Here is a 57,671-nt window from a genome sequence, read left to right on the forward strand (position 1 = left end):
CACCTCTTCCCATCTCGAACAGAGAAGTTAAGCCCAGTTCCGTTGATGATACTGCAATCATATGCGGGAAAGTAAATAAACCCCAAAAATATTAAAGACAACGAGCTACCTTATAAGTAGCTCGTTTTGCGTTTTAAGGCAAAAAATAGTTATAGCTATTAAATTTCACTATTATTACTTAGTGAATATTTAAAATATCATTGTGTAAAAGAATTATTTACTATTCCTTTGCATTTTTATAATAAAGAATCAACATTCTACTTTATGTAGATTGAATTAACCAAGTAACCTGATGGGAAACTTCTTTTTAGAAATTCATAAGTATAGGTACTTGCTAAAACGAAGTCTTGAAAAGAGACTCATTCTGTCTTATTCTACTGTTGAAAATAAGTATGATAAGTGCAAGATGATGATGTATGGAATTATTCTTTTACAATTTATTGTACCATTTGTTTTATCAGCTAAAGAATATCAAGCCCAAAGAGGAGTTTTAGACTTGGGAAAGCATGATTTTATAAAAGGAAGTACCGATTTACGAGGCCCTTGGGCTTTTTATTGGAACCAGTTACTAAATCCAGATGAAATCACTTTTAAAACTAAGCCTAATTATTATACTGATTTAACTAAAGTTTGGAATATACACGAACAATTAAATATTCCTTATAAAGCTTTTGGAGTGGCTACTTACACTTTAGATGTAATTATTGATCACAAAAAAAATCCATCCCTCGCTTTCTTTCTCCCTGCTACTTATTGTACTTTCAATTTTTGGGTAAATAACCAACTATTCGCTCTGAATGGAGTCGTTTCCAAAAATATAGATGAGTACAAACCGCAATGGCTACCCATTTTACGAAATTATTACGCAACATCTGATACTTTGAAATTAGTCCTTCAGATTGCGAATTTTGAGCATTATAAAGGGGGGATTTCACAAATGATTGTTCTGGGTGATGATGAAGTAATGAAAGAACTCAGAGAGAGAGAAATTGCCTCTGATTTACTTCTGACTGGAGTATTATTTATGGGTAGTTTGTTTTTCTTTGGACTCTATTTCATGGGACAACGTGAGCGTGAAATACTTTACTTTGCTCTCTTTTGTTTGTTCTTTATTTATCGGATTATTGGTGTTGACAAGCAATATTATTTACATCATCTTTTCCCCAATTTGAATTGGTACTTCACGATTTATGTTGAATACTTCGCCATATTTTTCTGCATTTTTATTTTCACCTTGTTTTTAAAAGACTTATATCCAGACGAAACTAAAGATTGGTTTATCAAGTTTGTTAGCATTTCAAGTCTGTTTTATATTGGACTTTTGGTATTTACTCCAATTTATTTTTTCACACTTGCTTCGCAGTTATTTTTAATCGTGGTTTTACTTTTTATTGGTTATAGTTTTTATGTGGCAATTCGTGCTTTGATTAATAAAAGGGTTGGATCTAAATATGCTTTTTTGAGTTTTGTGTCGCTCGGACTTGCGATAGGTTTAACCATTCTCAGTTATTTAAAAGTAGTTGATACATCGCCTTTCTACTTCATTTTTGGTTTTCTTGGTTTTATTTTCTTTCAAAACCTTATTTTGTCATATCGGTTTGCGTACTCTTTGCGAAAAGCGAAAGAGCAAGCAGAACAGGGAGGAAGAGCAAAATCTGAATTTTTGGCGAATATGAGCCATGAAATTAGAACTCCATTGAATGGAGTAATAGGTTTCGTGGATTTATTGATGAAAACTAAATTAGACAATACTCAAAAACAGTATATGTCAACCGTGTATCAGTCGGCAAATTCACTTTTAGATATTATTAATGATATTCTGGATTTTTCTAAAATTGAAGCTGGAAAGCTTGAGCTTTCGATAGAACAGTACGATTTATACAAGCTTGGTGAACAAGTAATGGATATTATTACTTATCAAGCGAACGAAAAAGGACTTGAAATTTTATTGAATATCCAGCCAGATATTCCCCGTTTTATTTGGGTTGATTCGGTTCGATTGAGACAAGTATTGGTAAATCTTTTAGGAAATGCTGTAAAATTTACCAAAACAGGAGAAATAGAATTGAAAATATCAATTTTGAACCCAGAACTTGAAAATGGGATGAAATTCAGATTCCAAGTAAGAGATACTGGCGTTGGTATAGATGCTAAAAATCAGCAAAAAATATTTACTGCTTTTTCACAAGAAGATGCTTCAACCACCAGAAAATTCGGAGGCACTGGTTTAGGGCTCACAATTTCAAATAAGCTTTTGGGGCTGATGGGAAGCCAATTGCAAGTAGAAAGTGAAATAGGTGTTGGAAGTACTTTTTTCTTTGATATTTCATTGAAAACAATGGAAGGAGAAGCCATTGAATGGAATAATGATTTAGAAAAAGTTGAAAATATTTTAATCGTTGATGATAATGCTAATAACCAAGTGATTTTAAGAGAAATGTTAGCATTAAAGAGTATTTCGTCTGACCAAGTAAGTAGCGGAAAAGAAGCGGTGAATTTACTTCGTTCAGGAAATCGATATGATGCTATTTTGTTAGATTACAAAATGCCTGAGCTCGATGGTATTGAAACTGCGAGAATTATAAGAGAAGAACTTAATATTTCCACAGATAATCAGCCAATAATGCTTTTATATAGTTCTTCAGATGATTATGAAATTACGAAAGCTTGTGAAGAATTGGGCATTAAACAGCGGTTGGTAAAACCAATAAAAATTCAACAATTATATGTTGCCTTGCATGAATTGATTAATAAAGTAGAACCAGTAGAAAATACTTTAATAGAGGATAAATCTACTGTTTCAAGTGAAGTGCATAAATTAGGAAACATTAAAATACTTATTGCCGAAGATAATCCTATCAATATGTTACTGGCGAGAACAATTTTTAGTAGGCTATTTCCTAATGCTAAAGTAGTTGAAGCCGTTAATGGAAAAATTGCAATTGAGTTATTTAAGGAACACCAGCCTGATATTATTTTTATGGATGTTCAGATGCCTGAAATTGGTGGTTATGAAGCAACCAAAATTATTAGGACACTTGAAAAAGGAGAAAAGAGAATACCAATTATAGCACTTACTGCGGGAACTATTTTAGGAGAGAAAGAAAGATGTATTGAAGCAGGCATGGACGACTATGTTACTAAGCCAGTTTTAAAAGCTACTATCGAAAAAACAGTATATAAATGGCTTGTTCAAGATTAGAAAGGTTCTAAATCATTGTGTTCACATTGTTGGAATAAAAGTTATATTTCCATAATTTTGGAAAAAATAACAATTTTATCAATATGAAACCCTTTTTTCTTCCCCTTTTACTCATAGCTACTTTTACATTTGGTCAAAAAACATCCGTTGATTATAGCAAAGTTAAAGAACTTGATGAAGTAGAAGTTAAAGCCTTTAGAAAAGATGGAAATAATTTAGGCGATGTTCATAACAGCTATATTTTTTCTGGGAAAAAATATGAAGTAATTGCTGTCAGTAATCTTAATGCGAATATTTCAGAAAAAACAGGCAGACAAATTTTTGCAAAATTAGCTGGTGCTTTTGTGTATGATATGGATGGCTCTGGAAATCAAATGAATATTTCTACTCGTGGACTCGACCCGCACCGTAGTTGGGAATATAATGTTCGCCAAAGTGGAATTATGACGAATAGTGATATTTATGGCTATCCAGCCAGTCATTATAGTCCGCCGATGGAATCTATTCAAAAAATTGAATTGGTGCGTGGTACTGCTTCTTTACAATATGGTGCACAGTTTGGAGGAATGATAAATTATATCACAAAACAGGCAGACTCTACCCAAAAAATATCTTTTGAAAGTATTAGTTCTATGGGTTCTTATGGACTTTTTAGTACTTATAATGCCATTGGTGGAAAGATTGGAAAGTTGAAATATTATGGTTACTTCCAGAAAAGAATTTCGGATGGTTATCGAAAAAATGCTAACTCAGATGCTGAAGCTCAGTTTTTAACCTTAGAATATGAATTTTCTTATAAATTAAAAGCGAAGGCTGAAATCGGAAGAAGTACTTACGTTTTCCAAATCCCTGGACCATTGACAGACGAAATGTTTAATCAAAATCCAAGACAATCAACCAGAAGTAGAAATTATTTTAGTCCTGATATTATTGTTCCTTCGCTTTCTTTCGATTGGAAAATTAATGAAAACACACAGTTAAATTGGATAAACTCTGCCGTTTTAGGGACAAGAAGTAGTGTGCAAATTGTAGCTTTAGCAACTGTACCAGACGTGATTGACCCAGCGACAGACCAATACAAAAACCGTCAAGTAGATATTGATAATTTTTATAGTTACTCTTCTGAATTACGTTTGACGAAGTATTATTCTATCGGAAATTTTAAAAATACTTTAGTTGGTGGACTTCGATACATCAATAATGATTTGCATCGCCAACAATTGGGAAAAGGAACAACAGGTACAGATTATGATTTAACTTTAGTTGACCCCGTTTGGGGAAGAGATTTACATTATAAAACACAAAATGTAGCTGTTTTTGTAGAAAATATCTTTTACGTTTCGCCACGATTTAATATTTCGCCAGCCTTCCGTATAGAAAGTGGCGTTACTAAAATGTCGGGATATATTAGATATTTAGCTTCAGAAAAAGTACCAAATGAAATAAAACATTCTTTCCCACTTTTTGGTGTGAATACTCAATATAAGTTAAATAATCACCTTAAAATTTATGGAGGTTGGTCACAGGCATATCGACCAGTGATTTTCTCGGACATTATTCCGCCAACGGCTTTGGATGTTACTGACCAAAATCTTAAAGATGCTTCTGGACATAATATTGAAATCGGTATCAGAGGAAACCATCATCAAAAAATAAATTTTGATATTACTTATTTCCAGATTCAATACAATAACCGTATCGGAAGTTTAATTTTGCCTGATGCCAACGGAAATAATTTTGTGTATAAAACTAACGTGGGCAGTAGTTTGACAAAAGGGTTGGAAGTATCGATAGAAGCAAAGCCTCTTCAAACAAAAAATAGCGAAATCTCTGTTTTTACAGCAACATCCTATTTTGATGCTTTCTATGAGAAAGGTTCAGTTGTTTTGAATGGAGAAAATAAAAGTATTATAGGCAATCGTTTAGAAACAGTACCGAAGTGGATTAGTAGAAATGGATTAACGTTTGCACATAAAACATTGAGTGCTACTTTGCAGTATAGTTATGTGGCAGATAGTTACTCAGATGCTTTGAATACTGAAAAGCCAAGTGTGGATGGTGCAAAAGGTTTGGTGCCAGCATACAGTATTTTTGATTTTAATGCTTCCTTGAAAATTGCTCAGAACTATACTCTTAAATTAGGCGTGAATAATTTTACTAATACTCAATACTTTACCAAACGCCCGACAGGTTATCCTGGAGTGGGAGTTTGGAGTTCGGATGGAAGAAGTATTGTAGTTACTTTGCAGTTTAAGATTTAAGAAGGTAGAACGAGTTTCCAACTCGTTGTTTATTTAAACGAGTTGGAAACTCGTTCTACTTATCTGAATTTTCCACGTTCATATTGTACGGGCCATTGCACATCTTTTTGTCCTAATTCGGCAGCGGCTCTCAATGGGAAATATGGGTCACGAAGTAATTCTCTTGCTAAAAAGATTAAATCGGCTTGACCTGTTACGAGAATTGATTCTATCTGTGTTGAAGTCGTTAATAATCCCACAGCACCTGTTAAAATACCAGTTTCTTTTTTGATATTTTGGGCATAAGATACTTGATAAGCAGGAGCAACAGGGATTTTTGCATAATGAATATTTCCACCTGTTGAAGTATCAATCAAATCAACGCCAATACTTTTTAGAATATGAGCTAATTTGATAGAATCATCTTCATTCCAACCGCCTTCTGCCCATTCTGTAGCTGAAATTCTAACAAATAAAGGAAGCGTTTCTGGCCAAACAGTTTTTACTTCTTCGATAATTTCTAATAAAAAGCGAATTCTGTTTTCAAAAGAGCCACCGTATTCATCTGTACGTAGATTACTTAATGGCGATAAAAACTGATGAATCAAGTAACCATGAGCTGCATGAATTTCAACAACAGAAAAACCTGCTTTCAAACTTCTTTCCGCTGCAAGTTTAAAATCATTTACAATTGTTTTAATCTCGACTTTTGTTAATGCTTTGGGTAATCCGTAGGTATCATTAAAAGGTATTTCGCTTGGTCCAACTACTTGCCAACCACCATCGACTTCACTTACCAATTTGCCCCCCTTCCATTGTGAAGAAACACTGGCTTTTCTGCCTGCGTGGGCTAATTGAATTCCAGCTTCTGCTCCGTTGGCTTTGATGAAAGCTGTAATTTTTTGTAAACCTTCGATGTGTTCATCTTTCCAAATTCCTAAATCGTCGGGTGAAATCCTACCTTCTGGCGAAACTGCTGCGGCTTCTGTAATGACTAAGCCAGCACCGCCTACGGCTCTACTGCCTAAGTGTACAAAATGCCAATCGTTCGCAAAGCCATCAAAAGAAGAGTATTGACACATCGGAGAAACAACAATGCGATTTTTTAAAACAATGTCTTTGATTTTTATAGGACTAAATAATAGTGACATATTAAGAGTTGTGAATTGTGAGTGATGAATCTAACATTACTTTAATGGATAAAAAAACGTCGTTTATTTTATACAGATGATACTTAGTAATGGAACGATTTTGTGATTTTAGAATAGATACGTTATCTATTTTCTTTCTGAGAAATATCCATTTTTAAATTATAATGTATAATTATTCAGCATAGTTCAATTTTGAACGTTAGTATATTTGATAAGTAAAATCAAATCGGAGTGATAAAATTCAGTTTTTTTGCTTATACTTATTTTAAATATTCTATCAATTAACTAAACTTACCAAAAACACATGGGACGATTTTCAGGAAAAGTGGCTTTAATAACAGGAAGTAGCAAAGGTATTGGTCGTGCAATTGCCGTTCGGTTTGCTCAAGAAGGTGCAAACGTAATTATTAATAGTAGAAATAATGATGAACACGTAGCTGAAACAATCAGACAAGTAGAGGAAACAGGAGCGAAGGTTCATTTTATTAAAAGTGATATTTCAAAAGTGGAAGTTGTGTATGCAATGGTCAAAGAAAGTGTAGAAGTATTTGGTAAATTAGATATTCTGGTGAATAATGCTGGCGTTGAAATTAATGCACCTTTCTGGGAAGTGACAGAAAAGGATTATGATACAGTAATGAATATTAATTTGAAAGGAATGTTTTTCTTGACACAGGCTTTTGTACGCTACATGATGGAAAATAATGTTGTTGGCGTAATTGTGAATAACAGTTCTGTACATGAAGAATTACCTTTCCCGAATTTTACGGCTTATTGTGCAAGTAAAGGTGCGATGCAAATGGTGATGCGAAATTTAGCAGTTGAATTAGGTCCTTTGAATATCAGAATCAACAATGTGGCACCAGGGGCAATCAAAACGCCAATTAATGCTGATTTATTAAGTAAACCCGAATTGTTAGGAACGCTTCAAAACAATATTTCACTTCGTAGATTAGGAGAGCCAGAAGATGTAGCGGGCGTTGTGGCTTTTTTAGCATCTGATGATGCAAAATATGTAACGGGTTCTACTTATTATGTAGATGGGGGCTTGACTTTTCATTATACTGAGCAATAAAGATTTGACAATTCATAAAAACGTTATGAATTGTCAAATAAAAAAAACTCAAACCGTTTGTAACCACATCGGCTGAGTTTTCAATATTTCTTGATGAATAATGCAGTTCTCATCATGAGCACCCAATAAATAGCCAGTACTCATCAAAAATTCATTTACAATTTCTCCACCAGTAAATTTGAATGTCTTCTTAAATAATTTTACCCACTCTTCCTTGGTTTTAGGATGATGAACATTCAGCCACTGTTTGAAAGAACCATATTCTTTTTGAAGTACCAAAATTGTTTTGGCGTTTTCTATGGCTGCATTTACTTTTAAACGATTACGAATAATTCCTGCATCTGCCAAAAGTCTTTCTCTATCGGCTTCGGTATAAGCGGCGACAATTTCGATATTGAAATTATCATAAGCTTTTCTGAAAGATACTTCTTTCTTCAATACAGTTTCCCAACTTAAACCCGCCTGATTGATTTCAAGAACAAGCCTACAAAACAATTCATTATCGTCGTCTATAGGAAAACCATATAGTTTGTCGTGATAGGCTTTATGCAAATCCCTTCTTTCATCCGACATATATGCTATTGCGGTACAATATGACATGGTAGTTTTTTAGTGATTATTTTGAATGATTAAATATTAAGTGATAATAAAAAAAGGGTTTTTTATAAAATGCCCCAACATTGTACTTTTCAAAAAAAGATAAATGCTTATTATTCAATTTTGAAACAATCTGAAAGTATTTTTCAAATAGAATAAAACCATTTTTAATTCAATCAAAAATAAAGACAATTCGGTAATTTCATCTCTCTCAAATTTCGTCATATAGTTTTAATTTTTTTCATCTGTTTATGTTTCTAATAAAAATTGGATAATTTTAGCTTATTATTGAAGTGTTTATAAGGTATTTATGATTAAAGTAGATAGAATTCCAAGTGATGAAGCTGAATTAGCTCAATTGTGGATCCGTTTTAGAAGTGGAGACGGAGATGCCTTTGATAGCATTGCTGCTTTACGTTACCGAGAATTATACAACTATGCTACTCGTTTTACGAAAGATACTGAATTAGTCAAAGATTGTATCCAAGACCTTTTTCTTGAATTATGGTCTAGAAGAGAAAATCTGGTAGAAAATCCCTATGTTACTGTTTATTTGATAAAATCACTTCGTAATAATTTACTCAGAAAGTTGAAAATCCAAAAACGCTTAGGCAATTCTGTTGATATACAGGATGATACCTATGCTTTTACTGATGGATTAACCGTTGAAAGTGAATGGATTGCGGAAGAGTTTTTACACGAAAGTGAGCAAACCATCCGTCAGGCAATTGCCCAACTGCCTAAACGCCAACAAGAAGTAATATTTTTGAAATATTATGAAGGCTTATCTAATGAAGAAATCGCTTCAATTATGGATATTGAAAAGCAAACTGTTGCCAATTTCCTTTATCGTTCTTTAACTCAATTAAAGAAACATTTCCCTTCCATCATCAAATTGCTTCCAATGCCTTTTTTTAAATTACTCTGTCAGTTACAATAATTTTTTAAAAATAATTCATAGAAAAGGAGTATGAACAAATCATATCGTACTGTTTCAGTATATAAGGATTGTAAAATGCAATTTTATCTATGCAGGATTATACTAATTACACAATAAAAGACTTCATTTTAGATGATTCTTTTTGCCGATGGGTACTCAGAAATGCTTCTGAAGATGCAGTTTTTTGGGAAAAATGGACTCAAGAGCATCCTCAACATGCTGAGGTTGTTGCTGATGCTTGTGACTTAATTAAAAAAGTACGTGATGCACAAGATAATTTATCTGAAAATGAATTGCGTGAAGAATTAAAGCGTTTGACAAAAAGCAGAAAAGAAATGGATGCTAGTCAAGTTGCTGTTAAAACAACACCAAAATTGTCATTGGCTTGGTTATGGAAAGTGGCGGCAATACTTGTTATAAGTATTGCTGGATTTGTTTTCTATCTATCAAAATATTCTTCTTTCCCTTTTGGGAATTATTATTCAGCTTATCAACAGCGTGTTGAAAGTAAGAAAGATTTATTTCAAGAAGTACTCAATGATGATAAAACACCTAAAGTTGTAAGTCTTCCAGATGGCAGTAAAATAATTTTGAAAATGGGTAGCCGTGTGAGCTTTCCTAAAGTTTTTTCAGAGAAACGACGTGATGTTTATCTGAGTGGAGAGGCTTTTTTTGATGTGGTGAAGGATCCGACAAAACCTTTTGTGGTTTATGCGAATGAACTCGCTACAAAAGTTTTAGGGACAAGTTTTACGATTAGTTCTTATGAAAAAGATAAAGAAGTAAAGGTAATTGTTAAAACGGGACGAGTATCCGTATTTTCATTGAATAAAGAACAAGAACCAGCCGAACAATTACTGACAGAAGAAGCCGAATTGATACTTACTCCAAATCAACAAGTGGTATTTAATCGTAATGAAAACCGTTTGAAACGCTCTCTTGTAGCCATTCCTGAACCAATAAAACCTATTTCAACTGTTCACAAATCCTTAATATTCGACCGTACACCTATTAGTCAGGTATTTGATTCACTCGAAGAAATTTATGGTATTTCTATTACCTATGATAATGAATTATTATTGAAATGTCAGCTTACGGCGGAGTTAGAAAAAGGAAAACTCTTCGAAATGTTAGACCTAATCTGTAAAGCTATTGAAGCCCGATATGAGCTAATCGACGGTCAGGTAGTAGTTTATGGAAAAAGATGTAATTAATAAAAAACTCAATTAAAACAACCAAAACTTAATTAACTATGAAATAAAACAATCTACGATTATCAACCCCGAAAAAAGCCGAAGATGCTCCAACATCTCCGGCTTGTATTTCCCCAATTTATTGCTGACAACAACTCCCAACTTTATAAAAGTTGGGCTGAGGGGATTTTTTGCTAAAATTTTAACAAAAGACCATTCAATTTATGAAAATTTTCACAGAATCAATCAAGATTTTTCTAAAAATCATGCACTTTTCCTTTTACCAGGTTTTATTGATAGTTATGTGCAGTACGTTAGCGATTGCACATGAAAACCGTGGACAAGAATTTCTCAATCAAAAGATTACCTTGAAATTAGAAAATAAAGTACTGGAATCTGCCCTTCGTCAAATCAAGAAGTCTACTTCTGTAGGCTTTATTTACAGTCCACAGATGATTGGGGTCGATAGAACAATCTCAATTAATGTTCAAAATGAATCATTGAAAGAGGTTTTATCAAAATTATTGACACCGCTAGAAATTTCTTACGAAGTTTCGGGGTCAACAATTGTGCTTAGACATATACCTAAATCAAGTTTAATTTCATCTCATACGCTTAATTTTTTATCCATTACTTCACAGCTTGAAAAAACGGTGACAGGAACAATTGTTGATGAGAAAAACCAGCCAATGCCCGGCGTAAATATTGCTATTAAGGGAACTACAAGAGGAGTGACCTCGCTACCTAATGGTAAATATTCAATCCAAGTCCCAAACGGAAATAATACTTTGGTTTTTTCATTTGTGGGTTATTTGACACAAGAAATTAGCATCAATAATAGAGCACAGATTGATATAGCGATGAATCTTGATATGAAAGCCTTGGATGAGGTTATAGTAGTAGGTTATGGCGAACAAAAGAAAGAAAGTGTGGTAGGAGCTATCACCACCGTAAAAGTAAATGATTTGAAATCTGCTGCACCACGTTCGTTGAATAATGTTTTGGCGGGTAAAGTAGCAGGAGTAATTGCTGTTCAAAGAAGTGGCGAACCAGGTTATGATGATGCTCAATTTTGGATTCGGGGAATCAGTACATTCGGAGCAGGAGCTTCTCCGCTTGTGCTTGTTGATGGTGTTGAAAGACCAATCAACAACATCGAACCAGAAGAAATCGAAACTTTTTCAGTGCTAAAAGATGCCTCTGCAACGGCAGTATATGGAATTAGAGGTGCAAATGGTGTAATATTAGTAACTACGAGACGTGGCACAAACGATAAACCTACCATTAGTTTCAAATATGAAACAGGCGTAAACTCGGCAACGAGTAAGCCAAAATTGGTAGATGCACCAACCTATCTTGAATTATACAACGAAGCTCAATTAGCCTCAAATCCTAATTATGTAACACCTTATACACCTGCCGTCATTGAAAAATATAGGTCAGGTGTAGATCCATATTTGTATCCAAATGTTGATTGGTTGGGTTTAATGTTAAAACCAAATTCAAAAACAAGAAGAGCAAACTTAAATATTAGCGGTGGTTCGGCTTCGGCGAAATACTTTATTTCGGCTACTTACTACGATGAATCTGGTATTTGGAATGGCGATAACTTGAATACTTACAATACCAATGCAGGTTTGAAAAGATATAATTTCAGAGCAAATACTGATGTTAAATTAAGCAAGAATACAGAATTGAAATTAGGGCTTGGTGGTATTTTAATTACTTCTAATTATCCAGGTGGCGGAAGTTCAGCAGCGATTTGGAACGATATTATGTTCAACACGCCCGTTGGTTATTCGCCAACTTATCCACTTGCTGATAGTAAGTCAGGCTTTGTGTATGGTGGTGTAAACGGAATTACTAATCCATATACTTCTTTAACAGGAAAAGGCTTTGCTACCGAATGGCGAAATAATATTCAATCAGATATTACAATCAATCATGATTTATCAAACTTGGTGAATGGCTTGAAGGTTTCAGGAAAGTTTGCATTTGATGGCTATAATTTCCATAATATTCAAAGAACCAGAGCCAATGTTGATACTTATATTGCTACTGGAAGAGCCGCTGATAGTTCATTGATACTGAACAAATTTGTGACTGGGAATGCAGATTTAGCTTTTGCTAAGTCATCAGGAGGAAATAGAAGAATATATATGCAAGCGAATCTTAACTATGATAAAACGATTGGCAATCATTCAATCAGCGGGCTTGTGTTGTACAATCAACAGGATTATCAAAGTGCAGATGCTAATGATGCAATCAGTTCTTTACCTTCAAGATTACAAGGTTTGGTTGGGCGTATCTCGTATAGTTATAAATCAAAATACTTCTTTGAATATAATGCTGGTTATAATGGCTCTGAAAACTTTGAAAAAGGTAAACGTTTCGGTTATTTCCCTGCTTATGCAGTAGGTTGGATTATCTCGCAAGAACCTTTTTTCCATAATAATTTATGGTTACAATATTTGAAACTAAGAGGTTCTTACGGACATAAAGGAAATGACCAAATTGGTGGACGAAGATTTGCTTATTTGACGACAGTAGGTGGAGGAAACGGTGAATATAGATTCGGTATTGATGCTAATAATATTTTTGGTGGTAGAGGTGAAGACCAATGGGGAGCCGACCTTACTTGGGAAAAAGAAGTAGAAACAAACCTAGGACTAGAAGTGCGTTTTTTAAGAGGATTTTATTTACAAGCAGATGTTTTCAAAAGACACCGTACTGGAATTTTTATGCAAAGAAATTCACTTCCAGCCATTATGGGACTTCAAAATAATCCTTGGGGAAATATCGGAGAGTTTGAAAATAAAGGGGTTGACGGTAGTTTAGAGTACAATAAAAAAATAGGAAGTGTAAGCCTTGCTTTAAGAGGAAATGTAACATACACTAAAAATAAACTATTGAATGATGACGCTCCAGATTGGAAATACACTTATCAAAATAGAAGAGACAAGCGTTATCAACAACCTTTTGGTTTAATTGCTGAAGGATTGTTTACCAGTGAAGAAGAGATTAAAAACTCACCAACTCAAACATTTGGTGCTGTGCGTGTTGGTGATATTAAATACAAGGATTTCAACGGAGATGGTATCGTAGATTCATTTGATGAAGTAGCTATTGGTAATCCTTCTACTCCGGGGACAATGTATGGTTTTGGTTTTACTGTTGGCTATAAAGGTTTTGATGTTTCTGCTTTCTTTCAAGGTGCACAAACGATGGATTTTATGCTTGGTGGAACAGGATGGTTTCCCTTTGTTGAGGGTGGAATTCGTGGAAACGTAAATGCTAATGCTGTAAACCGTTGGACGCCCGAAAACCCAAGTCAAGATGTGATTTTCCCAAGACTTTCCTTTGGCCCTAATAATAACAATTATCGTTCTTCTACTTGGTGGCAAAGAGACGCTAGTTATCTACGATTGAAATCGGCAGAAATCGGTTATACGCTTCCTAAAAAACTGACTAAAAAGCTGAATGTAAACACTTTTAGAGTGTATGTTGCAGGATTTAACTTGCATACTTGGAGTGGCTTTACTTTCTGGGATCCAGAATTGGGTGATGGAAGAGGTTCTGTATATCCTATTCAAAAGAATTTTAATGTAGGTGTAAATATCAATTTGTAGCACTAGTTAAATAGTAAAATAAAAGAAATACTATCTGTTGAAATGTTTAGAAAACAGGTGATTCCTTCTAAAAAGAATAAAAAGATGAAAAAACTATCCATATTATCTTTTGCTGTATTGAGTGTTTTTTGTTTCTCTTGCAGTGACTATCTGGACAAACAACCAGATGATATGTTGACGATTAATGATGTTTTTGCAAAAAGACTAGAAGCCGAGAAATACTTGGCAAGTATTTATAGCTTTTTACCCGACGAAGCTGGCCCTTATGATAACCTTTCGCCTATTTCAGATGAAGCGGATTTCGTGTGGACGGGTATTGGAGCAAATAATATCAACACTGGCAACTGGTCGCCTACATCTATTCCTTATAACCCTTATACTAATTACTACAAAGCTATTAGGTCGGCATCGGTATATATCAATCAAGTAGAGAAATGCCTTGAATGTGAAACCGTAACACCAGGCATTAATATAAGAACCAAAGCGGAGGCTCGTGCTTTAAGAGCATACTATTATTTCTTATTGATTCGTCAGTATGGACCAGTAGTAATTTTACCAGAAATTATTCCTGTTGATGCTTCTAATAATGATACGCAATTACCAAGAAATTCTTATGAAGAATGTGTAAAGTATATTACTGCTGAGTTGGATTTGGCTGCAAAAGAACTTCCTGCTGTTCAGACTAATGTTAGAGAGTACGGACGTATGGATCAACGAGCAGTAATGGCGATAAAAGCTAGAGTATTGTTGTATGGTGCAAGTCCATTATTTAACGGCAATAACCAAGATTTTGAAGATTTTAAAAATGCGAAAGATGGTAAAAAATTAATTAGCAATACTTATGATGCCAACAAATGGAAATTAGCCGCTGATGCCGCAAAAGCTGTAATTGACATGATGCCAACTGGTTTGTATAAAAAAATGGATGCAAATGGACAGTTAAATCCTTTGACTTCCTATCGTGATTTATTTGTTGACCGTTGGAACAGCGAAGTTATTTGGGCTAGACCAAGTACTCGTACTAATGAGTTTACACAACATGCGGCACCTCGCCAAATGAAAGGTTGGAATGGTTTAGGAATTACCCAACAAATGGTTGATGCTTATCACATGAACAATGGAAAGTTGATTAACGAATCTGGTTCTGGTTATGTTGAGTCTGGTTTTTCTACGGCTAATACAAAATACACTAAAGTAGGCGATTGGAATATGTACCTCAACAGAGAGCCACGTTTTTATGTATCTGTATTGTATAATCATGACGAATGGCCTTTTAGTGGGAGTTCTTCATACACGCCAATTCAATTGTATGCAACAGGACTTTCTGGAAGAAATGGCTCGCATGATCATACCGAAACGGGTTATCTTTTAACCAAATTTGTCAGTGCCGATAGCGATGTTCCCAATGGTCGTTATACGCAACAAGCATGGATATTTTTCAGATTGGGCGAAATGTATTTGAATTATGCCGAAGCCTTGAATGAGTATAGTGCTGGAAATGCAGATATAGCAAAGTATGTAAATTTAATTCGTGAAAGAGCTGGACTTCCAGCTTTGCCTACTGGTTTAAGCCAAGCGGAGATGCGTCAAAAAATTCAACATGAAAGAAGAATAGAATTAGCCTTTGAAGGGCATCGAGTATTTGATGTTCGTAGATGGAGAATTGCTGATGCAACCCAAGGCGGGCCAATGTATGGAATGAATGTTAATAAAGGAACAAATTTCAATGATGCTGATTTCTATCAAAGAGTAGTATTTGAAACTCGTGTTTTCCAGAAAAAGCATTACTTCTGGCCAATTCAACAATCAGAAATTGATAGAAATAGACAAATGATACAAAACCCCGGATGGTAAAAAATATTAACCTAAATAACTATGAATGACGCAAGATGAATAGGTGTTTTAGCACAATTTGTTTTGTAATGAATGACTTAGCCCAAACGATTGATAATTGTTTGGGCTTTTGTATTAAATCGTGTACGAATTTTCTTTGCTATTTAGCGACGAAGTAATCACAAGCTAATTTTGAAATATCTGCAATGATTTTTTCATTACTTTCTGTATTTTCTTTAGAATTGGTTACGAAAACACTGATGGCAAAATGTTTGCCATTGGGTAAAGTAACTATTCCAATGTCATTTACGGCTGAAGTAATACCTTCTTCATTTGTATCAGAAGTTCCTGTTTTATGAGCAACTACAGAGCCTTTGGGTACTTGTGCTTGGATTCTCTTTTTTCCCGTTGGCGAATTTGTCATTACTTCCCACAGAAAATCAAAATTGGCTTTAGAAGTAATTTTTTTATCGTAAAATAGCTTTAATAAATCCACGGCAGCCATCGGTTTTGTCCAATTGCTAAACTGAACATCCCAAGCTTTGTGCATATCTTCTTCATTGGCTACGATGGACACTTCTTGAACACCAACTTTGTGGATATAATCATTTACTGTTTTAGTGCCACCAATCAATCTTAATAAAATATCACAACCATTATTATCACTTTCACCAACCGTGTATCGAATAATTTCGGCAATGCTTAAAGATACATTCGCAGTTGGATATTTTTCTCTCATCGGACTCCAAGTATTAGGAAGTAAATCATTTGGTTTGATAAATATCTTTTGATTTAAGCGAAGCTTACCTTTATCTACTTGGTTCAATACTGCCAAAGCAATATGAAACTTAAAAACACTTTGTAGAGGATATTGCAGTTCATTATTTACTGTAATACTTTCTTTACTTTCAAATCCATAAATAGCTACTCCGACTGTTGCTTTTTTACTTTTAATAATTTGTTCAATGTTTGTTTTTAAAACATCTTTTTGGGCAAAAAGCGAAGAGCTAACAATAGTGAAAAGTAAGGATACTGCAAAAATTAGTTTGTTCATGATTGTTGATTGAAAAGGTTTAAATGGTCAATAGCACCTTGATTACTTTAACAACTCAGCTTTGATTTTTGCAATTTTTGAAGCTACTTCTGCTGCGAATTCGCTGTTGGTAATACCTTCGCCTTCTACAAAACTCTTGTTATAACTTGGCAAAGAAAAAGTATCTAATACTTTTCCACCGCTAAAAGGCATTCTGTTTTTGACAATTTCCATCACACTTGCTCCACCTCTTGGCCCGGGCGAAGTAGACAATAAAAACATCTGTTTATTACCAAATACAGGGCGACCTTGAATCATAGAAACCCAATCGAAGATATTTTTGAACGCAGTAGTATAGGCTCCGTTATTTTCAGCGAATGAAATCAACAGAAAATCACTGCTGTCGATTTTTTTAGCAAAATCTGTTGCCAATGACGGAATGCCATCTTTTGCCAGTCTGTCCACACTAAACAAAGGCATTTCGTAGTCATTCAAATCTAATATTTCAATGTCGTGTTCATTGAAGAAAGAAGCAACGTGAGTAACTAATTTTTTATTGATGGAAGCTCTGCTATTACTTCCTGCGAAGGCAAGTATTTTCATTGTAAGGATTTATTTATGAGTTGAAATTATATCTTGATTAACATCCACCTTCATCCATTCTGCCCATTGTAATGCTGTTGGCAAAGCAATGTTTGAAAACTCAATGTGGATTACTCTTCTTTTCTGATGATTGGTTGTTCTACTTGAACTATGAAGAATTAATGGTTTCATAATCATTACACCGCCTTGCTTTACACAACAAGTAGTTTCAGTTTCTTTCGTCCAATCAATGTGTTCAGGTCTATAAATTTGCTGATTATGCGATTTCGGGATTACTCTTAATGCACCATTGTTTTCGTTTGTATCGTCCAAATGAATTCTTATTGTTACGATATTCTCCAAGATTTCTATGGGAGGCTGAACGGCAAATTGATTTTGTTTTACTGTCCAAGGACCAAAGTTTTCTATTGCTACTTTCTTATCTACAGAAATCGTTAAATCTTGATGATAAGGAACATACCAATTTGAAGTTTCGGGTTTATCAAAATAAATACTTTTCACCACAAAAAAATCCTGCCCAAAAAGTTGGCTGATTAACTGTGTTAGATTTTTATTAAAGATAAGTGATTGTGTAGCAGGAACTTCTTTTAAAAACTGCCTAATAGCAAATAAATCCGCCGATTTCCTAAAAGTGGCTTTAGATTTGTCGATATTATCAATTACTTTTAATATTTGTGTTACTTCATCTTTGGTGTAGATGTTTTCAACAATGGTAAATCCTTGTTCTGAAAGTTCTTCTTGGTGAAGATTAAAGATGTTTTCCATTTTAATATATCTAAACATAAAATACTTTTCTATACGATATTTTGGTACTTTTTCTAAACAATGACCTCAATCATTCAACCCCTTCCCATCCAGAATTTGAGGAATACATTTTTCTACTCTTGCTTCTCGTGTTTTGGCTTGTTTGGGTTGAGCGAAATGTAATAAGTACGCTCTTTGTCGTCCGGGAGTGAGGGCTTCAAAGGCTGTTTTTAAGCTTGAAGATTCATCTAATTTCTGTTGAAATTCTTCTGGAATATTGTACTCTGTTGTCTTTTTTAGTTCTACTTTCAACCCAGCTTTTTCTACTTCAATGGCTTCATAAATATAAGCTTTCAAAATAGCTTTATTTTCTATTATTTCCTGAAGATTGGTAAAGCGAATTTGTCTGGCAGCCTGCACATTTTCAGTTTGTTGAATCAGTAATCCATTAGCATTATCCAATAAAGCACCTTTCATAAACAATAATGCACAATATTCTTTAAAGTCGTGGATTAATACAATATTACTCTTCTGAAAAGTATAACAAGGAACACCCCATTTCAACTCTTCGCTCAGTTCACATTCAAGAACAATTTTTCTTAATTGTTCCAGTTCTTCTTGCCATTTTTCGGCTTTTGTAAAATAAAAATCAACTTTAGGATTCATCATATTTCATTTAGTTAAACCTATAAGGATTTACATAATTATCTAATAATGAAAATTTTAACCTTAAATCCTTATAGGTTTATATTCTCAATTGATTTATTCCTGATACTAATTGATAGATTATTTCATTTTGGAACAAAGATTAACTGTCTGAAAATAATAGAATCGCCATTACATTCTCCTGAAAAACGGGTAGATTTTGTAAATCCTATATTATCTTTTGGTTCAATATGATACATATCGCAATCATTTTGATTTGGGTCTGTGATTTGATATGCTCTGGCAAATAAAAAATTACCATTTGCATCGGTTTTAAAACTCAAGGAATCTAATAGTTTAGTTGGCAAAAAGACCATTGATTGGACTTTGTCAAAATGCAATGAAACATTAGGAATAGGATTTCCAAGCGAATCAACGGTTCTTCCCTTAAAATAAAATGTCTGAACTTTAGGGACAAAACCATCAATACAAGAAGTAGCATAGACAGCCAACAATAATGTGAAGACAATAGAGAACTTTTTCATTTTTTTGAGTATGTTTTTGGATGAGGTTAAGCTTTTGATTGGGTATTCTTGATTGCTTTTATGTTTTCCAGTGGATTGAACTTTTACTATTTATTTTCAAAAGAAATGTTTTAGGTACACTAACGCTTTGCTTAATACTTGCACAAGTTGATGTTACAATATAAAATTAAATATAAAATGATTTAAAACCGTAAAGTTAAAGACTAACTTTGTGTAGCATAAGAACTTTAATAATAGGATAATGATAAAATCAGTAACTCTTAAAAATTTTATGGGTTATAGTGAATTCAGAAGTAAAGAATTTGCCGCCATAAATGTAATCATTGGCAAAAATGATACAGGAAAGACAGGTCTATTAAAACTATTATATGCTGCTACAAAAACAATTGATATTTATAGCAAGCGAAAACAAAATGAAGATATAAGTTTTAAAAAACTCTTGGCAGAAAAATTATCAGATACTTATCAACCTGGTAAGAAAGGGTTAGGTGAATTAGTAAGTAAAATAACAAAAGAGAAGTTATCTATTGATATTGAGTTTGCTCATACAAAACTTAATTATCAAGATAGGCTTCATTTTTCTTTTGGGGATTCTACTACAAATACAATTATTGATTGTCAAGAGAATATAAATTCAGTAGCAGAAAACTTTCGTTGTTTATTTATTCCTGCAAAAGAAGTACTTACTTCTATGAAAGCCATAAGAGCAACAAGAGATAATTTACACATGCCCGGCTTTGATGATACTTATCTGGATTTAATAAGAGCGTTAGTCATTCCTACTCAAAAAGGAAATATTACACAAGAATTAAGTGGGGTAATTAAAAGGCTTGAAGAATTATTTGAAGGGCAGTTTGAACAAGGAAAAGATGATGATGTTATTTTTAAGAAGGGAAATACTGAATTCCCAATATCTCTTACATCTGAAGGGGTAAAAAAAATAGGAATTTTGACAACATTAATTCGAAACAGACAGCTAAATGCAAATTCTATTTTGTTTTTTGATGAACCAGAAACAACCTTACATCCTGATGCAACAAGAGAATTAGTAGAAATGCTTATGTTAATGGCTCAGGCTGGAATTCAGATTTTTTTAGCGACACATAATTACTTCGTTTTGAAACAAATACATCTTTCAGCACGACGTTCAAATGTGCAAACCAATTGCTATTCGTTGAGTCGTGAAAAGGGGAAGTCCATAGAATGTTTAATATCTGATTTAAAAGAAGATTTCCCTGAAAATCCTATTTCTGATGAAGCAATAAGAATGGCTGATGAAGAAATTAAACTTGATTTAGGTCTATAAATTTACAACCCAATTGAACAATGAATCAATTTACTGAAAGCAATATAACGCTTTGTTTTCCAGATACTAACTTTTTCCGTTTCGCAGATTGTGATGGTTATAAAGCTTTAAGTGGAAATCATTTTAAAGAAATGGATGCTTGTTGGTATGACGCTCAAAAAAATAAATATTGGCTTTTTGAGTTAAAAGATTTTTCTTTAGCGTCTTTAGGTTCAGATTCAATAGAAACGAAAACATGGGATATTGTTAAGAAGGCTGTAGATAGTTTATCTATGTTTCTTGCAAGTAAACATCAGTATCAATATGCCAATATTTTAAATATAGATTTCCCAATCGTTCCCAATGCTACTACTACATTTAAGTTTGTTACTATCGTTCATTGTAGTTCATCTCAAAAAGCAAATATTCAATTGATAAATAATTCTTTTAGGAGTAAATTCAAGCCTTATGCTCAAATATTTGGTATTACCGAATATGGTGTAATGGAACACAGTAAGGCAATGCAATTTATTGAAGATGTAGAAATCCAGTGATTGCTAAAATAAGGTAATCAACTACTTCAAAGCAAATGCCAAATCCTGCCCGCTATATATTAGCCATCGTAAAGTAAATATTCTCTCCTGCACTGACGGGATAAGCAACTGCATTTATACTATTAGCTCCTTCACTGACGGGATAAGCGACTGCATTTATACTATTGCCTCCTGCACTGACGGGATAGGCGACTGCATTTATACTATTGCTTCCTCGTAAAGTAAATATTCTCTCCTGTACTGACGGGATAGGCGACTGCATTTATACTATTAGCTCCTGCACTGTCGGGATAAGCGACTGCATTGATACTATTAGCTCCTGCACTAACGGGATAAGCGACTGCATTTATTATACTATTAGCTCCTGCACTGTCGGGATAAGCGACTGCATTGATACTATTAGCTCCTGCACTAACGGGATAAGCGACTGCATTTATACTATTAGCTCCTGCATGGACGGGATAAGCTATCGCATTGTCGGGATAGCTTATCGCATCGGTAATTTTGGGTTTTGTTTAGAAACTATATTTAAGGCGGAGGGAGATATTTCTGCCTAAATCGTCGGTAAAGTATCTAAATCTGTTAAGATATTCTCGGTAGGCTACATTAAAGATGTTGCTAACGCTGAGTCCGACGTTTACTTTTTTGATGCTGATACCTGCATCTGCTTTCCAAAGACTATATGCGGGCGGAGGTGCTAGGAAATCGCTATTTGTCTCTATACGAGTTTGTTTTGCCACTAATGAATTGCTGATACTGATAAATGCACCACGCTTTTTGAAGTCGTATTTTAAAGTACTTTCTAGTCGGTCGCTAGGAATGTTCACCATGTATTGATTATTCAGCACATCTTTCGCCCTAACCATCGAATACTTCTCTGTAATGGCTATTTTTTTGGTAATTTGATAGCTTGCAGAGAGGTCAAGCCCAGCAAATCGGGCATTAACCTGAGTATAATCAAAAGCAGGGAATGCTCCACGTACAGTAAGCACAGTTTGCAAAACACCATTTTCTGAACGTGGTTTCAGATAAATAAAATCATCAATAAAATTCAGATAAGGACTAACTTCAAGATTGAATTTATTGCTAGTATAATTTGCCGTAAAGTTCAGATTATGGGCTACTTCTGGTTGTAGATTGATATTTCCTTTCTCATAAGCTGCCGCTCCGTGGTGAATTCCGTCTGAAAACAATTCATTCATATTGGGTGCACGCCAAGCCAGTGCAGCATTGAATTTAAAGTCGAAATGTTCGTTTAAAGTATAAGTCGTTCCCGCAGTAGCCGAGAAATTATTGAAGTCAAACGAATTGTTATAGGCTTGATTATTAAAAGTAAGTCCATAAGCCTGTGCATTTCTGAAATCATAGCGTAATCCTGTTTCAAATTCCCAGCGGTTTTTCAAATAACGCTCAATGATAAACAAACCACCCGTACTTACTTGGTAATTAGGAATCAGAACGGTGTTGACCAAAGGTTTTTTGAGTTCGTAAGAAGAAGAAAGGTTTTCTTGATACATCCCACTGATACCAATAGAACCCGCAATTTTGTTGAAAAGCGGTTTATGTTCTAATAGTAACTCGCCTGTATAAGTAGTTAATTTAAAATTAAGGGTATTAAGGTTACGATTTCCTCTAGGAACGTCATACTCTAAACGCCAATCATATTGACGAGCCAGCGTAAGCGTAAATTTCCCCAAGTTATCCACAATAGCAAAACTTTTAAGCTTCAATAAATGGTGAGCAAGATCTTGATTTGGGCGATTAATATTATAACTAGGTTCGGTAGGCGTGTAAGCTTCGTTAGGTTGGGGATTATTGATAGCGTTTTGTAAGTCTGTTGTGTTACCAATATGCGAACCAGCGAAAATACCCAGTTGCGTATCGAAATAACTAAAGAACATTTCTGTACCATAATGTACTTTATTATAACCAAGTGCTACCGAAAAGTTTCTTTCTTGCACGCCTGTGTTAGCCATGTAATAATTAGCGGTCTTTAAGTCTCCACCACGTTTATAAGTACCTTGTACTCGCCAAGCCAAACCTTTGATGGCAGATAAACCACCTTCTGCAATGCCAGAAACCACGCCCATTCTTCCATTAAGGAATCCAGCAGTATTAATTTCTCCGTGAATGTTTACAGAATCGGGGAGCGGAGCAGGTTCAACCATGATTACTCCCGCAATAGCATCAGACCCATAACGTACACCCGCCGCACCTTTGATAACAGTAAGTTTTTTAGCAACAAATGGATCAATCTCAGGAGCGTGTTCGCTTCCCCATTGTTGTCCTTCCTGACGAATACCATTATTAAGAATCAAAACACGGTTAGAGTGCATTCCATGAATAATAGGTTTTGAAATAGAACTTCCCGTTTGTAAAGTTGTTACGCCAGTAATGCCTTTTAAAGATTCGCCAAGATTTTGTCCACGAGTTTGGTCGAGTGCTTCACCTTCTAAAATGCCTTTTGCTTGGGTAACATTCTCCATTTTCTTGCCACTTACCACTACTTCTTGCAAATGTTCGTCTTTGTCTTCCAAAGAAAAATCTTCTTCATGTTCATTACTTAGGTTTACAGGGATTTCAACCTTCTGAAAACCGACAGCTTGACAAATCAATATATATTTTCCTTGACAAAGGTTCTTGAAAGCGTATTTCCCTTTAGCATCTGCAAAAGTAGAAATGTTTGTGCCTTTGATATAAATAACAGCACCCGGCACTACTTGATGAATATCCTTTTCGTGAACAACACCTTTAAGAGAACAATTGCAATTTTGAGATTGTGCATTGGCCGAAAACCAAGTGAATATCAGTAACGTAAATATGAGATAAATGCTTTTCATGAATGATGATGAAGATTGAGGACGCAATTTACTGATAATTTGTAAATGGATTTCAATAATTGCAACAATATTGCAACAAAAATAAAAAGCGTTTTTGTGGAGGGTAAGATGAATCGTAAATAATATCTTGTTGAATATTGAAGAAAGATTTTATTTTGTTTATGAAATTATTGAATATGTTAAACAGTTTGTATTAAATTCAAAATATGCCTTTTAAGTGCTATTTCAGGCGTTTTCAATCAATTTTAAGTTATTTTGTTAATGATTTTATTGATAATTATTCATAATTAATAAATTTAATTGATAAAATGTTTGGAAGTTTGTTTAAGTATATCATATATTTGTTAAACAAAATCAACAACTCGAAACTATGACAACGTTAGAATTCACATATCACATCGGAAAAGTATCGAAATCGTTAAAACCATTTGCCATGAAGCTCACTAGAGACTACGAAGAAGCGAATGATTTACTCCAAGATACTTTGTTGAAAGCATTTACAAACAGAGATAAATACACAGAAGGTACAAACCTGAAAGCATGGTTATATACCATTATGAAAAATACTTTCATCACCAATTATCAAAGAATGGTGAGAAAAAATACTTTCATTGATACTTCTGATAACCTACATTATATCAATTCAATGGAAAGTAGTACTGATAACTTAGCTATCAGTTCTTTTGCCATGAATGATATTAATCGTGCTGTTTCAGCTTTAGAAGATGCTTACAAAGCTCCTTTTATGATGTATTTCAGAGGCTTTAAATATCATGAAATTGCCGAAAAATTAGATATTCCAATAGGTACAGTAAAGAATAGAATTCACATTGCTCGTAAAGAGTTGAAAGATAAATTACACATGTATGCGAATTAGTTTTTAGTTGGTTATTTGAGTTACGCTTCATCATTACAAAAAAGAACTCTAATCAACTAAATCAATATTGTGTTTTCGATAGATTATGAAGACGCAATTGATTAGTTTTTTGGTTAACAGAAGAATGTCACAAAAGGTCGAGCAATTGTTCGACTTTTTTGTTAAGTTAATTTTCTATCAAAAAAAGAACAATAAAAAATCAATCAAACAAAACAAGTTTATCTTTGTTAGAAGCTAATAAAGAAACGTATAAATATCCATCTGGAAATTTTTTCAATGAAAGTAATAGTAATAGGTTCGGGTTTTTCAGGATTATCAGTAGCAACAAGCTTGGCAGACAAAGGATATGAAGTAACTATTTTAGAAAAAAATAGCGTAGCAGGCGGCAGAGCAAGGGTTTTTCATGCAGAAGGTTTTACTTTTGATATGGGACCAAGCTGGTACTGGATGCCTGATGTTTTTGATAATTACTTTGCTAAGTTTAATAAAAAAACTTCTGATTATTATGATTTAGTTCGCCTTGATCCATCATATTCAGTTATCCTAGAAGGCAATGAAACCATTAATTTACCAGCAAGTATTGATAAATTAGGAGATTTGTTTGAAAGTATGGAAGCTGGTAGCAAAGAAAAGTTTCAGGAATTCTTGCGTCAGGCCGAGTATAAATATGATGTTGGGATTAATCAGTTTGTTTGGAAGCCATCAACGAGTATTACAGAATTTTTAAGTTTGAAATTACTTTATGATGTAGTTCGTTTAGATGTTTTCCAATCTTTTGCTTCGCATATCAGAAAGTTTTTTAAGGATGAGAAAATCTTGAAACTGATGGAGTTCCCGATTTTGTTTTTAGGAGCTACTCCAGAGAACACACCAGCCATGTATAGTTTAATGAATTATGCAGAAATGAAATTGGGTACTTGGTACCCGATGGGTGGCATGTTCAAAATTGTGGAAGGCATGGTGAAATTGGCGGAGGAGAAAGGGGTGAAAGTATTGTTGAACCAAGATGTACAAAAGATAGAAGTAGTTAATGGTTCGGCGAAAAAAGTCATTACCAATCAAGGTGAGTTTACGGCTGATGTAATTGTAGCAAGTGCTGATTATCATCATGTTGAAGATAAATTATTGGGAGATGAGTACCGAAATTATGATGAAGAATATTGGAAGAAAAGAGTAATGGCTCCGTCGTCTTTGTTATTTTATCTAGGCATTAACAAACGCATTCCGAAATTATTACATCATAATTTGTTCTTTGATGAAGATTTCAAAGTGCACGCACATGAAATTTACACAGCACCACAATGGCCGTCGAAACCATTGTTTTATGCTTCAGCACCTACCAAAACGGATGCAAGTATTGCTCCAGAAGGTTGTGAAAACGTGTTTTTACTAATTCCAGTTGCCCCAGATTTGGAGGATTCTGAAGAAATTCGTGAGAAGTATTATCATATCATTATGGAACGCCTAGAAAAATACTGTGGAGTTTCTATTCGTGATGCAGTGGTTTTTAAAAGAAGCTATGCACATAGCGATTTCAAAGCTGATTATAACGCTTTCAGAGGAAATGCTTATGGTTTAGCCAATACGTTGATGCAAACCGCTCTTTTGAAACCAAGTTTGAAAAGTAAGAAAGTAAAAAATCTATATTATACGGGTCAGCTAACTGTTCCTGGCCCAGGTGTTCCGCCTTCCTTGATTTCAGGATTGGTTGTTGCCGAAGAAGTAAATAAAGCATTTAATATTTAAACCACCATCATAATTTATCGCTTAATGAACCACATGGATTTATTTACAAAGACAACACTAGAATGCAGTAAGTTGATTACTGAAAATTATAGTACGTCTTTTACTTTAGGCATCAAAACGCTAGATAAACGTTTCCATCTACCGATTTATGCCATTTATGGTTTTGTTCGTTATGCTGATGAAATTGTGGATACTTTTCATGGCTTTGATAAAAAAACCTTATTAAGTCGTTTCAAGGCTGAAACGTATTTAGCCATTGAAGAAGGCATTAGTCTAAATCCAGTTTTACATTCCTTTCAATTAATGGTGAATCAGTATAAAATAGACCATGAATTGATTGAAGCATTTTTGCATTCAATGGAAATGGATTTATATTTTGCTGATTATAATCAAGATGGATATGAAGAGTACATTTACGGTTCAGCAGAAGTAGTTGGTTTGATGTGCCTAAGAATTTTCTGCGAAGGCGATACAGCAATGTATGATAGATTGAAAGACGATGCCAGACGTTTAGGTTCAGCTTTCCAAAAAGTAAATTTCTTGAGAGATATTAAATCTGATTTTCAAGAAAGAGGACGTACTTATTTTCCGAATGTTGATTTTAAGAATTTTACGTTAGAAGATAAAAAGAGTATTGAAGATGATATTCAGGCAGATTTTGATGCTGCACTTCGTGGAATCATTGCCTTACCACAAGGTGCAAAATCAGGAGTATATTTGGCTTACAGATATTATTTGAGGCTTTTTGATAAAATTAAAGTTTGCCCAGCTTCCAAAATCCAGAACGAAAGAATCAGAGTACCAGATTTCCAGAAGATATTATTATTAGCGAGTACTTATTTCCAAGTAAGGCTCAATACGCTTTAGCTAGTAGAATTTACTAATAACTAAGCCACTTGTTCGTTAAGAATGAGTGGCTTTTTTGTAGCATTAATTTTTGTTTGTTAATCTTATAATATTTGTAAATTTGAAGCCATTAATAGTAAAAACTATTCGGTAGTTTAATCTATTAGCATTCTTATGAAAAAGATAAAAGGTTTTTGTTTAGTCTTCTTGTTGACAAATCTAATTCTTCTTGAAGCGTTTGCTCAACGCCAAGTAATTTTTGATATGCCCAATAAAGCCTTGGCGATAGGAAGAGAAATAGAAATCTTTGAAGATAAAACGGCTTCATTAACTTTTGAAGAAGTAAGTAAACGCACTGATATTGATGCGTATTTCAGAAGAAGTTTACAGACAAACCCTAATTTTGGGGTTACTTCTTCTGTGATTTGGGCAAGAATAACCTTGCAAAACAAAACCTCTCAGAATTTATACCTTGAAATTGCCGAGGCTACCATTGATAGTATCGCTTTTTATAAAATTGATGCAGAAAAAAAAGTATCTTTCTTGAAATCAGGAACTTATGTTCCTATTCGACAAAGAGATGTTGAAACAAACTTTTATTTATTAGACCTCAATTTAGCTCCCCAAGAAACCAGTACTTTTTATCTTCGTTTTCAAAGCTCATTGCCTTTGTTATTTCCACTCAGAGTTGCTCCTTTAAAAGTATATTTTGAAGATAATCATCCTAAAGACATCATGCAGGGTATTTACATCGGTATTATGCTTGTGATGGCGATATTTAATTTCTTTATATTTTTTACTGTTCGTACAAAAGTGTACTTATATTATGTGATTTACGTATTGTCGTTTGCTAGTTTTTTTGCTTATAACAAAGGATTTATCAATGAGTTTATTTGGACAGATGCTGTTTGGTTTAACCGTTTTGGACCTATTTCGATTTCGATAGGAATTTCATTTGGATTATTGTTTGCCAATAGTTTTTTGAATGTAGAGAAGTATTTACCTATTTCTACCAAAATTGCGAAGATATTAATCGCTTTGGTATTGATTTTAGTAACAAGTTATTGGCTTGGTTTGGGTAGAACGGGTATTGTTTTACTGAATGGAGTTGCTTTTGTCATTGTAGTTTATGTCTTGGTTATTGCTACTTACATCTGGATGAAAGGTTCTGAAGAAGCTTTATTCTTTTTATTTGCTTGGTCTATCATGCTAATCAGTGCAATGATATTCATTATGCAGCTTTCTAATATCTTACCAAGTGATAGTTTTAGTAGAAATGCACTGCAAGTCGGTTCTGCTTTAGAAGTAGTTTTGCTTTCTTTTGCTTTAGCACATAGAATTAATAAAGACAGGAAAGAAAAAGAAAAATATCAGGCAGAAGTGATACTTCAATTACAAGCCAATGACCAAATGCGTAATCGTATTGCTCGTGATTTACATGATGATATTGGTTCTACATTAAGTAGTATTGGTATTTTGAGCCAAGTTGTTGAAACACAAATTGATAAAACAGATTTTTCTTTGAAAAAACTTGTGGGAAGAATCAGTGAAAGTTCACAGAAAGTTCAACGTTCATTAAGTGATATTGTTTGGACGACCAAACAGACAGAAGAAAGCTTGGATAGTGTAATGGTTAAAATGAAGGAGTTTACCGCCGAAATGTTAGAACCTCAAAATATTGATTATACTTTCCGTGTTTCAGACATCAGTTCTATTCACTTTTCACCTTTGAAACAGTATAATATTTACCTTATTTTCAAAGAAGCGGTGAATAATAGCGTAAAATATGCACAAGCAAGTAATATTGAAATCGCTATTTTTTTTACAGAAGAATACTTTACAATTATTGTAAAAGATAATGGCATTGGCTTTGATGAAGCCAACGTTAAGCAAGGAAATGGTTTAAATAATATGCAAGAAAGAGCAATTGCCATGAATGGGAAGATTCAAATTCTAACAAAACCGCAGAAAGGAACATTGATTGAGCTGAAAGTACCGCTCAATTCAAAATAGGATTTAATGAGCGTTTCTTTTTCGTTGAATTGTATTATTGCTATTTTTTCTTTTTAAGATTATATTATTTGCTTCGTTTTTCTCTTTCTAAATATACTTCTATTACTTGATTTACAATCGTTTATCTTTTTTATGGCTAATTTAGCCCATCAATTTATTTCTTTGTTATTTTTTCGTGTGAATAGCATTTTTCTAAGATAATATCCTTACCTTTGCACCCTAAAATGTAAATTTGAAAATCAGATAGTTTGAAGATTATAATTCTTACAATTTCATTTTCAAATTAATTCATAGCACGGGCGAGCCCGTTTCAAATTTTCAAATTGAACTCATGCAAAGTATTCGTAACATTGCCATCATTGCTCACGTTGACCACGGTAAAACTACCCTCGTTGATAAAATCATCCATGCTTCAAAGTTATTTCGTGATAACCAAGAGTTTGGAGATTTAATTCTTGATAACAACGACTTGGAACGTGAACGTGGTATCACTATCGTTTCTAAAAACGTATCTGTTCGCTACAAAGGCGTAAAAATTAATATTATTGATACTCCTGGTCACTCTGACTTTGGAGGTGAAGTAGAAAGAGTATTGAAATTGGCTGATGGTGTTTGCCTTTTGGTGGATGCTTTTGAAGGTCCAATGCCACAAACTCGTTTTGTATTAGGGAAAGCAATTGACTTAGGTTTAAAACCTATCGTAATTATCAATAAAGTTGACAAAGAAAACTGTCGTCCAGACGAAGTGCACGAGCAAGTATTTGACTTGATGTTCAACTTAGGTGCTACAGAAGACCAATTAGATTTCCCTACATTATACGGTTCGTCTAAACAAGGTTGGATGAGTACTGACTGGAAACGTAAGACTGAAGATATTACAGAATTATTAGATGTAATCATCGCTACAATTCCACCAGCACCAGAAAACGAAGGTATTCCACAGATGCAAATTACATCTTTAGATTATTCTTCATTCGTAGGTCGTATTGCTATCGGTCGTGTTCATCGTGGAACTTTCAAAGAAGGTATGCAAGTAGCTTTAATGAAAGCAGATGGTTCTGTAAAAAGAATGAAAATCAAAGAACTTCAAGTATTTGAAGGACTTGGAAGAGTAAAAGTTTCAGAAGTAAGTGCAGGTGAAATTTGTGCAATGATGGGTATCGAAGATTTTGAAATCGGTGATACTGTTACTGACTTTGAAACACCAGAAGCATTACCAAGAATTTCGATTGATGAGCCAACAATGAATATGTTGTTCACTATCAATAACTCTCCATTCTTTGGTAAAGAAGGTAAATTTGTAACTTCTCGTCACTTACGTGATCGTTTGTTCAAAGAAACTGAGAAAAACTTAGCCTTGAAAGTTGTTACTACTGATTCTGAAGATAAATTCTTAGTATTTGGTCGTGGTATTCTTCACTTGTCTGTATTAATCGAAACGATGCGTCGTGAAGGTTATGAATTACAAGTTGGTCAGCCACAAGTAATTTTCAAAGAAGGTGAAAACGGCGAACGTTTAGAACCAATTGAAACTTTAGTCGTTGACGTTCCAGACGAATCTGCTGGTAAAGTAATTGAATTAGCAACACAAGGAAAAGGTGAGTTGTTGATTATGGAACCTAAAGGTGATTTACAACACTTAGAATTCAACATTCCTTCACGTGGTTTGATTGGTATGCGTTCTAAAGTATTGACAGCTACTTTCGGTGAAGCTATCATGGCACACCGTTTCAAAGCTTATGAGCCTTACAAAGGAACTATCCCTGGTCGTATTAACGGTTCATTGATTTCTATGAACTCTGGTGTTGTTACGCCTTATGCTGTAGATAAATTACAAGACAGAGGTGTTTTCTTTATCGACCCAACTGAAGAAGTTTATGCAGGGATGGTAGTTGGAGAACACAACCGTCAGAATGATATTGAAGTAAACCTTCAGAATGCGAAACAATTGACTAACATGCGTGCTTCTGGTACAGACACAAACGTTAAAATTGCTCCGAAAATCCAGTTCTCTTTAGAGGAATCTATGGAATACATCCAAAAAGATGAATACTTAGAAGTTACTCCAAAGTCGATTCGTATGCGTAAAATTTACTTGGATCCAAGTATGCGTAAACGTATGGAACAAAAAGCAGACTAAGCATAAAAAACAAAACCCCTCTGATTCAAGTCGGAGGGGTTGTTTATGTTACCACTAATTGCTTTATTATTTGTACTTATATAGACAAGCTGCTTTTTTTAAAGGTTGCGTGATAAGTAAAAAAAATAAACCTTTTTTCTAAGTACTGACACATCTCTAGATTTATTCATCTTCATTGTACTTTTTTAGTCTTCTTTCCATTACTTCCATTTCCTTTTCTGTATTCTTTACTGGCTGTATAAATCTGTATAGATTTATTGTTAGTAACTAATTGTCAAATCTGTTTCCAAAAATTATCAAGGATAATGTATTTATATAATACATTATGCTATTAAAACGTATTAGCTATTTTAGAATACTTGTAACAACTTGTAGCGGTAACCCTTGCGGTTACCGTATCGTTTAACAAAGCATCGATTCAATAAACGGTAACCGCAAGGGTTACCGCTACAGGTAATCAAGTAATTTATTTTGGAACAATAAATGTTTAGTTGAATTCATACAAACGAAAAAAGCATTCCGAATTGAATTCAGAATGCTTTTTTCGTTTGTAAATCCTAATTATTTTTTCTTCGGTTTATCAGGAAGAATACGGATATCATCAGGATTTTTAGGGTCAATATAGAATCTATATTTTGCTACTGGACCAACAGGCTTACAATCACCAGGATTCAAACGTTGAACTTCGTATTCATAGATTGATGGATTCTTCGGTAATGGAAGATCATCAGGCCATTTTACTTTAGGATTCTCTGTTACGTTTTCGTAGTTAACATAGTTGCTTGCAGGCTTCGTAGATTTTTTACGAGGTACTAATTTCTTCGGTACAGTAGCCACAGCAGGTTTTGTTACTTTACGGCGTGGTTTTGCTTTCATTTTGCTTGGTGCAGTTGTTCCACCAAATACTTTAAACATATACTGGTCAGTAGTAGGTTTGCTTGAAGCTATCATTGCCACAGGTTTAGCTTTGTAACCAAAACTAGCTGCGTCAGCTTCTGAGAAAACTTTGTTTTGAACTACAGACTGTACAGAGTAATAATAGAAATTACATTCATCTCCATTTACTAAAGCAACATTATCAGGTAATGTTAAACTACTGTTTTTAGTAGTTTGCTGATAAATTGGGGTATCAGAGCCATCAGCTTTGTAAAGTTTAAATAAATATTCTTCTTGTTCTGGATTCGGTGAATTACTTTTCCACTTGAATACAGGTTTCTCTGAAGATTTATAGTCGTACATTTTACCATTTTCACCCAATAAAGTTGGTGCATAAGCAACAATTGGAGCAGGAGGAGGAGGTAATAATGTATAAACTGTTTTGGCTTTGTCTTCTCCGAAAGTATGAGATAAGGCAAGCCCAACATTATATCCTCCATTTGTTCTCATGTCCTCTTTTGTAATGGTCATGTTAGTCCCTGTTGTCGGGTCAAGACCAGTAGTTGTAAAAGGTGTTTCTGTAATAAACCCTTGTACGTTTGCTCCTAAACTCCATGTTTTTGAAACTTTATAAGTCAAATCAATAGCAAGTATAGCACCAAGCCTGTTTTTTGATGCTGAGGAGTTTAATCTAAAAATTAAAGATTGTGCACCTTGACTGCCATCAGGCAAATACGCTCCAAATCTAGGAGCAGATGTATTCATTAAACCACCACGAGCATCAAGATTAACTCCTAGTTTTTTCCCTAATGGGATATCAATAGATGGACCAATCATCAAATAGAAATCTTCATAATTAGCAACTTTGTCATACAGCAAGTCTGACTGAGTAAGTGTATTTGGAATTTTGCCAGATAACTTAAGCGTTTCAAAGTTTTGATAGATTCTACCTTCAGAGCCTTTATAATCATCTCCAATTTGAAAATTTTGATATCCTCCAGTGATACCGATTCCTATAAATCCCCAATAATGCGTAACAGAAAGAGTATTGTAAACGCCCGGTTTAAGAAACATTGTTACATCTTTACGGCTATCAGTATTTACTGGAATTGCGACACCCACTCTATCGGTTATTCTCCAGTATTTCTTCGCCGCAGTCGTCTTCAAAACATTACTGTTTTTGTAAAAAGCAGAATCAAGATAATATCCATCTGCTACCGTTTTTACAATCTGACCGTTTGAATAAGTCGTTGTCGTAATTCCATTGTCTGTGATTGTACTAACAATTGTTGGTTTAGTACTTGATGTTTTAGAGTCTTGAGCAAAAGATGGGCTGCTCAATGCTAGACAAGTAAGTAATCCCAAACCTATTTGAGCTGACTTGTTTTGCAAAAGACTTCTCTTTGAAAAAATCTGTTTCATAACTTGTTTGATTTAAGTATAAATGATGGGGTACTGAAATAGATTTAACAGATAATAATTATTATAAAATTTACAAGTAAAAGTACCTCTTTTTAAGTAAATAATTAGTGATATTCTCTGAAAAAAGCACTTAATTTGAAAAAAAGCTTGCCGAATTTTATTTTAACTATTTTAGATACTAATAAATCTTAAATTTGTACATTATTTAATTTTACTTGGGTTATAAGTCATCACTCTTTTCTCTTTAAAAATATAAATCATATTAATTTTTTTTGTAATTGGATTAATTTTAAAAAAGATGAATTTGTGTTTATTTATATCCTATTTGTAACAAAAAAAAAGCTTAAAAAACCATGCCAGTAAATAACGAAATCAAAAGAATTACTACACATATCTTGCAAGAAATGAAAAATAGAGGTGAGAAAATCTCTTGCCTAACTGCTTACGACTATTCGATGGCTCGTATTGTAGATGCAGCAGGGATTGATCTAATCCTTGTTGGTGATTCTGCATCCAACGTAATGGCTGGTCATGAAACTACTTTGCCTATTACACTCGACCAAATGATTTATCATGCTACTTCGGTGGTGAAGGCAGTAAAAAGAGCTCTTGTTGTTGTGGATATTCCTTTTGGTTCGTATCAAGGAAATTCTACAGAGGCACTTCGGTCTGCTATTAGAATTATGAAGGAATCAGGTGGCCATGCTGTAAAAATGGAAGGTGGTTCTGAAATTAAAGAGTCTATTATCAGAGTGTTAAGTGCTGGAATTCCAGTGATGGGTCATTTAGGTTTAACACCACAGTCAATATATAAATTTGGTACTTACAGCGTAAGAGCAAAAGAAGACGTTGAAGCCAATAAATTAATTGAAGATGCACAAATGTTGGATGAAATTGGTGCTTTTGGTGTTGTACTTGAAAAAATACCTTCTAGCCTGACGAAAAAAGTGTCTGAAAGTATTTCGATTCCAACCGTTGGGATTGGTGCTGGCCCTGATGCTGATGGACAAATTCTGGTTATTCACGACATGTTGGGTATTAATAAGGAATTCAAACCGAGGTTCTTGAGAAGATATGCCGATTTAGATGGTATTATGAATGAAGCAATTTCTCAATATATTCAAGACGTGAAATCACTTGATTTCCCGAATGAAAAAGAAAGTTATTAATTAATTGAAATCGAGTTATATAATTATTAGCTCGTAAAATAAACATAGAAAATGAAGGACTTTCACGTAGTATATGAAGACAATCATATTATAGTTGTCAATAAAAGAGCAGGGATTTTAGTGCAGGGAGATTCAACGGGTGATAGAACATTAACAGATGCCGTTAAAGAGTATATCAAAAAAGAATACAACAAGCCTGGAGATGTATTTTTACACCCAGTTCATCGTCTTGACAGACCAGTAAGTGGTTTAGTGATTTTTGCTAGAACATCAAAAGGCTTAGAGCGAATGATGGAATTGTTCAGAAAAAGGGATATTCAGAAGACCTATTGGGCAATTGTGAGACGTAAACCTAAAGAAGCAAAAGGAAAATTAATACACTGGATTGTAAAAGACGAAGCAAAAAATACAGTAACCGCACATGAGGAAGAAGTAAAAGGCTCGCAAAAAGCTGAACTTAATTATAAAGTTTTGGGGGAAATTAATAAACACTTTTTGATTGAAGTTGAACCCATTACTGGTAGACCGCACCAGATTAGAGTTCAACTTGCTTCTATGGGCTGTCCGATTCGTGGAGACTTAAAATATGGTTTTGACCGTCCCAATGCTGATGCAAGTATTAATTTACATGCAAGAAGAGTGTATTTTATTCATCCAATCAAAAAAGAACCTATTATTTGTAAAGCTGCTGTACCTGCAAATGCTTTCTGGGAAGAGTTCTTAGAACTTGATCCAGATGATTTTAAACAAAAGAATCTGGATTTTCTTCATGAATAAGCGGATGATGAGAAACATCATTTGAAATTTGTTCGAAAAGGTCACTTATAGAATGCTTAACGCCTTGAAGTATCCCTGAAACAATGCTTAAAGGAAGAATTAATGGCAGAAAAATAAGCCATTGCAAAACCATGAATTGATTGAATTTTTTCATTTTATTGATAGTGGTTGGTTATTGCTAATTGTGTTGTAAAAATATCAATTATTCTTAATATATCAACATTTTTTGCTTTGAAAATATTACAAAAAAATAATATTTATTCTGTCAATATATCAAAAAGGCTCATGATTATTGAAAATCATGAGCCTTTTGTGTCTAAGCTTTGAAATTTTAAGTTGACCTTATCAATAAAAATCGCCCTAGCTAAAACTAGGGCGATTTTTATTTCACTAAATCCATTAATGTATTGGCTTCTAAAACGGCTAGATTGGCATCTCGCCATTTTTCCATTACATTTCTTAATGAACAACTTTCCTCATCTCCACAGTCATCACATTTTCCGTAGAAGTGTAATGACACACATAAAGTTGGTGAAATTGGGCCATCGATGATACGGATAATCTTAGCAAAAGTTACTTGGTCTGGTGGAATTCTCAGATAATATCCTCCACCTTTTCCTTTTTGGCTTTGTAAAAGCCCATGATTGCGTAATTCAAGGAGGATTGCTTCTAAAAATTTCTTAGGAATATTTTCTGATTCAGCAATATTTGAAATAAGTAATGGTCCTTTTTCATACTCACGAGCTAGTACTTTTAAGGCTTTCAAAGCATATTTAGCTTTTTTAGAAATCATAATGATGAAGTTTTAATTTTTTGCTTCGTCCATAAAATACTTACAATGAAACATTTTATGCCTGTACTTTTATAGAAAAGCCAATAATATATCTACTAAGTTCAGGAATTCCATTTGATTGATAGACAAAAGTACATAAATTATCATAATTTATAATACGATTGATAATTCATAGAAATCAAATAATTTTGAGGTGTACACGAAAAATATAAATAATTTCACAAAATAGTTATATGTTTTGTCGGTTTCCTAAATTAAAGCTCTTGAAGTTTTACACCAGCTATTGATGAAATTATTTGTAACAGTTTTTCTATGAAAATCCACAGTTTTTTATTCTATTTTGAGGATTTTGAGACAAAATGGGGATTTTATTATACAGATTTATAAACTAGAGATATAGATACTCTTACGAGTAAGAAATATTATTCAAAACAAAACCCACAAACTAGAAGTCTGTGGGTTTGTGTATCACACTACCTTTATTTTACTAAGTTTTTTATTGAAATGTTGGAAATGGATCTGTGAATTTTCCTTTCTTTTCCATCAAAATAATTTCTTCTTCCGTACAAATACATTCTTCTAATTCTTCTATAATGATTTCTTTATCTAAATCCTGACCGATAATTACCAATTCGTTTACTCTATCTCCAAATCGCTTATCCCAGCGTTGCATGATAATTTCTTTATTTTCTTTCCAAGCTGGATAGAAAACTCTTTCCCAAGATGGTACGCCAGCCCACCAAGTTCCTGCTGAGTCCGCCCGAACCGAACCTCCAGCTTGTCCCCAATTCAAAGCATCTTTTGGACGTGAAGCTATCCAGAATAATCCTTTTGAACGAATAATTCCTCCATGCCAATTATTATTAATATAATTCCAGAATCTTTCTGGATGAAAAGGACGGGCATCTCTGAAAACAAATGAGCTAATGCCATACTCTTCGGTTTCGGGTGTATGCTTTGCTTTATTTAATTCTTCAATCCATCCGCTTGAAGCAGATGCTTCTTCAAAATCAAACAGACCAGTATTTAATATTTCGCTTGTATTAATTTTGCCAAAAGACGATTGAAGTATTTTGGCTTTTGGATTTAATTTTTGAACAATTGCCTTTAATTCTCCTACTTGATACTCGCTCAGTAAATCTGTTTTATTAAGGATAATTACGTTGGCAAATTCAATTTGGTCTGTCAGAAGATTAACGATTGCTCTGGCATCGCTTGGATCTTCATCATTCATTCCACGAGTCCAAACAGTATCAATTGAACCAAAATCTTTGGCAAAATTGAAACAATCAACTACGGTCACCATTGTGTCAAGCCTTGAAAATTTGGATAAATCAATACCATTTGCCTCATCGATATAGCTAAATGTTTGTGCAATTGGCAGAGGTTCGGAAATACCTGTAGATTCAATCAAAAGATAATCAAAGCGATTTTCTTTGGCTAAACGTTCTACTTCTTGCATCAAATCTTCACGAAGTGTACAGCAAATGCAGCCGTTAGACATTTCGACCAACTTTTCTTCGGTTCTTGATAAAGTGTTTTCCTGTTTTACCAATTGAGCATCTACATTGATTTCACTCATATCATTTACAATGACGGCAACTTTCAGGTTTTCTTTATTGTGTAAGATATGATTGAGTAATGATGTTTTTCCAGCTCCTAAAAATCCGCTTAGGACTGTAACTGGGAGTTTTTTATGTGACATTTCTTGCAATTTCTAAGGTTGACTAAATGAGTAATAATTAAAGCAATTGACGAAAAATAGCCTACTATATTCAAGTATTTGAAATCTTCTTCGAACAAAATGGAGCAGGCAAAAAGTGTAAAGAAGATCCAAAAGGCAATCGTTATTTTGGAAGAAGTAGCTTCTTTAGTGGTATAATAAACAGCAATGAAACAGATTGTTAGGAATATGTAATCCCAATAATGGATTCCTTCATGAGACGAAATTTCCATTTTAGTTTCATAAAATGTTTTAACGAACATCACGATGGGTGTGGCTAAACAGTGTACAAGGCAGATTCCTGAACCTGCTATGCCTAAGTAATCGTAAAGATATTTTGAGATTGAATTTTTCATATTTGCAACATTGTTGCAAATATAGAAGGAAGATTTTTTATTTTCGCAACAATAGTGCAAAAATATTCAGAACAAATATTATCTTTGCAACAGTATTGCAATTATATAAAAATCGACAGATATGAAATTGACAAAAAGATTACTCTTGACGCCAATGTTAGCAATGGTTTTGCTTTCGGCTTGCAAAAAAGATGAACCTATTCCACAAGAAGACAATGAAAACTTAACAACGGTAAGTTTGAAATTTACTGAGAATGGTGTTACGAAAACATTTTCGTTCAAAGACCTTGATGGAACTGGAGGAAATGCTCCGACTATTGATAAGATTGCTTTAGAAGCAAATAAAACTTATACTTTATCAGTTGCGATTTTAGACGAAACAAAATCGCCTGTGGAGAATGTTACTGAAGAAATTGAAGAACAAAAAGACGAGCATTTGTTTGAGTACATTTCTACGCCAGCATCGCTATTAACGATTTCTGGAAAAGATAAAGATTCAAGAGGATTTGACGTTGGTTTGACTGCTACAGTAAAAACGTCTGCAGCAGGCACAGGAAAATTACAAGTAGTACTTCATCACCAACCTCCAGTAAATGGCACGCCTATTAAAAATGGTTCATTTACAGTAGGTAGCACAGATTTTGACGGAACATTTGAGGTGGATGTTAAGTAGATTTTTGACTTTAGGACTTGAAGACTTTAAGATTATAGGTGATGAATCTTTTATACTTCAAGTCCTAAAGTCTTAAAATCCTCTAGTCCAAAATAAACCTCCTTAAAACTTCAACAAATCTCCTTTCTCAATTCCTTTCCTTTTGCAGTATCCTGCATTTACTTCTAACACATATTTTGCATTTTCATAGGATGGAACCGCTTCTTCTGAAAATGGAATTCTGTTGGCTTGTATTGTTACGATTTTCTTCTGTTCATCTAAAAACATGATGTCTAGTGGAATAAAAGTATTTTTCATCCAAAAACTTTGGGGTTCATTGTTGGGCATAATGAATAACATGCCACAAGAGTCGGGCATCGAACGACGAAACATTAATCCTTGCTCAGTTTCTTTGTCATTATCTGCAATTTCTATTGTTAATTTTTCTTTAATTCTTACAAATTCCAATTCTCCTTCTTTAGTAAAAACTGGCTCAGGAATATCTGTATTTGGGCTAGTAATTGCGGTTTCTGATTCAGCTGGAGGCGTGTGGAAATAGCTAATTATGCTTGAAGAGAAGAATCCACCTAAAAGTAGTACAAGTACTAGAACGATAATAATTGCTTTTTTCATTGTATATAATTCTGGAAAGTATGTTGTTGAGCAATATTAGATTAATTAATGATTTTAGGATTAGAAAATTTGATTGAAATTTAAGTAATTTTACTTGTTATATATCCAACCTCAACGAAAACACTTGTACAATCATTTTATTTTTAAAGGATAAAAATTCTATTTTACCGATACAATTAAACAGATTGGCAGACTAATTTTAATATTAAAACTGTTTATACTTTAACTAACGTTGAAAAAAGCCTCTTTATAGACAAAAGTATTTTTTATACTTCAGCCCAAAAGGCATTTCATCTACTTTAAAATGGACATATCCGAAATCATTAAATACTTATCTGATTCTAAAGAAATCATTGGTGCGGGTCTTTTTGCGATTACCTTTGTAGTTTATGCCGAAAACGGATTGTTTTTTGCTTTTTTCCTTCCAGGAGATTACCTACTTTTTTTAACAGGTGTTTTTGTAGGAACAGGTTTCTTGAAATATGCTATCGGAACAGTTTTGTTATACCTTTTTGTAGCGGCTGTTTTGGGTTCATTGACGGGCTTTCTGTTTGGGCGGTTTTTTGGGAGTAATCTCGAAAACAAAAAAGATACTTGGTATTTTAAGCAAAAGCATTTAGATTCTACCCGTGATTTCTTTGAAAAACACGGTAGTCAAGCCTTGATAATTTGTCGGTTTTTGCCCTACATTCGCACTTTTGCACCAATATTGGCAGGAATTAGCCGAATGAATTATCCCAAATACCTTTTTTATAATGTAGTTGGCGGAGCTGTTTGGGTCGGTTCTTTAGTGGGTGGCGGTTATTATTTTGGCGTAGAATTCCCCTGGATTATCAATTACGTTCATTACGTCATCTTTTTCTTTTTAGCAATTACTACTTTTACAGTAGTAAAAGGTTATCTGAATTTTCGGAATAAATAAAATCTCAGAACGAGGTTCTCAATGACAATGCTTACAGATTTTGGTTATATCTTACTTTTTATCATTGCAGCGATAGTTTTTGTTGCTGTCATTTTGTTTCTCGCAAAACTCATTCGTCCTAATCGTCCGAACGAAGAAAAACTCACTACTTACGAATCTGGCGAAGAACCAGACGGAAATGCCAATGTTCGTTTTAATATCCGTTTTTATGTAGTTGCTTTGATTTTTATTCTTTTTGATGTAGAAATTATTTTCCTATTTCCTTGGGCAACAGTTTTCGGAAATAAACGATTAATTGCTGAAACAGATGGTTTGTGGGGTTGGTTTTCTTTGGTCGAAATGTTTGTATTTGTGGGCGTATTACTCATTGGACTGGCTTATGCGTGGATAAAAGGACATTTAGATTGGGTGCGTCCAGAAGTAAAAACTACAGAATACGAATCAAAAATTCCAACGTCGCTTTACGATAAAATTAATCAAAAGTATAGTCAGTAAAATCTTAGCCTCTTGGAGAATCGTAGAAAAGCCTTCTTTTTTACCATTTATTGTCCTTTCTTAAATGTCGATGGCATGGCGATTTTCCCGTTCGTGTTGGTCAAATCAAAAAAACCTTCTAAAGTATTGTTGAATCATGAGCGTATCCATCTTGCTCAACAAATTGAATTATTCATTTTGCCTTTCTATTGCTGGTATTTCTTGGCGTATTGTTGGAATAGAGTCAAAGGACAAAGGCATCATCAAGCTTACCGAAATATTATTTTTGAAAAGGAAGCTTATGAAAATGACGAAAATCTACAATATTTAGCCAGTCGTAAAAATTGGGAATTTATAAAGTATAGATAAGATTACCATAAATTTTGTGGACAAAGTACACGTCTTCGATTATTCAACATCAAACCAATTACAACTTCATGTGAACCTCTCGAACGTTCTTTCAAGCCCGATAAAGTAAAGTCGTAGGAATACCCCAAATTAATTAAGGAGCTGATATTTACGCCTAATAATCCTACAAAAGCATCTTTATGTCTGTAAGAAGTTCCGAACCAAAATCTATCTCTGAAAACAGCTTTCGCATTTACATCAAAACTTAAAGGTGCTTGTGCCACTCTTTTGATGAGTGTTGAAGGAATAATCGTCCAATCGTCACTGATTTCTTGTCTGAAACCTGCTGTTAGAAAGTAATGAGGAATGGCGTTTCCAATCCAACTTTGGGTATTGTTATCTTTATTTTTATAATTAAAGCTGTTGAAAATAAATTGATTCGCTGAAATTCCAACAAAAAAAGTTCTGGAGTATAACCAAGTACCTACGTTCAGGTTAGGCTGAATGGCTGTCAGTTTAGAGCCTGCAACAATTATTTGGTCAGGATTATCTTTTACTTGTACTTTACTAAAATCAACGCCATATTGAGAGATTCCACCCGAAATTCCAACGGCTAATTTTATTTTATTCGTTACTGGAACATGCAACGCATAGCTCAAGTTTAAACTGTTCTGTGTATTTGCACCAGTTTTATCCGCAACCAAAATAAAACCAATGCCATGATGGGCTGGTACTTTGGCAGAGCCGTTGAAATTATTAGAAAGTGCCATTGGGCGACGAATAGATTTACTGAAATTGGGTCTTGCACCAGTACTTGTAATATCTGTTTTGCCAATCGCTAAATGTGCCGAAACATAATAAGTAAGCGGAGCACCTTCAAAATCTGTCCATTGATTTCTGTATCCCGTTTTAATATCTGTATAGTCTTCAATACCCGAAACGGCTGGGTTGATTAAATAACTATTCATCATGTATTGACTATACTGTGGTTGGGTTTGGGCAATTGCCATTAAACGGACAGTAATCATCAAAAAGGCAAGTATAATTTTTTGCATAAGAGCGATGAAGTTCACATTTTAAAATAAAGATAAGAATTAAAGAAGTTTTTTTGGTAATATTCTAATGATAGTCCAACCTTTTTACAAGATTTGATGTCTCTTTGGGTACTTGTAGATTATTTCTGTGGTTAATTGGTTTGAGCAGAAAGCTGATTGAGAATAGGATAGGGGAAAAGACTTAGTTTATTGTCGTTCAGTTAAATAATTAATAATCAAAGATATACTTAAAATAATTTGATTGTTTTGAAACCTTATTACTTTTTATCACGTAAATGATAACAAATAGAAATTTAACAATAATTAGACTTTTTACAAAGCGTATTTTAAATACATTTTGTAAAAATTAAAGATAATTAAATAGCTTATGGAGAATATCGAAAGCCTTTAGAAATTTTCTAAAGGCTTTTTTGTTGAATTTTTTGAAGGAAAAGAACAAAGTCGAAAACTTCTACGTTAAACTTGTAATTCAAACGAAACTGTCTGGATTTTACATATCAAACGCATAAGGCAATAATGCAAATACATCAACTACCTTTAGAGACCGTAAATCAATTTTCGTCTCTTTTCTTAGACTTCATCAATCAAAACACAAAAACGAAAGATTTTTACGAGAATTATCCATCCATTCAAGGTTTTGAAAAACAAATTGCACTCAAACAGTATGATGTTACCAAACGTAAAGTTTTAGTAGAAACCTTAAAACAGCAGTATTCAGGGATAAGTAATCAACCAGATTTTGATATTCTTTTATCAGAAAATACTTTCACAGTTACTACGGGGCATCAACTTAATATTTTTACGGGGCCACTTTATGTGATTTATAAATTGGTTACGGTGATTAACTTGGCAAAATCGCTCAAAAAAGCTTTTCCAGAATACAATTTTGTGCCAGTTTATTGGATGGCAACTGAAGACCATGATTTTGCAGAAATCAATCATTTTTCTTTATTCGGAAAAAAATTAGCTTGGGAAACAGCCCAAAAAGGAGCAGTTGGTAGAATGAATCCCAAGGAATTGGAAAGTTTAATAGCAGAAATGGCTGAATGTCCAGCTATTTTTAAAGATGCTTATTTGAATAATGAAACCCTTGCAAATGCAGCTCGATGTTACGCCAACGAGTTGTTCGGAAACCAAGGTTTAGTTTGTATTGATGCTGATGATAGAAAGCTGAAAAAACTTTTTGCACCGATTATTAAAAACGATTTACTGCATCACACCGCTTTTGATGTTGTTTCAAAAACTTCTGAAAATCTCGAATCTTTGGGCTATAAAACCCAAATTTCTCCTCGTGAAATCAACTTCTTCTATTTAGACAACGGTCTGCGTGAACGCATCGTAAAAGAAGAAAATACTTATAAAGTTCTCAATACTGATTTATCTTTTTCTGAAGCAGAAATCCTGACGATACTTGAGAATGAACCCGAAAAATTTAGTCCGAATGTGGTATTAAGACCTGTTTATGAAGAAGTAATTCTTCCGAATTTGGCTTATATCGGTGGGCCTTCTGAAGTACCTTACTGGTTGCAATTGAAGAGTATTTTTGATTTTCATCAAGTAGCATTTCCAATTTTAATGCCACGTAATTTCTGTTTAGTTGTTAATAAAGCAACAGCCAAGAAAATGGAAAAATTGGATTTGACGAGCGAAGATTTGTTCTTAGATGAAATTAGTTTGAAAAAGAATTTCATTGAAAAACATAGTGAAAATAGTTTAAGTTTATCGGTCGAAAGTAATGCTTTTGTACAGATTTTTGATGAGATTTTGACGAAAGCTATTAAAATTGATAAAACGCTGGAAGGGGCAGTAAAAGGTGAACAACAAAAAGTATTAAATGCCCTTGAAAACTTAGAAAAGCGACTTAAAAAGGCAGAAGAAAGAAATCATGAAACAGAAGTAAATCAGCTTTTAGGCGTAAAACAGAAGCTTTTTCCAAATGGAACACCACAAGAACGAAGCGAAAATTTCCTAAATTTCTATTTGAACAATCCTGAATTTTTAAATCAAGTATCAGAAGTATTCGACCCGCTGAATTTTAAATTTTATGTAATTATAGAAGAATAAAAACACTTGTTCATAAAAAAAGAGGAAAGTATTCTTGTGATACTTTCCTCTTTTTTTATGCCTTTTTGGATGATATTCAAGGAATTGGTAATACTTTACTTTCTTTGAAAGTTGACAGAATGACCATCGTTTGTGTACCTGCAACTTCTTCAATTTCATTGATTTTTTCAAGCATCAATTTTTGATATGAAGCAATATCTTTAGCAATTATCTTCAATAAGAAATCTCCAGAACCAGTAACATGATGACATTCTATGACCTCTGGAATTTGATTTATCTGGAAAACAAACGATTCTGTTACTTGTTTTTTATGCCCAATTAAAGTAACAGTGACGAATGTGGTGACTCCTAAGCCAACTTTTTCACGATTTAATTGTGCGTGATAACTTTCAATAATGCCCGCAGTTTCTAATTTTTTAACACGTTCAAGTGTAGGTGCAGGTGATAGTCCTATTTCTTTTGATAATTGTGCATTAGTAATTTTAGCATTCTGTTGTAAAATTTCTAATACTTTATGGTCTATTTGATCTAGTTTGATACTCATTTTTTCGGAGTTTAGAATTGATGAAAGCCAAAAATACCATTGATAATTTCAATGGTTTTCAGAATTACATGATTATTAGTAATGGGTTATTTTACTGCGATAGGAAATCTATTGCAAATCTAATAGCTTTTTTGTGATTTTTATAAGAAATTCTACAAAAAAGCAGTTTTTTAGAATAATATTTTTATTATTCGGTAATTATATACCTATCTGTTAATAAAATTCTGTGAAAACAGAATTTATAGGTAAAAATAGGAAAATACAAAACAGAATCTTATTTTGTATAAATGCCTACTTTCGCTTAGAAATTTTGTTGAAAGAAATTTTTCTTTGCAAAGTACATTTAAAGCGAACGTCATCAACTAGGCTTTTGGCTCTATGTTTTGTGGCTCTGCCTTGTACACGTTCACGCCACATTCGCCACGACGATGCTTTCATTTCTCTTCGCATTAATTCGATTACTTCTTGTTCTTTTAGTCCGAATTGTACCAGAATGGCGTCGAATGGAGTGCGGTCTTCCCATGCCATTTCAATGATTCTATCAATGTCTTGTTCGCTAAGTAATAAATCTTTCAATGTTATCATTGTGAAGTTGTGAATGAGGAAATAATTTCAACAAAAAATGTTCTAAAGGTGATTTTTAAGCAGTTTGTAAAAACAAGTTGTAAAATCGTTCTGCTGACATTCTAAAGCCCATTGTCTATAACCTTCTCAGTTAAAAAATGTTTTTTAAATCTGATTTGCTAGAAAACCCTGATTCATTCCCTAAAAAATCCGTAATTTCGTAAGATAGTCTTGTCACGATTTTGTTAATTAGCAAAACAAATGCTAATATGCGATAACCAACAAATTGATAACGATTCAGCTTATGGCAGAAGAAGAAAAAAAATCACTTAATTTCCTTGAACAAATTGTAGAAGAAGATTTACAATCGGGTAAACACGGTGGACGTGTTTTGACTCGTTTTCCACCTGAACCTAATGGGTATTTACACATTGGGCATGCTAAATCAATTTGCTTGAACTTTGGCTTGGCTGCTAAATATGGCGGACAAACTAATCTTCGTTTTGATGATACTAATCCAGAAAAAGAAGAGACTGAATATGTAGATTCTATCAAAGCTGATGTGCGTTGGCTTGGATTTGAATGGGCTGGCGAAGAATTGTATGCTTCTAATTATTTTGAAAGCCTTTATCAGTTTGCTGTAACACTTATCAAAAAAGGATTGGCTTATGTAGATGATCAAACTTCTGAGCAAATCGCTTCTCAAAAAGGTAATCCTAATTTTCCCGGTGAAGATAGCCCTTACCGTTACCGTACTGTAGAGGAAAATTTAGATTTGTTCAGTAGAATGCGAGCTGGTGAGTTTGGAGATGGTGCCAAAGTATTGAGAGCTAAAATTGATATGGCACATCCGAACATGCACATGCGTGACCCTTTGATGTATCGTATTAAACACGCTCCGCATCACCGTACTGGCGATACTTGGTGTATTTATCCGATGTATGATTTTGCCCATGGTCAGTCGGATTCTATCGAGGAAATTACCCATTCAGTTTGTACTTTGGAATTTGATGTTCATCGTCCTTTATACGAATGGTTTATCGAAAAATTAGGCATTTATCCTTCACATCAATACGAATTTGCACGGTTGAATCTTACTCATACAGTAATGAGCAAACGTAAACTACTTCAATTAGTGAATGAAGGAGTGGTAAATGGTTGGGACGACCCACGTATGCCAACGATTTCTGCATTGCGTCGTCGTGGTTTTACACCAGCATCTATCCGTAATTTTTGTGAGAAAATTGGAGTAGCCAAAAGAGATAATTTAATTGACGTAGGAGTATTAGATTATTGCGTTAGAGAGGATTTGAATAAATTAGCTACTAGAGTAATGGCGGTTTTAGATCCAATTAAAGTAGTCATTACAAATTATCCTACAGACGAAGTCGAAGAATTACAGGTAGAAAATAATCCAGAAGATGAGAATTCAGGAAGTCGTACTGTACCATTTAGTCGTGAGATTTATATCGAAAAAGACGATTTCATGGAAGTACCGATGAAGAAGTTTTTCCGTTTAGGACCAGGTTTGATGGTTCGTTTAAAAGGTGCTTATATCATCAAATGTGATGATTTTGTAAAAGATGAATTTGGTAATATTACCGAACTTCACTGTAGTTATATTCCAGAAAGCCGTTCGGGTTCTGATACTTCGGGTATCAATGTAAAAGGGACGATTCACTGGGTATCAATTCAACATGCAGTGAAAGCAGAAGTAAGAGTATATGATAGATTATTGATTTTGGAAGATGCTTCGCAAGTAGGAGATGACTTCAAGAAATTTATCAATCCAGATTCTTTAACTGTTATTCCAGAAGTGTTTGTTGAGCCTAGTTTGAAAGAAGCAAAAGTAGGAACTAATTACCAATTTATGCGTAAAGGCTACTTCTGTTTAGACCCAGATGCTACAGCAGAACATCTTGTCTTCAACAGAACAGTTGGCTTAAAAGATACTTGGGTAAAAGAGAAAAGTAAGTAAAAGGATTCTTTGTTATAAAAAAGGTTGCTAATATTTGTATAAGAACAAGTATTAGCAACCTTTTTCTTTTAGTAAGAAGCTTGATAATCAATCGTAAAAACAGTAATTGATATTTTATCTTTACTTACTTTAATGGGGGATATATTACCATTGCCATCGAAAGAATTTGCATATAATCCTTTATCGCCTTCACGAACAAATAAAGAATATCTACCTTCTTCTAGGCTTACACAAAATTTACCTTCTTCATCAGACTTTACACTTTTAATAAATTTTGTAGCAATGGTTTGATAGAAACCGTTTTCACGGGTTGTTTCAGCGGTATTTGTGAGGTCGTAAATTACTAATTCTCTTTGGGCAGGTCTGGCTTTTGGTGTTGGTCTGTCGGGCGAAGGCATCATATTTCCAGCCTTCCAGAAAATAGTCCCGCAGATTCCCTGTTGCACCACAGCTGAACTACTGGAGTCGGTTTTAGCTCCAGTGGATGTTTCGTTGTTTGAAATTATCTTTTGTACAGAAGCAGGAAGTGAGATTTTCCTTTTTAATTTTTTCTTGGTTTTCTGTCCAAAAGTACCAATCATCGAAAGGCAACCTAGAATGAGTATGAAGATTTTTACTTTGATCATGTCAAAGATTATTTTCTCTTGAATAACGAATCAACAAATTCTTTTTTATTGAAAACCTGTAAATCTTCTATTTTTTCACCTACACCAATGTATTTCACAGGAATTTTAAATTGGTCAGAAATTCCAATAACTACACCGCCTTTGGCAGTTCCATCTAATTTAGTGATAGCCAATGCCGTAACATCGGTAGTTTTAGTAAACTCTTGTGCTTGGATAAAAGCATTTTGCCCTGTAGAACCATCTAAAACCAATAAAATCTCATGAGGAGCATCAGGTAAAAACTTCTGCATCACACGCTTGATTTTAGAAAGCTCGTTCATCAAGTTTACTTTATTGTGCAAACGCCCAGCAGTGTCAATAATAACAACGTCAGCATCTTGTTCAACGGCTTGCTTTACCGTATCATAAGCCACAGAAGCTGGATCGCTGTTCATCCCGTGGTCGATTACTGTTACACCAACTCTTTGTCCCCAAAGTTTCAATTGGTCAACAGCAGCGGCTCTAAAAGTATCGCCTGCTCCTAATATTACTTTGTTTCCTGCTTTATGAAATTGTGAAGCCAGTTTTCCAATGGTTGTTGTTTTTCCAACACCATTTACACCTACAACCATAATTACATAAGGCTTAACATTTGCTTTGAAGGCATTTGAAACATCGTCAGATTTATTTTGTGCCAATAATTCAGCAATTTCTTCTCTGAGTAAACCGTCTAGTTCGGCGGTAGTTACAAATTTATCTCTTGCTACACGTTCTTCAATTCTACGGATAATTTTAAGGGTTGTATCAACGCCAACATCCGAAGAGATTAAAATTTCTTCTAATTCATCTAATACCTCTTCATCGACTTTAGATTTGCCGACTACCGCTCTACTCAATTTAGAAAAAAGCCCTTCTTTGGTTTTTTCTAATCCTTTATCAAGTGTTTCTTTTTCTTCGGTATTTAAGGTTTCTTTTTTCTTAAAAAAATCAAATAAGCCCATGTTTTGGTTATCAGTTTTCAGTTAACGTTTTGGTTTGTAGCAGTCAACTATTGGAGATTCAATATCATTAGCTGAAATTACCCAATTTTTTTTCTTTAAACTAATATTAAATAAGCTACAAATTTCCCAAATATAAAACAAAAAAAGTCCCCTAACTTTATTTAGATAGGGGACTTTCTTTAAAGTCGAAAGAATTAACCTTTCAACGCTGCTGCTACATCGTCTTGAAGAACGATTTCTTCTTTGAATGTGTAAGCACCAGTAGCAGGATTTTTCACTGCTTTAACGATTTTTGCGTATTTTACGCCACCTTCTTTCTTAAGGGTTGCAACTACTTTCTTTGCCATTTCTTTGTATAAGTTATTGTTATCCGTTTTGAGTTATCGACTGATTACAACTTAATTGATGAACAAACTCAGCAATTATGATAACACAGACTTGATAACTTGTAATTGACAACTAAATGAATTACTTAATTTCTTTATGAACAGTCACTTTCTTCATGAAAGGATTGTATTTCTTCAACTCTAAACGAGCTGTAGTGTTTTTACGGTTTTTCTTAGTGATGTAACGAGACATCCCTGGAACGCCTGAAGTTTTTTGCTCAGTACATTCCAAAATCACTTGGATTCTATTGCCTTTCTTAGCCATTGCTTTGTTTGCTTAATTGGTTATAAAAAATCGTTTTCTATTGATTATCAGTAAATTACAACCCAATCAAACTGAAAAACGAAGATGTGTCTTTGAAACAGGACTGCAAAGGTAGTAAATGTTTGAGTTTTAGACAAATATGTTTTCAAAAGTTTTTAATAAATATTTGTATAAAGTGAAAAATAGTCAATTTTAGCCCTTTTTTACCCAATTTATCTTTGAATCTTTCATTTTTCGAGAATATTTATTCTTGTCTTCAGCAATACTTCGGCTCTTAAAATCTGTATTATTTCAAGATTTTGATGATTAAACTTGTAAAATACCCGTTTTAAATTCTTTTGTAATTGGTGAATGATTTGCCGCTGAAATACTTGTTGAAATGATACTTCTTGTAGCTAATGGGTCTATAATTTCATCTACCCATAATCTTGCAGCCGCATAATATGGCGTAGTTTGCGTATTGTATTTGTCTTTGATTTCTTTTAAAATATTGTCTTCGTCTTCTTTACTGATTACTTTTCCTCTGGCTTTCATCGACGCTACTTGTGTTTGTAATAAAGTTTGTGCAGCTTGTTCGCCACCCATTACGGCAATTTTAGCACTTGGCCAAGCATAAATAAATCGTGGGTCGAATGCCTTGCCACACATGGCATAATTACCTGCTCCGTAAGAATTACCGATAATAATCGTGATTTTGGGAACGACTGAATTAGAAACAGCATTCACCATTTTGGCTCCGTCTTTAATAATTCCTGAATGTTCGGAACGACTACCGACCATAAAACCTGTAACATCTTGCAAGAAAATCAAAGGAATTTTTTTCTGATTGCAATTCATGATAAAACGAGCGGCTTTATCGGCTGAATCATTATAAATTACTCCGCCAATTTGTACTTCGCCTTTGTTATTTTTGATGACCAATCGCTGATTCGCCACAATACCAACTGCCCAGCCATCAATGCGAGCGTAGCCACAAATAATCGTTTTGCCATAGTCTTTTTTAAATTCATCAAACTCAGATTCATCAACCAAACGTTCGATAATTTCACGCATGTTGTATGGTTTGGTTCTGAGTTCTGGAAGTATATCCAATATTTCTTCCATACTTTTAGTCGGATTTTTAGGAGTACTTCTATTGAAGCCAGCTTTTTCAAACTGTCCTAATTTACCGATTGTTCTTTTAATTTGGTCGAGGCACTCCTGTTCTGTATCAAACTGATAATCTGCATTTCCCGAAATGGCATTATGTGTATTAGCTCCACCCAAAGTTTCTGCATCAATTTCTTCACCAATGGCAGCTTTTACTAAATATGGGCCAGCTAAAAAGATAGAACTTTGTCCTTTTACCATCAGGGTTTCGTCCGACATAATTGGCAAGTAAGCACCACCAGCCACACAACTTCCCAACACAGCCGAGATTTGAGTGATTCCCATCGCACTCATAATGGAATTATTATAGAATACTTTCCCAAAATGTTCTTTGTCTGGAAAAATTTCGTCTTGCATCGGTAAAAAAACGCCTGCACTGTCAACCAAATAAATAATTGGCAATTGATTTTGCATAGCAATTTCCTGAAAACGAAGGGTCTTTTTCCCTGTAATCGGAAAGTATGCACCCGCTTTTACAGTTTGGTCGTTGGCAACGACAACGCATAATTGTCCTGAAACATAGCCTAAACCGCCAACAGTTCCGCCTGCTGGGCAACCGCCATATTCTTCGTACATTTCATATCCTACAAAAGCACCAATTTCCTGAAAGCAAGTACCTTCGTCTATTAAATAATTGATGCGTTCACGGGCGATTAATTTGCCTCGTTCGTGTTGTTTTTGAATATTTTTTAGACCACCACCTTCTTGTATTTTTATTAAACGTTGCTTCATTTCTGAAAGCAATTGTTCGTGAAATATTTTATTTGATTCAACCATAGTTTTAGGACGATTTGAGATTGTTGATGAATTGTAAATGGTATTATTATTGGATAATTTACAATTATTTTTTGATAGTGTAATATTCTGATAAAAATAGGTTTTCAATAGAATATTTGGAGATAAGCTTGAAAAATAATTTTATGATGTCGAGAAAGTAGATTTTTGATGTATTAAGAATTTGTTTTTACGCTATAAATAAAATATTATTTGGTTGAATAAAATTTAAAAAACTTTTTTTAGATTACTCCACAAAAAAAGCCAGAAGAATTGTTTCCTCTGGCTTCGATATAAATCATACTTTATTACTCTTCTAAATCTGCTTCTTCTAAGATGTAATTCATCTCATAAATATCATCAGCATTTAATTTTAACTTGCCTTTGAAAGTGTGCATTTCATCCGTTTTATACTTATGAGCAGCACCTTTTTTAGGCTTTAAAGACATGACAGATTCTGGCCCAGCACCGCCACAGAAAAAGCACTGACTGTATGGAAATGCGGAAAGTACATACATATTCGTAGCAGCATCCACAGGAATTACATAGCCTTTGATGATTACTTCTTTATTTTCTAATTTCTTTATGCCTGGGCCAAAAGTTGGATATAGCATAAAAATAGATTCTTGAGGATACCATTTTTTCTTGAAAACTACATCTTTTAGAATATCCCAAGTAAGTTTTTCCGCAGGTAAAGCCACTGGCTTTTTCATGGGTGTTGCAGCCGATAAAGCCAAGAATAAAACACCGAATACGAGTAACGATTTTATTTTCATTTTTTTGTTGATTTTTAGTTGTATCAGTTTTTTACCTCAAAGCTATTAATTTAATATTACATTGATAGCCGAAATCTGAAATCCGAATGCCGAAATAGAGCTACTCATCCGCTAAAGTTCTTGAAATATCTATTTTATAAATACCCAAAGATGGAATGGCTGCTGCCAATAAACCAATGAATAATGCTCCGAGAAATAACCAAAATTCTTCCGTCAACAAAGATAAAACGTTGAAGTCGTAATGAAAATTTTGTTCTACATTTTTCGACATCAGCCAAAGTCCAAGCCTACTTAATACCACGCCAAAAACAAAACCAATCGTGCTGATTATCAAGCCTTCTAAGAGTAAAAGAAAGAATAATTTGGTTCTACTTGCACCCATCGAAAGCATCAGAGCCATCTCATATTTTCGCTCTTTGAGTGAATTGTAGAGTGAAACAAAGACGCTCAAACCAGAAACGATGATGATGACCAAAGCAATAATTTTTAAAGTATCAATTCCAAAACCCATCAAAGCAAACAAACGATTGATTTCAATAGCGGGCGAAGCCGTTTGTAATGTAGTATTTTGATTAATACTTCTTGCCATCATCATTCCCATCGCTGGATTTCTGAATTTTATCAGCATGGAAGTAATTTCTTTGGCTTCTTCTTCGTGATGATGTTCTTCGTCTGTAATGTTATCTTCTTCTAAAAGCTTCAAAGCATTTGCTCCTTTGCCTACTTCTTCTTCATGGTGGGAATCGTGTACAGCCCAAACGCTTTCAAGCGGTGTCACCATCAATTGGTCGAGTACCGAATTGGTATTTTTCAATATACCAACTACTTTAAATTTCTTTTCTTCGTGAACGTCTCCTTCTTTATCGAAGCCATGTTGCGAAGCAAAAGTATCACCAACTTTTAATTCTAAATTTTTAGCAACTTTTGAGCCTACAACCATTTCCATCGCTCCAGAAAATACTTTTCCTGCTTCATATTCGGCTTCAAAATGTTGTAAGTACTTTTCGTTTGTCCCCACAATTCTATAACCTTGATAGCTATCGCCCATAGATAATGGAATGGCGGATTTCACTAAAGGATTACGAGTAAGTCGGTTGGCTTCGTCTAAAGAAATATTTCCTGTCGGAGCGTCAATTTGATAAATACTGGCTAAAATCAATTGTAGCGGACTACCTTTTGCCCCAACCACCATGTCGATTCCTGCTACATTTCGGGTAAATTTTTCTTCTAACTGTTTACCTGCCAAGAGTAACAACGAAATAATGGCGATACCCAAAGCCATCAATAAAATACTTAAAAAACTGGTAAGTGGCTTGTCTTTAAGGTTACTCCAAGATATTTTTAGTAAGTTCATTTGCTATAAATTTATACGTTTTTCCACCACATCTTTTAGGCGTTGGTCGTGCGTAACTACTACCAAACTTGCTCCAATTTCTTCAATTTGTTTTTTCAATAAATCCACTACTTTTAAACAATTGTCATCGTCTAAACTTGAGGTAGGTTCATCCGCCAAAATCACAGAGGGTTTATTCATCAAAGCTCTGGCGATACTTACTCTTTGCTGTTCGCCTTGTGATAATTGTGTGGTTTTCTTATGCAAATGTTCGGCAAAGCCCAAGCTTTCTGCCAAATGTTTGGCAAGGTCTTTTGCTTGAGATCTTCCAGCTAAATAATTTGCCAAGAGTAAATTCTCCATGACCGACAAAGAATGAACAAAATGAGGTTTCTGATAAATAATTCCTACATTTTTTGCTCTGAAATCTGCCGCAGTACTTACCGAAAAATCGCTAATTTCTTGGTTATTAATCTGGATTTTACCGCCCGTAGGTTTCAATAAAAGAGCCATTAAATGTAAAAAAGTGGTTTTACCTTTTCCTGATTTACCCAAAATAAGCATTGTTTCACGGTCGGCACAGGAAAAATCTGGAAAAGAAAAGTTCTTTTCAGACGAATAAGAGAAAGTTAAGTTTTGGGTGGCTATCATGCTGTTGATGTTTTTACAAAGATAACCAATGCAATGATATTGCAAGAAGTTTGAAGAATAGTTTAATATTATGGCTATTTGAAATTAACGAACGAGCCATTAAAGTGTTCCAAAACGATTGTTATTCTGGGTTTTATCATCTATTTTTGATAAAATACTTTTAGACACAATTTAATAATCGCACTTTTTATCAAAATCTCTCCATGAAAAAAATCTTATTGACTGTACTGATTACTGTTCTATCGCATCTCACCATCAAAGCCCAAAAAGAATTTATGTCAGGTTATGTTATCAATAATACTGGCGATACCATCAGTGGGCAAATCGACAATCAAAAATGGGTTTATTCTCCTTTAAAAATCACCTTTAAAAAAGACGACCAAGAAGTAAAGTATGGACTAAGCGATATTCAAGGCTTCGTGATTAATAATGAAGTGACTTATGTACGAAAAGCAATTGCTTTAGACATTACTCCACATCAATTAGGGAGTTTAATTGAAAGTTATGATAGAGTAGTGGTAGATACTACTTTATTTTTGAAGCAGTTAGTAAAAGGAAGGTTGAGTTTATACTATTTGCAAGATATAAATAATAAAAAACACTTTTTTATTGAGAAACTAAATGAGCCAATAAAAGAACTTATCGACCATCGCTTTCTGAGGACAATAGACTATAGAACATACAATGTCCATCTTGATATTTATAACAAGCAATTATATGATTTGTGCGAAGATTGCTCAAATTACTCAGGGAAAGTATTCAAATATTTATATAGGGATTCAGATTTAATCCCTTTGGTGATAAAATACAATATTTATTTTGGGGATAATAAGCCTGTTGAAGTTTCAAAAAAAGAAAAGTTTAAATCTACTTTATTTATACAAGCGGCGGTCGGGGCTTTTGGTTATACAATTGGTAATTCTCCAAATGAATTCAAAAAGGCAGGTTTAATGTCTGGTTCTTTTGGTCTGGGAGGTTTATTTGAAATACCTTCAAAAAGAAGAAGGTTTGGAATAAAAGCTGATTTACTATATAATTTTTATGAAGAGGATGTAAGGTTATTTAGTAGTTATGTTATACCAACTAATACTTCATATTTGGGAGCTTATATTGGGCCACAATATTCGATATATAAAAATGTACCTAAAAAAGTTGATATATATATCAACGCAGCAGTATCATTAGAAATTAGATTAGCAGAAAAGAGTCAACATGTTTACTATCAAGGTTTGGGCAATACAATGGGTTTTAAGGTTGGGGTAGGGACAAGATTGAATAAAATGAATCTTGAACTCACTTATAATAACACAGATGCAGGACTTAAACCTTATCCTTTTATTTCAGGAACTATCCAAAAAGTTTCGCTTGGACTTAGCTATGCACTTGGGAAAAATAAGTAATATTTCATAATGATACTCTTCCTACAAATTTTGGGAAGAGTATTGTTTTAGAATAAATAAAACATTCCTAAACTGGTGTAATTAGACAGGTTTCCGTTAATGTTTAAGTTATGGCTAGTTTGTGAAAAGTAATCATTACGACTATTTAAGTAAGTGTAATTCAGTGCAAATTGACCTAAACTCATATTGAGCATAATTTTTTCTTTAATTTGATATACGAAACTTAAAGGTGATATTTCGATACTTGTATTTATTCCTTTATCGTTTAATATCTCTGAAGACTCAGTTTTTCCAATAACTCCGGCCAAAGTAAAATTGCTTTTAGGAGCAAAATAGAACTGATCAAATATCTTTATAAATTTTCCAACTTGTATGGCTGGACCAAGGCTAATTTGTTGAGAGAAATTTGTTACTTGGTTAAGAGAATGTCCTCCTAAAACAAAACCATAGGCTACATAGGAATTATTTTTTCTGATTTTCCCTGCTAAAAAACTTACACTTACATTTGTATTAGTAGCTGAATATGGGCTACTGAACTTATAATTATATGTATCGTGATTTAATGATAATGACAGGTTACTACTATAAATCCTTTTATCAATTAAACTTTGTGAGAATAAATTGAGATGAGATAGCCAACAAAAGATAGAGATAAGTATAATTTTCTTCATTTTGGTACAAGGTTTAATAGAAATAAATAAACTTTTCAATCATCTAATTATTAGATTTATGTTTACTTGAAAGATATAAATATGAAAGCAATTTATTTAATTTCAATATTAATTCAATTAAATATCTACTATGAGCTCAATATATACAGTTATTAGACTACTAGAGTTAATGGTTTGAATTTAGATTTTAGCCTGTGTATTGCCAATTTTTTTTCGTAAAATTGCTCTACAATGAACAATTTTAAAGGCTTTTATAAGGTAAATGCTGTATTTTTTGATTTTAATAAAGACAGCATAAAACTTACCTTGATATAATATATGACTTCAAGAGAAAAAATAAATCAAGTATTTGAAGAAATGGGTAAAGTAGTGGTTGGTCATGAAAAACTGACGAATCGTTTACTCATTGGCTTGTTTACTGGCGGACACGTTTTGTTGGAAGGTGTACCGGGCTTGGCTAAAACATTATCTGTAAATACTTTATCAAAAATTCTTAAACTAGATTTTCATAGAATTCAGTTTACGCCCGATTTACTTCCTGCCGACTTGATTGGAACGATGATTTACAGTCGTAAATCA

General features: G+C 33.8%; 49 protein-coding genes and 1 rRNA gene (1 of these 50 running past the window's edge). 25 read left to right on the forward strand and 25 right to left on the reverse strand.

The window, feature by feature from the left end; all coding sequences use genetic code 11:
* The 3 genes from rrf to HNP25_RS13585 all read left to right on the forward strand — a co-directional run.
* Positions 1-88 (forward strand): 5S ribosomal RNA (gene rrf, locus HNP25_RS22130); the annotation flags it as partial.
* A 204-nt stretch (positions 89-292) separates the two neighbouring features.
* Positions 293-3,202: a response regulator gene (locus HNP25_RS13580; protein WP_184134942.1), complete on the forward strand. Its 2,910-nt coding sequence runs from the start codon at positions 293-295 to the stop codon at positions 3,200-3,202.
* A gap of 83 nt (positions 3,203-3,285) precedes the next feature.
* Positions 3,286-5,463, forward strand: coding sequence for a TonB-dependent receptor family protein (locus HNP25_RS13585; RefSeq protein ID WP_184134944.1), 2,178 nt, complete (start codon positions 3,286-3,288; stop codon positions 5,461-5,463).
* A gap of 59 nt (positions 5,464-5,522) precedes the next feature.
* Here HNP25_RS13585 and namA read toward each other — a convergent pair whose 3' ends face one another.
* A complete protein-coding gene (gene namA / locus HNP25_RS13590; RefSeq protein WP_184134945.1) occupies positions 5,523-6,593 on the reverse strand; it encodes an NADPH dehydrogenase NamA in 1,071 nt (356 codons plus the stop codon).
* Positions 6,594-6,897: 304 nt separating this feature from the next.
* Here namA and HNP25_RS13595 point away from each other — a divergent pair, with 304 nt between their 5' ends.
* Entirely contained in the window at positions 6,898-7,668 is a 771-nt protein-coding gene (locus HNP25_RS13595) for an SDR family NAD(P)-dependent oxidoreductase (protein WP_184134947.1), read from the forward strand.
* 48 nt (positions 7,669-7,716) lie between these two features.
* Here the strand turns inward: HNP25_RS13595 and HNP25_RS13600 are convergent, their stop codons facing one another.
* Entirely contained in the window at positions 7,717-8,268 is a 552-nt protein-coding gene (locus HNP25_RS13600; protein WP_184134949.1) for a DNA-3-methyladenine glycosylase I, read from the reverse strand.
* 307 nt (positions 8,269-8,575) lie between these two features.
* Here HNP25_RS13600 and HNP25_RS13605 point away from each other — a divergent pair, with 307 nt between their 5' ends.
* From HNP25_RS13605 to HNP25_RS13620, 4 genes are all read left to right on the forward strand, one after another.
* A complete protein-coding gene (locus HNP25_RS13605; protein ID WP_184134951.1) occupies positions 8,576-9,205 on the forward strand; it encodes an RNA polymerase sigma factor in 630 nt (209 codons plus the stop codon).
* Positions 9,206-9,294: 89 nt separating this feature from the next.
* Positions 9,295-10,419, forward strand: coding sequence for a FecR family protein (locus tag HNP25_RS13610; RefSeq protein ID WP_184134952.1), 1,125 nt, complete (start codon positions 9,295-9,297; stop codon positions 10,417-10,419).
* Positions 10,420-10,700: 281 nt separating this feature from the next.
* Positions 10,701-14,027, forward strand: coding sequence for a TonB-dependent receptor (locus HNP25_RS13615; protein ID WP_184134954.1), 3,327 nt, complete (start codon positions 10,701-10,703; stop codon positions 14,025-14,027).
* 84 nt (positions 14,028-14,111) lie between these two features.
* Positions 14,112-15,881, forward strand: coding sequence for a RagB/SusD family nutrient uptake outer membrane protein (locus HNP25_RS13620; protein WP_184134955.1), 1,770 nt, complete (start codon positions 14,112-14,114; stop codon positions 15,879-15,881).
* A gap of 139 nt (positions 15,882-16,020) precedes the next feature.
* On the opposite strand, the gene bla is transcribed toward HNP25_RS13620, so the two are convergent.
* The 5 genes from bla to HNP25_RS13645 form a co-directional block, all read right to left on the reverse strand.
* Entirely contained in the window at positions 16,021-16,914 is an 894-nt protein-coding gene (gene bla / locus HNP25_RS13625; RefSeq protein WP_221432473.1) for a class A beta-lactamase, subclass A2, read from the reverse strand.
* A 42-nt stretch (positions 16,915-16,956) separates the two neighbouring features.
* Positions 16,957-17,496 carry an NADPH-dependent FMN reductase gene (locus tag HNP25_RS13630; RefSeq protein WP_184134957.1) on the reverse strand — a complete coding sequence of 180 codons (540 nt, stop codon included), beginning with the start codon at positions 17,494-17,496 and terminating at the stop codon, positions 16,957-16,959.
* Positions 17,497-17,505: 9 nt separating this feature from the next.
* The gene (locus HNP25_RS13635) at positions 17,506-18,261 is read right to left on the reverse strand and encodes a phytanoyl-CoA dioxygenase family protein (RefSeq protein ID WP_184134959.1); all 756 of its coding nucleotides are present in this window, start codon (positions 18,259-18,261) and stop codon (positions 17,506-17,508) included.
* A 66-nt stretch (positions 18,262-18,327) separates the two neighbouring features.
* Entirely contained in the window at positions 18,328-18,906 is a 579-nt protein-coding gene (locus tag HNP25_RS13640) for a YdeI/OmpD-associated family protein (protein ID WP_184135082.1), read from the reverse strand.
* Between the two features lie 125 nt (positions 18,907-19,031).
* Entirely contained in the window at positions 19,032-19,430 is a 399-nt protein-coding gene (locus HNP25_RS13645) for a peptidase associated/transthyretin-like domain-containing protein (protein WP_184134960.1), read from the reverse strand.
* Between the two features lie 241 nt (positions 19,431-19,671).
* Between HNP25_RS13645 and HNP25_RS13650 the strand changes: the two genes are divergently transcribed.
* Together HNP25_RS13650 and HNP25_RS13655 are read left to right on the forward strand one after the other, a co-directional pair.
* Positions 19,672-20,736 carry an AAA family ATPase gene (locus HNP25_RS13650; RefSeq protein ID WP_184134962.1) on the forward strand — a complete coding sequence of 355 codons (1,065 nt, stop codon included), beginning with the start codon at positions 19,672-19,674 and terminating at the stop codon, positions 20,734-20,736.
* A 20-nt stretch (positions 20,737-20,756) separates the two neighbouring features.
* The gene (locus HNP25_RS13655; protein ID WP_184134963.1) at positions 20,757-21,269 is read left to right on the forward strand and encodes a hypothetical protein; all 513 of its coding nucleotides are present in this window, start codon (positions 20,757-20,759) and stop codon (positions 21,267-21,269) included.
* 515 nt (positions 21,270-21,784) lie between these two features.
* On the opposite strand, the gene HNP25_RS13660 is transcribed toward HNP25_RS13655, so the two are convergent.
* Positions 21,785-24,109, reverse strand: coding sequence for a TonB-dependent receptor (locus tag HNP25_RS13660; protein WP_184134965.1), 2,325 nt, complete (start codon positions 24,107-24,109; stop codon positions 21,785-21,787).
* Positions 24,110-24,479: 370 nt separating this feature from the next.
* On the opposite strand from HNP25_RS13660, the gene HNP25_RS13665 reads away from it, so the two are divergent.
* The 5 genes from HNP25_RS13665 (at position 24,480) to typA (ending at position 31,731) form a co-directional block, all read left to right on the forward strand.
* Complete coding sequence (locus HNP25_RS13665) at positions 24,480-24,986, forward strand: RNA polymerase sigma factor (RefSeq protein ID WP_184134967.1); 507 nt, start codon at positions 24,480-24,482, stop codon at positions 24,984-24,986.
* Between the two features lie 276 nt (positions 24,987-25,262).
* Positions 25,263-26,732: a phytoene desaturase family protein gene (locus tag HNP25_RS13670; RefSeq protein ID WP_184134969.1), complete on the forward strand. Its 1,470-nt coding sequence runs from the start codon at positions 25,263-25,265 to the stop codon at positions 26,730-26,732.
* 24 nt (positions 26,733-26,756) lie between these two features.
* Complete coding sequence (locus tag HNP25_RS13675; protein ID WP_184134970.1) at positions 26,757-27,599, forward strand: phytoene/squalene synthase family protein; 843 nt, start codon at positions 26,757-26,759, stop codon at positions 27,597-27,599.
* 153 nt (positions 27,600-27,752) lie between these two features.
* Entirely contained in the window at positions 27,753-29,591 is a 1,839-nt protein-coding gene (locus HNP25_RS13680; RefSeq protein WP_184134972.1) for a sensor histidine kinase, read from the forward strand.
* Between the two features lie 331 nt (positions 29,592-29,922).
* A complete protein-coding gene (typA, locus tag HNP25_RS13685; protein WP_184134974.1) occupies positions 29,923-31,731 on the forward strand; it encodes a translational GTPase TypA in 1,809 nt (602 codons plus the stop codon).
* A 561-nt stretch (positions 31,732-32,292) separates the two neighbouring features.
* On the opposite strand, the gene HNP25_RS13690 is transcribed toward typA, so the two are convergent.
* The gene (locus HNP25_RS13690; protein WP_184134975.1) at positions 32,293-33,999 is read right to left on the reverse strand and encodes a hypothetical protein; all 1,707 of its coding nucleotides are present in this window, start codon (positions 33,997-33,999) and stop codon (positions 32,293-32,295) included.
* Positions 34,000-34,382: 383 nt separating this feature from the next.
* On the opposite strand from HNP25_RS13690, the gene panB reads away from it, so the two are divergent.
* Positions 34,383-35,198, forward strand: coding sequence for a 3-methyl-2-oxobutanoate hydroxymethyltransferase (panB, locus tag HNP25_RS13695; RefSeq protein ID WP_184134977.1), 816 nt, complete (start codon positions 34,383-34,385; stop codon positions 35,196-35,198).
* Between the two features lie 51 nt (positions 35,199-35,249).
* The gene (locus tag HNP25_RS13700; protein ID WP_184134979.1) at positions 35,250-35,975 is read left to right on the forward strand and encodes an RluA family pseudouridine synthase; all 726 of its coding nucleotides are present in this window, start codon (positions 35,250-35,252) and stop codon (positions 35,973-35,975) included.
* A gap of 382 nt (positions 35,976-36,357) precedes the next feature.
* Here HNP25_RS13700 and HNP25_RS13705 read toward each other — a convergent pair whose 3' ends face one another.
* The 3 genes from HNP25_RS13705 to HNP25_RS22080 all read right to left on the reverse strand — a co-directional run bounded on the left by HNP25_RS13705 (position 36,358) and on the right by HNP25_RS22080 (position 38,847).
* A complete protein-coding gene (locus HNP25_RS13705) occupies positions 36,358-36,768 on the reverse strand; it encodes an RrF2 family transcriptional regulator (RefSeq protein ID WP_184134980.1) in 411 nt (136 codons plus the stop codon).
* Positions 36,769-37,264: 496 nt separating this feature from the next.
* Positions 37,265-38,473, reverse strand: a complete 1,209-nt coding sequence (locus HNP25_RS13710) for a GTP-binding protein (RefSeq protein WP_184134982.1) — start codon at positions 38,471-38,473, stop codon at positions 37,265-37,267.
* Positions 38,440-38,847, reverse strand: coding sequence for a MerC domain-containing protein (locus HNP25_RS22080; protein WP_184134984.1), 408 nt, complete (start codon positions 38,845-38,847; stop codon positions 38,440-38,442). Before HNP25_RS22080 ends, HNP25_RS13710 begins: the two co-directional genes overlap by 34 nt.
* A gap of 121 nt (positions 38,848-38,968) precedes the next feature.
* On the opposite strand from HNP25_RS22080, the gene HNP25_RS13720 reads away from it, so the two are divergent.
* Positions 38,969-39,520, forward strand: a complete 552-nt coding sequence (locus tag HNP25_RS13720; protein ID WP_184134985.1) for a hypothetical protein — start codon at positions 38,969-38,971, stop codon at positions 39,518-39,520.
* A 102-nt stretch (positions 39,521-39,622) separates the two neighbouring features.
* On the opposite strand, the gene HNP25_RS13725 is transcribed toward HNP25_RS13720, so the two are convergent.
* Entirely contained in the window at positions 39,623-40,132 is a 510-nt protein-coding gene (locus HNP25_RS13725; RefSeq protein ID WP_184134987.1) for a DUF192 domain-containing protein, read from the reverse strand.
* A gap of 304 nt (positions 40,133-40,436) precedes the next feature.
* On the opposite strand from HNP25_RS13725, the gene HNP25_RS13730 reads away from it, so the two are divergent.
* The 3 genes from HNP25_RS13730 to HNP25_RS13740 are packed head-to-tail and all read left to right on the forward strand — an operon-like array spanning position 40,437 to position 41,897.
* Positions 40,437-41,054, forward strand: a complete 618-nt coding sequence (locus tag HNP25_RS13730; RefSeq protein ID WP_184134989.1) for a DedA family protein — start codon at positions 40,437-40,439, stop codon at positions 41,052-41,054.
* Positions 41,055-41,081: 27 nt separating this feature from the next.
* Entirely contained in the window at positions 41,082-41,549 is a 468-nt protein-coding gene (locus tag HNP25_RS13735) for an NADH-quinone oxidoreductase subunit A (protein WP_184135084.1), read from the forward strand.
* 12 nt (positions 41,550-41,561) lie between these two features.
* Positions 41,562-41,897, forward strand: a complete 336-nt coding sequence (locus HNP25_RS13740) for a hypothetical protein (RefSeq protein WP_229202865.1) — start codon at positions 41,562-41,564, stop codon at positions 41,895-41,897.
* A gap of 2 nt (positions 41,898-41,899) precedes the next feature.
* On the opposite strand, the gene HNP25_RS13745 is transcribed toward HNP25_RS13740, so the two are convergent.
* Positions 41,900-42,931 carry a PorP/SprF family type IX secretion system membrane protein gene (locus tag HNP25_RS13745; RefSeq protein WP_184134991.1) on the reverse strand — a complete coding sequence of 344 codons (1,032 nt, stop codon included), beginning with the start codon at positions 42,929-42,931 and terminating at the stop codon, positions 41,900-41,902.
* A gap of 516 nt (positions 42,932-43,447) precedes the next feature.
* Here HNP25_RS13745 and bshC point away from each other — a divergent pair.
* Positions 43,448-44,995, forward strand: a complete 1,548-nt coding sequence (gene bshC / locus HNP25_RS13750; protein ID WP_184134992.1) for a bacillithiol biosynthesis cysteine-adding enzyme BshC — start codon at positions 43,448-43,450, stop codon at positions 44,993-44,995.
* A gap of 76 nt (positions 44,996-45,071) precedes the next feature.
* Here bshC and HNP25_RS13755 read toward each other — a convergent pair whose 3' ends face one another.
* Positions 45,072-45,539, reverse strand: a complete 468-nt coding sequence (locus tag HNP25_RS13755; RefSeq protein WP_184134994.1) for an Lrp/AsnC family transcriptional regulator — start codon at positions 45,537-45,539, stop codon at positions 45,072-45,074.
* A gap of 291 nt (positions 45,540-45,830) precedes the next feature.
* The gene (locus HNP25_RS13760; RefSeq protein WP_184134995.1) at positions 45,831-46,124 is read right to left on the reverse strand and encodes a TIGR03643 family protein; all 294 of its coding nucleotides are present in this window, start codon (positions 46,122-46,124) and stop codon (positions 45,831-45,833) included.
* Between the two features lie 283 nt (positions 46,125-46,407).
* Between HNP25_RS13760 and HNP25_RS13765 the strand changes: the two genes are divergently transcribed.
* Positions 46,408-48,081, forward strand: a complete 1,674-nt coding sequence (locus HNP25_RS13765) for a glutamine--tRNA ligase/YqeY domain fusion protein (RefSeq protein WP_184134997.1) — start codon at positions 46,408-46,410, stop codon at positions 48,079-48,081.
* Positions 48,082-48,149: 68 nt separating this feature from the next.
* Here HNP25_RS13765 and HNP25_RS13770 read toward each other — a convergent pair whose 3' ends face one another.
* From HNP25_RS13770 to HNP25_RS13805, 8 genes are all read right to left on the reverse strand, one after another.
* Complete coding sequence (locus HNP25_RS13770; protein WP_184134999.1) at positions 48,150-48,707, reverse strand: hypothetical protein; 558 nt, start codon at positions 48,705-48,707, stop codon at positions 48,150-48,152.
* Positions 48,708-48,715: 8 nt separating this feature from the next.
* On the reverse strand, positions 48,716-49,687 hold the full coding sequence (gene ftsY, locus HNP25_RS13775) for a signal recognition particle-docking protein FtsY (RefSeq protein ID WP_184135001.1): 972 nt from the start codon (positions 49,685-49,687) through the stop codon (positions 48,716-48,718).
* A 194-nt stretch (positions 49,688-49,881) separates the two neighbouring features.
* Positions 49,882-50,034: a DUF4295 domain-containing protein gene (locus HNP25_RS13780; protein ID WP_184135003.1), complete on the reverse strand. Its 153-nt coding sequence runs from the start codon at positions 50,032-50,034 to the stop codon at positions 49,882-49,884.
* 121 nt (positions 50,035-50,155) lie between these two features.
* Positions 50,156-50,338, reverse strand: a complete 183-nt coding sequence (gene rpmG, locus HNP25_RS13785; protein ID WP_184135005.1) for a 50S ribosomal protein L33 — start codon at positions 50,336-50,338, stop codon at positions 50,156-50,158.
* A gap of 306 nt (positions 50,339-50,644) precedes the next feature.
* A complete protein-coding gene (locus HNP25_RS13790) occupies positions 50,645-52,264 on the reverse strand; it encodes an acyl-CoA carboxylase subunit beta (RefSeq protein ID WP_184135006.1) in 1,620 nt (539 codons plus the stop codon).
* A gap of 305 nt (positions 52,265-52,569) precedes the next feature.
* Positions 52,570-53,037, reverse strand: a complete 468-nt coding sequence (locus tag HNP25_RS13795) for a DUF3299 domain-containing protein (protein WP_184135007.1) — start codon at positions 53,035-53,037, stop codon at positions 52,570-52,572.
* A 100-nt stretch (positions 53,038-53,137) separates the two neighbouring features.
* On the reverse strand, positions 53,138-54,391 hold the full coding sequence (locus HNP25_RS13800; protein ID WP_184135009.1) for an ABC transporter permease: 1,254 nt from the start codon (positions 54,389-54,391) through the stop codon (positions 53,138-53,140).
* Between the two features lie 3 nt (positions 54,392-54,394).
* Positions 54,395-55,021: an ABC transporter ATP-binding protein gene (locus tag HNP25_RS13805; RefSeq protein ID WP_184135010.1), complete on the reverse strand. Its 627-nt coding sequence runs from the start codon at positions 55,019-55,021 to the stop codon at positions 54,395-54,397.
* A 203-nt stretch (positions 55,022-55,224) separates the two neighbouring features.
* Here HNP25_RS13805 and HNP25_RS13810 point away from each other — a divergent pair, with 203 nt between their 5' ends.
* Entirely contained in the window at positions 55,225-56,421 is a 1,197-nt protein-coding gene (locus HNP25_RS13810; RefSeq protein ID WP_184135012.1) for a hypothetical protein, read from the forward strand.
* 47 nt (positions 56,422-56,468) lie between these two features.
* Here the strand turns inward: HNP25_RS13810 and HNP25_RS13815 are convergent, their stop codons facing one another.
* Positions 56,469-57,092, reverse strand: a complete 624-nt coding sequence (locus HNP25_RS13815; protein ID WP_184135014.1) for a hypothetical protein — start codon at positions 57,090-57,092, stop codon at positions 56,469-56,471.
* A 318-nt stretch (positions 57,093-57,410) separates the two neighbouring features.
* Here HNP25_RS13815 and HNP25_RS13820 point away from each other — a divergent pair, with 318 nt between their 5' ends.
* A protein-coding gene (locus HNP25_RS13820) for an AAA family ATPase (protein WP_184135015.1) crosses the window boundary here: on the forward strand, positions 57,411-57,671 show its start. Its footprint extends 699 nt past the window's final position; 261 of the gene's 960 nt are visible here — the first part of the coding sequence; the start codon lies at positions 57,411-57,413; its stop codon lies off the right edge, out of view.

Source organism: Arcicella rosea (genome assembly GCF_014204325.1).
GTDB classification, from domain to species: domain Bacteria; phylum Bacteroidota; class Bacteroidia; order Cytophagales; family Spirosomataceae; genus Arcicella; species Arcicella rosea_A.

What these genes read in the sequence shown, in the direction of transcription:
- HNP25_RS13580 (WP_184134942.1), top strand. Translation starts at nt 293, where the DNA reads ATGGGAAACTTCTTTTTAGAAATTCATAAGTATAGGTACTTGCTAAAA.
- HNP25_RS13585 (WP_184134944.1), top strand. Translation starts at nt 3,286, where the DNA reads ATGAAACCCTTTTTTCTTCCCCTTTTACTCATAGCTACTTTTACATTT.
- namA (WP_184134945.1), bottom strand. Translation starts at nt 6,593, where the DNA reads ATGTCACTATTATTTAGTCCTATAAAAATCAAAGACATTGTTTTAAAA.
- HNP25_RS13595 (WP_184134947.1), top strand. Translation starts at nt 6,898, where the DNA reads ATGGGACGATTTTCAGGAAAAGTGGCTTTAATAACAGGAAGTAGCAAA.
- HNP25_RS13600 (WP_184134949.1), bottom strand. Translation starts at nt 8,268, where the DNA reads ATGTCATATTGTACCGCAATAGCATATATGTCGGATGAAAGAAGGGAT.
- HNP25_RS13605 (WP_184134951.1), top strand. Translation starts at nt 8,576, where the DNA reads ATGATTAAAGTAGATAGAATTCCAAGTGATGAAGCTGAATTAGCTCAA.
- HNP25_RS13610 (WP_184134952.1), top strand. Translation starts at nt 9,295, where the DNA reads ATGCAGGATTATACTAATTACACAATAAAAGACTTCATTTTAGATGAT.
- HNP25_RS13615 (WP_184134954.1), top strand. Translation starts at nt 10,701, where the DNA reads ATGTGCAGTACGTTAGCGATTGCACATGAAAACCGTGGACAAGAATTT.
- HNP25_RS13620 (WP_184134955.1), top strand. Translation starts at nt 14,112, where the DNA reads ATGAAAAAACTATCCATATTATCTTTTGCTGTATTGAGTGTTTTTTGT.
- bla (WP_221432473.1), bottom strand. Translation starts at nt 16,914, where the DNA reads ATGAACAAACTAATTTTTGCAGTATCCTTACTTTTCACTATTGTTAGC.
- HNP25_RS13630 (WP_184134957.1), bottom strand. Translation starts at nt 17,496, where the DNA reads ATGAAAATACTTGCCTTCGCAGGAAGTAATAGCAGAGCTTCCATCAAT.
- HNP25_RS13635 (WP_184134959.1), bottom strand. Translation starts at nt 18,261, where the DNA reads ATGGAAAACATCTTTAATCTTCACCAAGAAGAACTTTCAGAACAAGGA.
- HNP25_RS13640 (WP_184135082.1), bottom strand. Translation starts at nt 18,906, where the DNA reads ATGAATCCTAAAGTTGATTTTTATTTTACAAAAGCCGAAAAATGGCAA.
- HNP25_RS13645 (WP_184134960.1), bottom strand. Translation starts at nt 19,430, where the DNA reads ATGAAAAAGTTCTCTATTGTCTTCACATTATTGTTGGCTGTCTATGCT.
- HNP25_RS13650 (WP_184134962.1), top strand. Translation starts at nt 19,672, where the DNA reads ATGATAAAATCAGTAACTCTTAAAAATTTTATGGGTTATAGTGAATTC.
- HNP25_RS13655 (WP_184134963.1), top strand. Translation starts at nt 20,757, where the DNA reads ATGAATCAATTTACTGAAAGCAATATAACGCTTTGTTTTCCAGATACT.
- HNP25_RS13660 (WP_184134965.1), bottom strand. Translation starts at nt 24,109, where the DNA reads ATGAAAAGCATTTATCTCATATTTACGTTACTGATATTCACTTGGTTT.
- HNP25_RS13665 (WP_184134967.1), top strand. Translation starts at nt 24,480, where the DNA reads ATGACAACGTTAGAATTCACATATCACATCGGAAAAGTATCGAAATCG.
- HNP25_RS13670 (WP_184134969.1), top strand. Translation starts at nt 25,263, where the DNA reads ATGAAAGTAATAGTAATAGGTTCGGGTTTTTCAGGATTATCAGTAGCA.
- HNP25_RS13675 (WP_184134970.1), top strand. Translation starts at nt 26,757, where the DNA reads ATGAACCACATGGATTTATTTACAAAGACAACACTAGAATGCAGTAAG.
- HNP25_RS13680 (WP_184134972.1), top strand. Translation starts at nt 27,753, where the DNA reads ATGAAAAAGATAAAAGGTTTTTGTTTAGTCTTCTTGTTGACAAATCTA.
- typA (WP_184134974.1), top strand. Translation starts at nt 29,923, where the DNA reads ATGCAAAGTATTCGTAACATTGCCATCATTGCTCACGTTGACCACGGT.
- panB (WP_184134977.1), top strand. Translation starts at nt 34,383, where the DNA reads ATGCCAGTAAATAACGAAATCAAAAGAATTACTACACATATCTTGCAA.
- HNP25_RS13700 (WP_184134979.1), top strand. Translation starts at nt 35,250, where the DNA reads ATGAAGGACTTTCACGTAGTATATGAAGACAATCATATTATAGTTGTC.
- HNP25_RS13705 (WP_184134980.1), bottom strand. Translation starts at nt 36,768, where the DNA reads ATGATTTCTAAAAAAGCTAAATATGCTTTGAAAGCCTTAAAAGTACTA.
- HNP25_RS13710 (WP_184134982.1), bottom strand. Translation starts at nt 38,473, where the DNA reads ATGTCACATAAAAAACTCCCAGTTACAGTCCTAAGCGGATTTTTAGGA.
- HNP25_RS22080 (WP_184134984.1), bottom strand. Translation starts at nt 38,847, where the DNA reads ATGAAAAATTCAATCTCAAAATATCTTTACGATTACTTAGGCATAGCA.
- HNP25_RS13720 (WP_184134985.1), top strand. Translation starts at nt 38,969, where the DNA reads ATGAAATTGACAAAAAGATTACTCTTGACGCCAATGTTAGCAATGGTT.
- HNP25_RS13725 (WP_184134987.1), bottom strand. Translation starts at nt 40,132, where the DNA reads ATGAAAAAAGCAATTATTATCGTTCTAGTACTTGTACTACTTTTAGGT.
- HNP25_RS13730 (WP_184134989.1), top strand. Translation starts at nt 40,437, where the DNA reads ATGGACATATCCGAAATCATTAAATACTTATCTGATTCTAAAGAAATC.
- HNP25_RS13735 (WP_184135084.1), top strand. Translation starts at nt 41,082, where the DNA reads ATGCTTACAGATTTTGGTTATATCTTACTTTTTATCATTGCAGCGATA.
- HNP25_RS13745 (WP_184134991.1), bottom strand. Translation starts at nt 42,931, where the DNA reads ATGCAAAAAATTATACTTGCCTTTTTGATGATTACTGTCCGTTTAATG.
- bshC (WP_184134992.1), top strand. Translation starts at nt 43,448, where the DNA reads ATGCAAATACATCAACTACCTTTAGAGACCGTAAATCAATTTTCGTCT.
- HNP25_RS13755 (WP_184134994.1), bottom strand. Translation starts at nt 45,539, where the DNA reads ATGAGTATCAAACTAGATCAAATAGACCATAAAGTATTAGAAATTTTA.
- HNP25_RS13760 (WP_184134995.1), bottom strand. Translation starts at nt 46,124, where the DNA reads ATGATAACATTGAAAGATTTATTACTTAGCGAACAAGACATTGATAGA.
- HNP25_RS13765 (WP_184134997.1), top strand. Translation starts at nt 46,408, where the DNA reads ATGGCAGAAGAAGAAAAAAAATCACTTAATTTCCTTGAACAAATTGTA.
- HNP25_RS13770 (WP_184134999.1), bottom strand. Translation starts at nt 48,707, where the DNA reads ATGATCAAAGTAAAAATCTTCATACTCATTCTAGGTTGCCTTTCGATG.
- ftsY (WP_184135001.1), bottom strand. Translation starts at nt 49,687, where the DNA reads ATGGGCTTATTTGATTTTTTTAAGAAAAAAGAAACCTTAAATACCGAA.
- HNP25_RS13780 (WP_184135003.1), bottom strand. Translation starts at nt 50,034, where the DNA reads ATGGCAAAGAAAGTAGTTGCAACCCTTAAGAAAGAAGGTGGCGTAAAA.
- rpmG (WP_184135005.1), bottom strand. Translation starts at nt 50,338, where the DNA reads ATGGCTAAGAAAGGCAATAGAATCCAAGTGATTTTGGAATGTACTGAG.
- HNP25_RS13790 (WP_184135006.1), bottom strand. Translation starts at nt 52,264, where the DNA reads ATGGTTGAATCAAATAAAATATTTCACGAACAATTGCTTTCAGAAATG.
- HNP25_RS13795 (WP_184135007.1), bottom strand. Translation starts at nt 53,037, where the DNA reads ATGAAAATAAAATCGTTACTCGTATTCGGTGTTTTATTCTTGGCTTTA.
- HNP25_RS13800 (WP_184135009.1), bottom strand. Translation starts at nt 54,391, where the DNA reads ATGAACTTACTAAAAATATCTTGGAGTAACCTTAAAGACAAGCCACTT.
- HNP25_RS13805 (WP_184135010.1), bottom strand. Translation starts at nt 55,021, where the DNA reads ATGATAGCCACCCAAAACTTAACTTTCTCTTATTCGTCTGAAAAGAAC.
- HNP25_RS13810 (WP_184135012.1), top strand. Translation starts at nt 55,225, where the DNA reads ATGAAAAAAATCTTATTGACTGTACTGATTACTGTTCTATCGCATCTC.
- HNP25_RS13815 (WP_184135014.1), bottom strand. Translation starts at nt 57,092, where the DNA reads ATGAAGAAAATTATACTTATCTCTATCTTTTGTTGGCTATCTCATCTC.